The 50,659-nt window shown below is 51.4% G+C and carries 54 protein-coding genes, 5 tRNA genes and 1 pseudogene; 43 read left to right on the forward strand and 17 right to left on the reverse strand.

The features are described from left to right. Positions 1-271 precede the first annotated feature (271 nt). A complete protein-coding gene (locus tag BLO51_RS29065) occupies positions 272-430 on the reverse strand; it encodes a hypothetical protein (RefSeq protein WP_167670105.1) in 159 nt (52 codons plus the stop codon). Positions 431-821: 391 nt separating this feature from the next. Between BLO51_RS29065 and leuC the strand changes: the two genes are divergently transcribed. From leuC to BLO51_RS04885, 23 genes and pseudogenes are all read left to right on the forward strand, one after another. Next, on the forward strand, positions 822-2,240 hold the full coding sequence (gene leuC, locus BLO51_RS04780) for a 3-isopropylmalate dehydratase large subunit (protein ID WP_090667598.1): 1,419 nt from the start codon (positions 822-824) through the stop codon (positions 2,238-2,240). 35 nt (positions 2,241-2,275) lie between these two features. Beyond that, on the forward strand, positions 2,276-2,881 hold the full coding sequence (gene leuD, locus BLO51_RS04785) for a 3-isopropylmalate dehydratase small subunit (protein ID WP_090667601.1): 606 nt from the start codon (positions 2,276-2,278) through the stop codon (positions 2,879-2,881). 175 nt (positions 2,882-3,056) lie between these two features. After that, positions 3,057-3,944: pseudogene (locus tag BLO51_RS04790) on the forward strand (3-hydroxyacyl-CoA dehydrogenase family protein); the annotation flags it as partial. Continuing rightward, positions 3,941-5,155, forward strand: coding sequence for an acetate/propionate family kinase (locus BLO51_RS04795; RefSeq protein ID WP_090667608.1), 1,215 nt, complete (start codon positions 3,941-3,943; stop codon positions 5,153-5,155). The pseudogene BLO51_RS04790 and the gene BLO51_RS04795, both read left to right, overlap by 4 nt. Positions 5,156-5,195: 40 nt before the next feature. Beyond that, a complete protein-coding gene (gene asnS, locus BLO51_RS04800; protein WP_090667611.1) occupies positions 5,196-6,494 on the forward strand; it encodes an asparagine--tRNA ligase in 1,299 nt (432 codons plus the stop codon). A 54-nt stretch (positions 6,495-6,548) separates the two neighbouring features. Further along, complete coding sequence (locus BLO51_RS04805) at positions 6,549-7,229, forward strand: DnaD domain-containing protein (RefSeq protein WP_090667614.1); 681 nt, start codon at positions 6,549-6,551, stop codon at positions 7,227-7,229. Between the two features lie 261 nt (positions 7,230-7,490). Beyond that, a complete protein-coding gene (locus tag BLO51_RS04810; RefSeq protein ID WP_090667617.1) occupies positions 7,491-8,345 on the forward strand; it encodes an ABC transporter ATP-binding protein in 855 nt (284 codons plus the stop codon). Further along, entirely contained in the window at positions 8,305-9,408 is a 1,104-nt protein-coding gene (locus BLO51_RS04815) for an efflux RND transporter periplasmic adaptor subunit (RefSeq protein ID WP_342672329.1), read from the forward strand. Before BLO51_RS04810 ends, BLO51_RS04815 begins: the two co-directional genes overlap by 41 nt. Continuing rightward, positions 9,408-12,305, forward strand: a complete 2,898-nt coding sequence (locus BLO51_RS04820; protein WP_090667621.1) for an ABC transporter permease — start codon at positions 9,408-9,410, stop codon at positions 12,303-12,305. The genes BLO51_RS04815 and BLO51_RS04820 overlap by 1 nt, the downstream gene beginning before the upstream one ends. Positions 12,306-12,309: 4 nt before the next feature. Beyond that, entirely contained in the window at positions 12,310-13,188 is an 879-nt protein-coding gene (locus BLO51_RS04825; protein ID WP_090667624.1) for an ABC transporter ATP-binding protein, read from the forward strand. Positions 13,189-13,354: 166 nt separating this feature from the next. Beyond that, positions 13,355-14,824 (forward strand): ABC transporter substrate-binding protein, encoded by a 1,470-nt coding sequence (locus BLO51_RS04830; RefSeq protein WP_090667627.1) that lies wholly within the window; start codon positions 13,355-13,357, stop codon positions 14,822-14,824. 2 nt (positions 14,825-14,826) lie between these two features. Further along, positions 14,827-16,290 (forward strand): ABC transporter substrate-binding protein, encoded by a 1,464-nt coding sequence (locus BLO51_RS04835; RefSeq protein WP_090667629.1) that lies wholly within the window; start codon positions 14,827-14,829, stop codon positions 16,288-16,290. A gap of 68 nt (positions 16,291-16,358) precedes the next feature. Next, a complete protein-coding gene (locus tag BLO51_RS04840) occupies positions 16,359-18,569 on the forward strand; it encodes a hypothetical protein (protein WP_090667632.1) in 2,211 nt (736 codons plus the stop codon). Positions 18,570-18,822: 253 nt separating this feature from the next. After that, positions 18,823-19,278, forward strand: a complete 456-nt coding sequence (locus tag BLO51_RS04845; RefSeq protein ID WP_245719534.1) for a GbsR/MarR family transcriptional regulator — start codon at positions 18,823-18,825, stop codon at positions 19,276-19,278. Positions 19,279-19,442: 164 nt separating this feature from the next. After that, positions 19,443-22,541: an efflux RND transporter permease subunit gene (locus BLO51_RS04850; RefSeq protein ID WP_090667638.1), complete on the forward strand. Its 3,099-nt coding sequence runs from the start codon at positions 19,443-19,445 to the stop codon at positions 22,539-22,541. A 54-nt stretch (positions 22,542-22,595) separates the two neighbouring features. Continuing rightward, positions 22,596-23,852 (forward strand): efflux RND transporter periplasmic adaptor subunit, encoded by a 1,257-nt coding sequence (locus tag BLO51_RS04855; RefSeq protein ID WP_090667640.1) that lies wholly within the window; start codon positions 22,596-22,598, stop codon positions 23,850-23,852. Between the two features lie 31 nt (positions 23,853-23,883). Continuing rightward, entirely contained in the window at positions 23,884-25,662 is a 1,779-nt protein-coding gene (locus tag BLO51_RS04860) for a hypothetical protein (protein WP_090667643.1), read from the forward strand. 131 nt (positions 25,663-25,793) lie between these two features. Continuing rightward, positions 25,794-26,345 carry a phosphatidylglycerophosphatase A family protein gene (locus BLO51_RS04865; protein ID WP_090667648.1) on the forward strand — a complete coding sequence of 184 codons (552 nt, stop codon included), beginning with the start codon at positions 25,794-25,796 and terminating at the stop codon, positions 26,343-26,345. A gap of 112 nt (positions 26,346-26,457) precedes the next feature. After that, complete coding sequence (locus BLO51_RS29070; protein ID WP_167670106.1) at positions 26,458-26,622, forward strand: hypothetical protein; 165 nt, start codon at positions 26,458-26,460, stop codon at positions 26,620-26,622. 78 nt (positions 26,623-26,700) lie between these two features. Further along, a tRNA-Met gene (locus tag BLO51_RS04870) sits at positions 26,701-26,777 on the forward strand. A 9-nt stretch (positions 26,778-26,786) separates the two neighbouring features. Next, a tRNA-Ile gene (locus tag BLO51_RS04875) sits at positions 26,787-26,863 on the forward strand. A gap of 11 nt (positions 26,864-26,874) precedes the next feature. After that, positions 26,875-26,960: transfer RNA gene (locus BLO51_RS04880), tRNA-Leu, on the forward strand. Between the two features lie 134 nt (positions 26,961-27,094). Then, a complete protein-coding gene (locus BLO51_RS04885) occupies positions 27,095-27,313 on the forward strand; it encodes a spore germination protein (RefSeq protein WP_090667651.1) in 219 nt (72 codons plus the stop codon). Between the two features lie 116 nt (positions 27,314-27,429). Here the strand turns inward: BLO51_RS04885 and BLO51_RS04890 are convergent, their stop codons facing one another. Then, positions 27,430-27,903 (reverse strand): Hsp20/alpha crystallin family protein, encoded by a 474-nt coding sequence (locus tag BLO51_RS04890; protein ID WP_090667654.1) that lies wholly within the window; start codon positions 27,901-27,903, stop codon positions 27,430-27,432. Positions 27,904-28,038: 135 nt separating this feature from the next. On the opposite strand from BLO51_RS04890, the gene BLO51_RS04895 reads away from it, so the two are divergent. The 11 genes from BLO51_RS04895 to BLO51_RS04945 all read left to right on the forward strand — a co-directional run bounded on the left by BLO51_RS04895 (position 28,039) and on the right by BLO51_RS04945 (position 32,781). Continuing rightward, complete coding sequence (locus tag BLO51_RS04895; protein WP_010492031.1) at positions 28,039-28,275, forward strand: spore germination protein; 237 nt, start codon at positions 28,039-28,041, stop codon at positions 28,273-28,275. A 6-nt stretch (positions 28,276-28,281) separates the two neighbouring features. Next, positions 28,282-28,533 carry a spore germination protein GerPB gene (locus BLO51_RS04900; protein ID WP_090667658.1) on the forward strand — a complete coding sequence of 84 codons (252 nt, stop codon included), beginning with the start codon at positions 28,282-28,284 and terminating at the stop codon, positions 28,531-28,533. Between the two features lie 15 nt (positions 28,534-28,548). Beyond that, positions 28,549-29,175, forward strand: coding sequence for a spore germination protein GerPC (gerPC, locus tag BLO51_RS04905; protein ID WP_090667662.1), 627 nt, complete (start codon positions 28,549-28,551; stop codon positions 29,173-29,175). Further along, complete coding sequence (locus BLO51_RS04910; RefSeq protein WP_090667667.1) at positions 29,153-29,335, forward strand: spore gernimation protein GerPD; 183 nt, start codon at positions 29,153-29,155, stop codon at positions 29,333-29,335. Before gerPC ends, BLO51_RS04910 begins: the two co-directional genes overlap by 23 nt. Continuing rightward, positions 29,335-29,721, forward strand: a complete 387-nt coding sequence (locus tag BLO51_RS04915) for a spore germination protein GerPE (protein ID WP_090667671.1) — start codon at positions 29,335-29,337, stop codon at positions 29,719-29,721. The genes BLO51_RS04910 and BLO51_RS04915 overlap by 1 nt, the downstream gene beginning before the upstream one ends. A gap of 105 nt (positions 29,722-29,826) precedes the next feature. Then, a complete protein-coding gene (locus tag BLO51_RS04920; RefSeq protein WP_090667676.1) occupies positions 29,827-30,216 on the forward strand; it encodes a VOC family protein in 390 nt (129 codons plus the stop codon). A gap of 220 nt (positions 30,217-30,436) precedes the next feature. Further along, complete coding sequence (locus tag BLO51_RS04930) at positions 30,437-30,637, forward strand: hypothetical protein (protein WP_090667681.1); 201 nt, start codon at positions 30,437-30,439, stop codon at positions 30,635-30,637. Positions 30,638-30,849: 212 nt separating this feature from the next. Continuing rightward, the gene (locus BLO51_RS04935; RefSeq protein WP_090667683.1) at positions 30,850-31,089 is read left to right on the forward strand and encodes a hypothetical protein; all 240 of its coding nucleotides are present in this window, start codon (positions 30,850-30,852) and stop codon (positions 31,087-31,089) included. Between the two features lie 14 nt (positions 31,090-31,103). Next, positions 31,104-31,274 (forward strand): hypothetical protein, encoded by a 171-nt coding sequence (locus tag BLO51_RS29075; protein WP_164824252.1) that lies wholly within the window; start codon positions 31,104-31,106, stop codon positions 31,272-31,274. A 538-nt stretch (positions 31,275-31,812) separates the two neighbouring features. Beyond that, the gene (locus BLO51_RS04940) at positions 31,813-32,136 is read left to right on the forward strand and encodes a MazG nucleotide pyrophosphohydrolase domain-containing protein (protein WP_090667686.1); all 324 of its coding nucleotides are present in this window, start codon (positions 31,813-31,815) and stop codon (positions 32,134-32,136) included. 81 nt (positions 32,137-32,217) lie between these two features. Next, positions 32,218-32,781, forward strand: coding sequence for a 3'-5' exonuclease (locus BLO51_RS04945; RefSeq protein WP_090667690.1), 564 nt, complete (start codon positions 32,218-32,220; stop codon positions 32,779-32,781). Positions 32,782-32,955: 174 nt separating this feature from the next. Here the strand turns inward: BLO51_RS04945 and BLO51_RS04950 are convergent. Then, a tRNA-Val gene (locus BLO51_RS04950) sits at positions 32,956-33,028 on the reverse strand. 202 nt (positions 33,029-33,230) lie between these two features. Next, positions 33,231-33,303, reverse strand: a tRNA-Val gene (locus tag BLO51_RS04955). Positions 33,304-33,494: 191 nt separating this feature from the next. Here BLO51_RS04955 and BLO51_RS04960 point away from each other — a divergent pair. Beyond that, on the forward strand, positions 33,495-34,445 hold the full coding sequence (locus tag BLO51_RS04960; RefSeq protein ID WP_174551195.1) for a hypothetical protein: 951 nt from the start codon (positions 33,495-33,497) through the stop codon (positions 34,443-34,445). Here BLO51_RS04960 and BLO51_RS04965 read toward each other — a convergent pair. Next, entirely contained in the window at positions 34,422-34,874 is a 453-nt protein-coding gene (locus BLO51_RS04965) for a PilZ domain-containing protein (protein WP_090667694.1), read from the reverse strand. The genes BLO51_RS04960 and BLO51_RS04965 overlap by 24 nt on opposite strands. 503 nt (positions 34,875-35,377) lie before the next feature. Here BLO51_RS04965 and BLO51_RS04970 point away from each other — a divergent pair. Continuing rightward, positions 35,378-35,671 (forward strand): DUF1811 family protein, encoded by a 294-nt coding sequence (locus BLO51_RS04970; RefSeq protein ID WP_090667697.1) that lies wholly within the window; start codon positions 35,378-35,380, stop codon positions 35,669-35,671. Here the strand turns inward: BLO51_RS04970 and BLO51_RS04975 are convergent. After that, positions 35,668-36,390, reverse strand: a complete 723-nt coding sequence (locus BLO51_RS04975; RefSeq protein ID WP_090667701.1) for a Crp/Fnr family transcriptional regulator — start codon at positions 36,388-36,390, stop codon at positions 35,668-35,670. The two genes, BLO51_RS04970 and BLO51_RS04975, sit on opposite strands and share 4 nt — an antisense overlap. Before the next feature lie 208 nt (positions 36,391-36,598). Between BLO51_RS04975 and mobA the strand changes: the two genes are divergently transcribed. Both mobA and BLO51_RS04985 read left to right on the forward strand, forming a co-directional pair. Further along, the gene (mobA, locus tag BLO51_RS04980) at positions 36,599-37,228 is read left to right on the forward strand and encodes a molybdenum cofactor guanylyltransferase (RefSeq protein ID WP_217266691.1); all 630 of its coding nucleotides are present in this window, start codon (positions 36,599-36,601) and stop codon (positions 37,226-37,228) included. Between the two features lie 117 nt (positions 37,229-37,345). Then, complete coding sequence (locus BLO51_RS04985) at positions 37,346-37,876, forward strand: divergent PAP2 family protein (protein ID WP_090667707.1); 531 nt, start codon at positions 37,346-37,348, stop codon at positions 37,874-37,876. On the opposite strand, the gene BLO51_RS04990 is transcribed toward BLO51_RS04985, so the two are convergent. The 3 genes from BLO51_RS04990 to BLO51_RS05000 form a co-directional block, all read right to left on the reverse strand. Beyond that, positions 37,830-39,470: an ATP-binding protein gene (locus tag BLO51_RS04990; RefSeq protein WP_090667710.1), complete on the reverse strand. Its 1,641-nt coding sequence runs from the start codon at positions 39,468-39,470 to the stop codon at positions 37,830-37,832. The genes BLO51_RS04985 and BLO51_RS04990 overlap by 47 nt on opposite strands. Before the next feature lie 170 nt (positions 39,471-39,640). Continuing rightward, a complete protein-coding gene (locus BLO51_RS04995; RefSeq protein ID WP_090667713.1) occupies positions 39,641-39,874 on the reverse strand; it encodes a DUF3892 domain-containing protein in 234 nt (77 codons plus the stop codon). A 44-nt stretch (positions 39,875-39,918) separates the two neighbouring features. Beyond that, positions 39,919-40,662, reverse strand: a complete 744-nt coding sequence (locus BLO51_RS05000) for an MBL fold metallo-hydrolase (RefSeq protein ID WP_090667717.1) — start codon at positions 40,660-40,662, stop codon at positions 39,919-39,921. A 185-nt stretch (positions 40,663-40,847) separates the two neighbouring features. Between BLO51_RS05000 and BLO51_RS05005 the strand changes: the two genes are divergently transcribed. The 3 genes from BLO51_RS05005 to BLO51_RS05015 all read left to right on the forward strand — a co-directional run bounded on the left by BLO51_RS05005 (position 40,848) and on the right by BLO51_RS05015 (position 42,436). Next, the gene (locus BLO51_RS05005) at positions 40,848-41,195 is read left to right on the forward strand and encodes a YhjD family protein (RefSeq protein WP_090667720.1); all 348 of its coding nucleotides are present in this window, start codon (positions 40,848-40,850) and stop codon (positions 41,193-41,195) included. Between the two features lie 232 nt (positions 41,196-41,427). Then, positions 41,428-42,042 (forward strand): stalk domain-containing protein, encoded by a 615-nt coding sequence (locus tag BLO51_RS05010; RefSeq protein WP_090667723.1) that lies wholly within the window; start codon positions 41,428-41,430, stop codon positions 42,040-42,042. 100 nt (positions 42,043-42,142) lie between these two features. Next, complete coding sequence (locus BLO51_RS05015) at positions 42,143-42,436, forward strand: DUF1292 domain-containing protein (RefSeq protein WP_090667726.1); 294 nt, start codon at positions 42,143-42,145, stop codon at positions 42,434-42,436. Between the two features lie 125 nt (positions 42,437-42,561). On the opposite strand, the gene BLO51_RS05020 is transcribed toward BLO51_RS05015, so the two are convergent. Next, positions 42,562-42,981 (reverse strand): DUF1885 family protein, encoded by a 420-nt coding sequence (locus tag BLO51_RS05020; RefSeq protein ID WP_090667729.1) that lies wholly within the window; start codon positions 42,979-42,981, stop codon positions 42,562-42,564. A 137-nt stretch (positions 42,982-43,118) separates the two neighbouring features. Between BLO51_RS05020 and BLO51_RS05025 the strand changes: the two genes are divergently transcribed. Continuing rightward, complete coding sequence (locus BLO51_RS05025) at positions 43,119-43,961, forward strand: Cof-type HAD-IIB family hydrolase (protein ID WP_090667732.1); 843 nt, start codon at positions 43,119-43,121, stop codon at positions 43,959-43,961. Positions 43,962-44,002: 41 nt separating this feature from the next. On the opposite strand, the gene BLO51_RS05030 is transcribed toward BLO51_RS05025, so the two are convergent. Beyond that, the gene (locus tag BLO51_RS05030) at positions 44,003-45,472 is read right to left on the reverse strand and encodes an aminotransferase class I/II-fold pyridoxal phosphate-dependent enzyme (protein ID WP_174551196.1); all 1,470 of its coding nucleotides are present in this window, start codon (positions 45,470-45,472) and stop codon (positions 44,003-44,005) included. A gap of 365 nt (positions 45,473-45,837) precedes the next feature. Between BLO51_RS05030 and BLO51_RS05035 the strand changes: the two genes are divergently transcribed. Beyond that, a complete protein-coding gene (locus BLO51_RS05035) occupies positions 45,838-47,016 on the forward strand; it encodes an MFS transporter (protein ID WP_090667738.1) in 1,179 nt (392 codons plus the stop codon). A 65-nt stretch (positions 47,017-47,081) separates the two neighbouring features. Here the strand turns inward: BLO51_RS05035 and BLO51_RS05040 are convergent, their stop codons facing one another. From BLO51_RS05040 to BLO51_RS05065, 6 genes are all read right to left on the reverse strand, one after another. After that, positions 47,082-47,672: a GNAT family N-acetyltransferase gene (locus BLO51_RS05040; RefSeq protein ID WP_090667741.1), complete on the reverse strand. Its 591-nt coding sequence runs from the start codon at positions 47,670-47,672 to the stop codon at positions 47,082-47,084. Positions 47,673-47,720: 48 nt separating this feature from the next. Continuing rightward, the gene (locus tag BLO51_RS05045; RefSeq protein ID WP_090667744.1) at positions 47,721-48,383 is read right to left on the reverse strand and encodes a TetR/AcrR family transcriptional regulator; all 663 of its coding nucleotides are present in this window, start codon (positions 48,381-48,383) and stop codon (positions 47,721-47,723) included. 177 nt (positions 48,384-48,560) lie between these two features. Beyond that, positions 48,561-48,986: a universal stress protein gene (locus BLO51_RS05050; RefSeq protein ID WP_090667747.1), complete on the reverse strand. Its 426-nt coding sequence runs from the start codon at positions 48,984-48,986 to the stop codon at positions 48,561-48,563. A 96-nt stretch (positions 48,987-49,082) separates the two neighbouring features. Continuing rightward, entirely contained in the window at positions 49,083-49,409 is a 327-nt protein-coding gene (locus tag BLO51_RS05055) for an SPW repeat domain-containing protein (RefSeq protein ID WP_090667750.1), read from the reverse strand. Between the two features lie 206 nt (positions 49,410-49,615). Beyond that, the gene (locus BLO51_RS05060; protein ID WP_090667753.1) at positions 49,616-50,242 is read right to left on the reverse strand and encodes a DUF1054 domain-containing protein; all 627 of its coding nucleotides are present in this window, start codon (positions 50,240-50,242) and stop codon (positions 49,616-49,618) included. 169 nt (positions 50,243-50,411) lie between these two features. Further along, positions 50,412-50,659: zinc ribbon domain-containing protein (locus BLO51_RS05065; protein ID WP_143006823.1), on the reverse strand; the 248-nt coding region annotated here is incomplete at its 5' end.

The raw sequence follows: 50,659 nt of genomic DNA on the forward strand, positions 1-50,659 counted from the left end.
CGCAGGGATCGCTTGCTCAAGAAGAGAAGGATGCTTCTCTGTTCGCAAGAATCCCCCACCTCAGCGCCATTAGCGCAGGTGGTGGGAGTGTTCAAAAAGAATACCTATGAATGAATCGTAACGTATTTGCTATAAGAATAAAAGAGCTGGCGTGCGGTACTCCCCGTTTGCAAGTAAAAAAGGAAGAAAGAGCGGGAGGCTCCTTCTTCCAGGGCAGAACGGAATATTAGCTGACACGCGCAAGCAGCCGCATTTTTTCGGCTGGGAAGCATCAAGTCCCGCAAGAGCCGGGATACCCGTCGTTCCGTTTCATTTCTTCCAAATGCTCGCGCATCTCTTCGTCTCCGGGCATTTCGGCGACCAGCTTTACTTTGCCGGGTGCGGGCTCCTCTACAGGAGCCGCATTTGCCGGGCGAGGCGTATCGGTCATTGTACAGTCCTCCTAGGGGTATGATCAGGAATATCAACGGACGTCTCATCTTTGGAGCAGCAGGTGGTACCCGAATTCAACGACAGCCGTGACGACGGCGATAAAGGCAAGCCCTGGCCAGGACAATCCCCAATGATAGGCGGTCCGATGGTCCCCAAAAATAAAGCAGCTTGCTTATGCATCCCTGCTCCCTTACTTTTACTTTCGTTGAAAGGTTGTCCAGTCCGCCCTTCATTTATGCAGCGGGAGGGGGAAGAGCTCCGGCCGTTTTTTGATTTAGCTCATAGCGAAAACCTATGAAGGCTATAGATATTATATCTTGGATCAATGAAGATAGACGTGATACGATAGGTGACATTAGGAGCATCATTCAGATACCGAGGTGGAACCGATGGCAAAAACAATGTTCGAAAAAATTTGGGACAATCACGTCATTCATTCGGAGCTGGGCAAGCCGAGCATCATTTATATCGACCTTCAACTGGTCCATGAAGTGACTTCGCCGCAAGCGTTTGAAGGTCTTCGCATCAGCGGCCGTAAGGTTCGCCGTCCGGACTTGACGTTCGCGACGATGGATCACAACGTGCCGACGAAGGATCGCTTCAATATCACCGATCCGATTTCCAAGCAGCAGATCGATACGCTCTCCAAAAACTGTGCGGATTTTGGCGTCACCCTGTTTGACCTGGACAGCATCGATCAAGGGGTCGTCCACGTGATGGGACCGGAGCTCGGTTTGACGCATCCCGGCAAAACAATCGTCTGCGGCGATAGCCACACGTCGACGCACGGGGCGTTCGGAGCTTTAGCATTCGGGATCGGAACAAGCGAAGTGGAGCACGTGCTTGCGACGCAGTGCTTGCAGCAAGCGAAGCCAAAAACGCTGGAAGTGCGCATCAACGGCAAGCTGAAGCCGGGGGTTACGGCAAAGGACTTGATTCTTGGCGTCATTGCGAAATACGGTACGGATTTTGCAACCGGCTACGTGATTGAGTACACGGGCGATGCGATTCGCAGCTTGTCCATGGAAGAGCGCATGACTGTGTGCAACATGTCGATCGAAGCGGGTGCAAGAGCAGGCTTGATCGCTCCGGACCAAACGACGTTCGATTACCTCCGCGGACGCGAATATGTGCCGCAAGGCGAGGCGTTCGAGCAAGCGGTAGCGGCGTGGAAGCAGCTGACGACGGACGAAGGCGCGGTGTACGATCGCGTAGTCGATTTCGACGCGGACAGCCTGATTCCGCAAGTCACCTGGGGCACCAGCCCGGGCATGGGTACCGACGTGACGTCCCGCGTGCCGAATCCGGCGGATTTCAGCACGGAGAACGAGCGCAAAGCGGCGGAAAAAGCGATCGAGTACATGGGCTTGACGCCAGGAACGCTGATGACGGACGTTACGATCGATTACGTATTTATCGGTTCCTGTACGAACGGCCGGATCGAGGACCTGCGCGCGGCGGCTGCCGTGGCTCAAGGCTACAAGGTGTCACCGAACGTGACGGCGATCGTCGTGCCGGGCTCGGGCCGGGTAAAAATTCAGGCGGAAAAAGAAGGGCTCGATAAAATTTTCATCGAAGCGGGCTTTGAATGGCGCGATGCCGGATGCAGCATGTGTCTGGCGATGAACCCGGACGTGTTGAAGCCAGGCCAACGCTGCGCTTCGACGTCGAACCGGAACTTCGAAGGCCGACAAGGCCGTGACGGACGCACGCACCTCGTGTCTCCGGCAATGGCAGTCGCAGCAGCGATCGAAGGCCGTTTCACCGACGTGCGCGATTGGAAATTCAAAGTGAAGCAGGAAGCTTAAGAAGATTATTTTATCGAAGCGAGGAGTTAAACGAAATGGAAGCTTTTAAACTGCATACCGGCCTGGTCGGTCCGGTGGACCGCGTGAACGTGGACACGGACGCCATTATTCCTAAACAATTTTTGAAGCGCATCGAGCGTTCGGGTTTTGGCCAATTTCTGTTCTACGAGTGGCGTTTTGACCTGAATGGCCATACGATTCTGGAGTTCAGCCTGAACCAGCCGCGCTATCAAGGTGCCTCCGTTCTGATTTCCCGCGCCAACTTCGGCTGCGGCTCCTCCCGGGAGCATGCGCCTTGGGCCATTCAGGACTACGGGTTCAAAGTCGTGATCGCGCCGTCGTTCGCCGATATTTTCTACAACAACTGCTTCAAGAACGGCATTCTGCCGATCAAGCTGAGCGAAGAGCAGGTCGAGGAGCTGTTCCAGCGCACCGCGGCGAAAGAAGGCTACAAGCTAACCGCCGATCTGGAGAACAAACGGATCACCGACGATCAAGGCCTCAGCATCGACTTTGATTTGGATGAGCACCGCCGCCAATTCCTGCTGCTCGGTCTCGACGATATCGGTCTGACGCTGCAGCATGAAGACAAAATCTCGGCATACGAAGCGGCGCATCAAGCGCGTCTCGCGTACAAATAAGCGACGAATAGCCCGGCCTGACTCTTGAAAGAAAGAGAAGGTCGGGCTTATTTTTAATGTCCGGCCGCATTTTATCATACAATGTTCAAAAACTTTCGACGATTTTCGTGAAAAGTGTGATCAATGTTTTTTCAAACGTCGAAAGCGTTGTGTATAATATCACTGGAAGCATGATGGGAGGGAGACAGAAATGAGTTTTTCTAGAATCGGCGTCGTGGGCGCCGGAACAATGGGTCAAGGCATTGCCGAAATGTTGGCTGCCAAAGGATTGGAAGTCATGCTGCTCGAAAGGACGCCTGAAAAGCTGGAGCAGGCCTGGGAGCAAATCGAGATCAGCTTGGACAAGCAGTTGGAGAAATGGGCGATCACTCCCGTTGAGAAAAAATTGATTCTTTCGCGCATCGTGAAGGAAACGCATATTCACAATTTGGCCGAATGCGATATGGTCATCGAAACGGTTTCGGAAGATCTTGAGATTAAAAAAGAAGTATTCCGCACACTTGACGAAGTATGCCGGCCGTCGATCATTCTTGCCAGCAACACGTCTACGCTCAGCTTGACGGAACTGGCGGCAGAGACACAGCACCCGGAGCGCGTCATCGGTCTTCATTTTTTATATCCGGTATCGAAAATTCATTTGGTGGAAATCATTCGGGCGCTGAAAACGGGTGAGGATGTCTTCGAAGCGACCCGGAGCTTCGTTGAAGAAACAATCCAAAAACGCGGCATTCAGGTGTACGAATCGCCGGGCTTTGTCACGACGCGCCTGATCTGCGTGCTGATCAATGAAGCGATGCACGCGTTGTCGGAGAGAGTAGCCAGCGCGGACGATATTGATAATGCGATGCGAATCGGCTATGATTTTCATTATGGGCCGCTGGAGATGGCAGACCGCTTCGGCTTGGATTCGATATTGGCCGCGATGGAACGTATGTTCCGTGAATTCGGCGATGTGAAGTACCGGCCGTCGGTGCTGCTGAAGCAGATGGTAAGGGCCGGTCATCTCGGCACGAAGACGGGACATGGCTTTTTCCGCTACGATAAGGACGGTGACCGGATATGATCGTACTCGTTATTAATGCAGGCAGCTCCTCTCTTAAGTTTCAGCTTTACGAGATGGAGAACGAATCCGTGCTGGCCAAAGGGAAGGTGGAGCGGATTGGGATGGAGTCCGCGATCTTGACGTTTGAGCCGGAGGGCAAGCAGGACGTGCGCGAGGTCAGTGAAATTTTGGAGCACACGACGGCGATCCGCAAAGTGCTGGACATCCTGGTGCATCCGGTCCACGGGGTGCTCGAATCGGCGCAGCAAATCGACGCAGTGGGCCATCGGGTCGTGCACGGAGGCGAGTCGTTTTCCAATTCCGCGCTGGTGAGCGATGAGGTAAAGCAGGAGATCAAGCGGCTGTTCGATCTGGCTCCGCTGCATAACCCTGCTCATATGCTCGGGATTCAGGCGGTCGAAACGAATATGCCGGACGTGCCGCAGGCCGTTGTGTTCGACACGGCTTTTCACCAAACGATGCCGCCTGTGACGTATTTGTACCCGATCCCGATGGTGCTCTATAAGAAGCATAAAATTCGCCGCTACGGCTTCCACGGCACCTCGCATGCTTATGTGAGCGAACGCACCGCGGCGTTCCTCGGTCGGCCGCTCCGCGAGCTGAAGCTGATCACCTGCCACATCGGGAACGGAGCGAGCTGCACCGCGGTGATGGACGGGCGGTCCTACGATACGAGCATGGGGATGACGCCGCTGGAAGGGCTCATGATGGGAACGCGGAGCGGGGATATCGATCCGGCCATTGTCCCGTTTACGATGGGCAAGGAGGATCTGACGCTCAGCGAAGTGAACTCGATGCTGAACAAGCACAGCGGGCTGCTTGCCATCTCAGGTATCGGCAGCGATATGCGGGAGATTGACGAAGCAAGGCAAACGGGAGACCGCAATGCGGCGCTCGCGTTCGACATGTACGAGTACCGGCTGCGCAAATATATCGGCGCTTACGCAGCTGCCATGAACGGCTTGGACGCCATCGTCTTCACGGCGGGGGTCGGGGAAAACTCCGCTTCGCTGCGGGCCGCGGTGTGCCGCAATCTCAGCTTTCTCGGCCTGGAGCTGGACGAAGCGGCGAACGAACGGCGCGAATCCGGAGAACGCGCCATCACGACGCCGGGCTCCCGGGTACAGGTGCTTGTCATCCCGACCAATGAGGAGCTTGTTATCGCCCGGGATACGTACAGGTTGATTTTGGACCGAAATGATGTAAACTAGTGAACGATGGTCAATTTTATAAGTAGGCGGAGGAATGTTCATGAACCGTAACCTGTGTATGATCGGGGATGTGAATAAACATATAGACGAATCGGTGATGATCGGCTGCTGGCTGCACAACATCCGTTCCAGCGGCAAGATCCGTTTCCTGCAGCTGCGGGACGGCTCTGGCTTTATACAGGGCGTCGTCGTCAAGAGCGAGGTGGCGGAGCAGGTGTGGGAAGATGCGGGCAAGCTGACGCAAGAAAGCTCACTCTACGTCACCGGCACGGTACGCGAGGATACGCGCAGCAAAGGCGGCTTCGAGCTGATGGTGACCGGTGTCGAAATTATCCAAGTCACAACCGATTATCCGATCACGCCCAAGGAGCACGGCGTCGATTTTCTGATGGATCACCGCCATTTGTGGATTCGTTCGCCACGGCAACGGGCGATTCTGGTCATCCGGGCGCAAATTATCCGGGCGATTCAGCAATTTTTCGACGAGCGCAACTTCCATTTGGTCGATCCGCCGATTTTGACTCCTTCGTCTTGCGAAGGAACGACGAATTTGTTTCATACAAAATATTTCGACGAGGATGCTTACTTGACGCAGAGCGGCCAGTTGTATATGGAAGCAGCGGCGATGGCGCTTGGCCGGGTATACTCGTTCGGTCCGACCTTCCGGGCGGAGAAATCGAAGACGCGCCGGCATTTGATCGAATTCTGGATGATCGAACCGGAGATGGCGTTCGTGACGCACGAAGAGAATCTTCAAGTGCAGGAGCAGTTCGTCTCTCACATCGTACAGTCGGTGCTGCAAAACTGCCGCAAGGAGCTTGAGACGCTGGAGCGCGACACGACGAAGTTGGAGCAGGTCGTAGGGCCGTTCCCGCGCATTACGTACGACGAAGCGGTAAGGTTTCTTCAAGAGAACGGGCACGAATTCGAATGGGGAGAAGACTTCGGCGCGCCTCACGAGACTGCCATCGCCGAGAAATATGAAAAGCCGGTGTTCATTACGCATTATCCGACGGAGATCAAGGCCTTCTATATGAAGCCTGACCCGGCCCGTCCGGAAGTCGTGCTTTGCGCGGATATGATCGCTCCGGAAGGCTACGGGGAAATTATCGGAGGCAGCCAACGGATCGACGATCCGGAGCTGATGGAAGAGCGCTTCCGGCAGCACGAGCTGTCCAAGGAAGCGTACCAGTGGTACCTCGACCTGCGAAAATACGGCTCCGTGCCGCATTCGGGCTTCGGTTTGGGGCTCGAGCGCACGGTCGCTTGGATTTGCGGGCTCGATCACGTTCGCGAGACGATTCCGTTCCCACGACTCCTGTACCGCTTGTACCCGTAAGGTTTGCATGCGGGAGCGATTCTCGCGAAGCTGTAAGCGGAAAGTAGGGTAGGCATGAGACGTAGCGATTACGATTCGAAAGAGCTGCCGTCCGTGCTGCTCGCGGGCTGGCAGGACGGGAACGTCGACGTTCCCTACTGGCTGTTCAAATATTACAAGCAGCTTGGGCTGTTGGAGCCGGATGTGATGCTTATTCTTCATGTCATGGCGTTTAAGCAAAAGGAAAACAAAGATTTTCCGACATTGGAAGAGCTTCAAGCCCGCATGTCGCTGCCGCAGGAGAAAGTGATTGCCGTGCTGCAAAAGCTGATCCGGGAACAACTGCTGCAGATCGACGAGATCGAAGACTCCGTTACGGGAGTCCACAGCGAAGCATATAACTTGCGGCCGCTGCTGGACCGGCTCGCGGAGTGCCGTATCGAGGAGTATCAGGCGGAGCTGGCGGCCAAGAAACAGGCCGAGCGGACGGGCAAAGCGGAGCGAAAAGATATATTCTCGATTTTCGAAAACGAATTTGGACGACCGCTCACTCCGATGGAGCTGGAGTCGATATCCGGGTGGATCGACAAAGATCGCTATCCGGAGGAGCTTATCCTCGCCGGTCTTAAGGAAGCGGTGTTCGCCGGTAAGCTGCATTTCCGGTACATCGACCGGATCTTGCTGGAATGGCAGCGCAACCGGATTACGACCGTTGAGCAGGCGAAGGAGCACTCACAGAAGTTCCGGTCCCGGTAAGCGGGAAAAAGAAACAGCCCTGCACGCAAAAAAATGCGTGCGGGGCTGTTTTGCGTTACTGAACAAGCTTACTGCGACCTGTGCACTTTTGGGCCTTGAAATAAAGTACCAGAGTTGCTTCGTCAGTCGAAAAACGTAAAAAAACATTTTAAAACTAAAAAACTGTAGTTTTTTTGTAACTTTTTTGTGATTCGTGCCGTCTATTATATTAGGTGTGACATGATTTTACAGAATTATAGAACGGTTAGAAGGAGGGGCCACATGTTCCGATGGCTGCGCAAACCTAAAAATGAAGCGCAGAATGAAGCGGCAGCCGCCGTGCCAGCCGCTCCGCAGGAGATCGACGTCGCGGCGACGGAAGCTTCGGCCGACGGGGAAGCTGCTGCGGCAAGCGATGGCGCGAGTGTACTGGTCGATACCAGACCACCCATTGACACGAGTATCCCGCTCCTTACCGTAACGGGAGTGGAGCGTTCATTTCCTGTCGGAGGACAACAGCTTCATGTGCTCAAGGGAATCAATATGGAGCTGTATCCGATGCAGCTCGTTATGCTGAAAGGCCGGTCCGGCTCGGGGAAAACGACCCTGCTTAACATGATCGGCGGTCTGGACCAGCCGAACCGGGGACAAATCATGTTCAAGGAATACCCGTTCCATGAATGCAGTGACGACCAGCGGACGTACATAAGAAGAAAAGAGATCGGCTTTATTTTTCAATCGTTTGCTTTAATGCCTCTTTTGTCCGCGTGGGAAAACGTAGAATTGTCACTGCGAATGGCGAAAGTTCCCCGATCGGAGTGGAAGCCCCGCGTCACCCATTGTCTGGAGCTGGTGGGCCTCGGCAAGCGGATGCATCATCGTCCGTTCGAGCTGTCTGGCGGGGAGCAGCAGCGTGTCGCGATTGCGAAAGCCATCGCGCACAAGCCCAGTCTGCTGCTTGCCGACGAGCCGACGGCAGAGCTCGATTCGCAAATGGGCGCACAAGTCATGGCGGTATTCCGGGACATTATCCGTACCGAACGCATGACGATTTGCATGACAACGCATGATCCGACAATAATGGAGGTTGCCGACCGTGTATTCGAAATGGTGGATGGAAAATTTATCAGTCATTAAAAAAACGGGCAGGCCATTGCTGCTCGTTTGCATCGCCGCATCCCTCGCGTTGTCGTCCGGATGCTCGTTGCTGCCAAAGGAGGATGAGGAGGAAGCGCTGCCGGCCATAACCCCGCCCCAGTTGTCCAAAAAACCGGAGTATGCGGTTAAAACCGAGACGCTGGAATTCGACGTTCCTCTCTCCGGGAAGCTGATGTCGACCGTAGAAGAAGACTTATACTTTACGGATGATGCCAGCCGGCGCATTAAATCCTTCCTGGTCAAAACCGGAGACAAGGTTGAGAGTGGGCAATTGATCGCCGATCTCGACGTCACGGAGCAGGAGAACAAATTGCGGCAGAAACGGCTGCAGACACGCCAGGATGAGTTAGGTATGATCGAAAAGCTGCGCAAAGCCGACGAGGCAAGCCCCGAGCAGCTGGAACGGGATAAAATTGAATTTGAATTAAAAAAGGAAGAAGTAACCACGCTTGAAAAAACGATTGCCGGCGCCAAGCTGACGGCCCCTTATGCAGGTACGATTATTTCGGTTTACATGAAAAAAGGGGATACGGCCAGGGCTTACGATGCGGTCGCCACAATCGCGGATCTGTCTCAGCTTACGGTGGCTGCAACCATTAGCGCGGACAGCTTGACGAAAGTAGCCATTGGCATGGAGGTCGTTGCGGACATCAACGGCGTGGGCAAGGTCAAAGGAAAAGTGTCGAAGCTTCCGAATCCGAAGGCCGAGAACAATAACAACGGGAACGGAGGGGGCCAGGGTGGAGGCCAGCAAAAAAAGGCGGATTCGATCGACAACTATTTGCTGATCCAGCTTGACCAATTTCCCGAGGGGCTTTCCCACGGAACGCCGCTCAGCGTGAAAATTATTACTCAGCGCAAGGAGAACGCGGTTACGATTCCGCCTGCCGCTCTTCGTTCGTATGCGGGCCGCAATTACGTGCAGGTTGTAGACGATAAAGGCAACAAGCGCGAAGTGGACGTCGAAATCGGATTGCAGACGTCGACGGCTGTAGAGATTGTGAAAGGTCTCACGGCAGGGCAGAAAGTAGTGGGACGCTAATGGCGATGCTTCGGTTTTTATTCCGTAAAATGTGGAACACGCACTGGCTGACGCTCAGCACGCTCGTCGGCCTCATTATGGCCGTCGCTTTTACGACCAGCATCCCGATGTATTCCGACGGCTCGCTCAAGCGCGTCGTGTCGAAATCGCTGGAGGAAAAGAACAACGGGCTTTCCGCCGGCGCCGTCATGATCCGGTATCAAGCGTCCGGCAACGAAAAAGCCGATCTGAATGCGCTCAGTGACGTTGACCAATACATAAAGGAAGATTTGCCCAAGGACATTGCGTTCCCGTATCAGGCATACGTACGGACGTATTCCATTCGCGGCTCGCAAATTACGCCCGAGGATACAAGCAAGGTCGATCCGAGCAAGCGCCGGCAGATGACGCTGATGGCCCAGAACGGCTTGAAGGATCAAGTCGAGCTGGCGCAGGGGCAGTGGTTCTCCGAGCAGCCGCAGGGCGGAATCATCGAAGCCGTTATTCACGAGGAAGCGATGTTCCGCAACGACCTGCATATCGGCGATGTCTTCACTTATCCGATCAGCGGCGGAAACGGCATTGCCCCGCTCAAAGTGAAGGTGACGGGAACGTTCAAGCCGAAGAACGATACCGATCAGTATTGGTATCAAGGCATGGAAGGCCTGCTTACGTCCTTTTTTATGAGCGAAGCCGGCTTTAACGATTATGTGTTGAAAAGCAAAAAAATCCCGCTTAGCTTGGCCAATTGGTACTATGCCTTTGATTTGCGGGAAATCAAGACAAGCCAGTTGTCCTCGCTCCAGACGAAGTTGGAACGTTTGGATATCGTCTTGTTCCAAAAGCTCAAGAACACAAGGGTGGATATTTCGTTTATCCCGCTGCTGCAGGAATTTAAGGTGCAGAGCTTGCAGCTGCAAATGCTTCTCTTTACATTAGCGGCGCCGATGATCGCCATGGTATTCTATTATATCGTCATGAACGCGAGACAATCGCTCGACCGCCAGCGCACCGTCATTGCGGTGATCCGCAGCCGGGGCGGCAGTACGAATCAAATCATCTGGATTTATTTGCTCGAAGGGCTGCTGCTTGGCGCGGTTGCGATGATCATCGGCCCATTGCTCGGCTGGTTTATGGCGAAGAGCATAGGTTCGTCCAGCGGGTTCCTGACGTTCGTCGACCGCAAGGCGGTACCTGTCGGGGTATCGACCGAAGCGCTGCTGTACGGCGTGGGCGCAGTCGTAATTGCGCTGATGGCCAGTATCATTCCGGCCATTGTCTACGCCAAGGCCTCCATCGTCAGCTATAAGCAGAAGCTGGCCAGATCGGATCGAAAACCGTTTTGGCAGCGCTGGTTTTTGGATGTGGTGCTGATCGGTCTGGTGGGCTATGGATATTACCTGTTTCACGACCGGCAGGATTTATTCAGCCGAACCGGGCTTACGACCGATCAGTTGAGCGTGAACCCGCTGCTGTTTTTTATTCCGGCATTGTCGATCATTGCGCTTGGACTGTTTTTCCTGCGCATTTTCCCGTGGCTGCTTCGCTTTGGCAATTGGCTGGGCAAAAGGCTGCTTCCGGTTCCCGTCTATCTGACGCTGACCCAGCTCTCGCGTTCGTCTACGGCGTACTATCCACTGATGCTGCTGCTCATTTTGACGCTCGGGCTCGGGATCTACAACGCTTCTGCGGCTCGGACGATCGATTTGAACTCGACCGAGCGGGTGCTTTATGCCTACGGTACCGATGTTATTATGAGAGCGGAATGGACCTCCGTAGCCGAAGATCTGCCGTCAACGTCCAACCAGAACAAGGGCGGGCAAGGCCAAGGACAGGGGAAAGGCGGAGCCGGAGGCAAGAATCCCGGTCAGGGAGGAGGCGGTCAGCCGGGAGGTCCGGGGGAAGGCCCGCCGCCGAAGCTGCGTTACATCGAGCCTCCGTTCCAGGTGTTTCGGGAGCTGGAAGGCGTCGAGCACGTAGCACGCGTGCTGCAGTCGAAGGGGAACGTGGTCGTTTCCGGCAAGTCACTCGGACAGGGCATGCTGATGGGCGTCGATAACGTCGATTTCGCCAAGGTAGCCTGGTTCCGCAAAGACTTGTACAAAACGCATCCCTACAACTACTTGAATTTGTTGGGGCAATACGAGCAGGCGGTCATCATCCCGACCTCTTTTGCCGATAAACATCATATCAAGTCGGGGGATTTGATCAGCATTTCGGTTTCCAGCCAGCCGGTCGAGTTTATCGTGGTAGCTACCGTGCCTTATTGGCCGAGCCAGTATCCGGATCAGACGCCGTTTTTTATCGCTAACCTCGACTATGTGTACGATCAAGCGCCTGTTACACCTTATGATGTATGGATGAAAATGAAAGACGGAGCCAAGGTAACGCCGGTCAGTGAAGCGCTCAAAGCAAAAAATATCGGCATTGCCAGCGTCAAAGACGTCCGCAACGAACTGATCACGCAGAAAAAGCATCCGGCGCGCGGCGGCGTGTTCGGCATCTTGAGCCTCGGCTTTCTCGTATCCGTTCTTGTCTCGTTGATCGGCTACATCTTATACTGGTTTTTCAACTTGTCCAGCAGGGTCGTTCAGTTCGGCGTGCTGCGCGCCATGGGGCTGTCGCGACGACAGCTTACGGGCATGCTGCTGCTCGAGCAGCTGTTTACCGCCGGTCTGGCCATTGGACTCGGTCTCGGCATCGGCAAACTGACGAGCTATTTGTTCCTGCCGTTCCTGCAAACCGCGGACAACGTCAAGACGCAGGTGCCTCCGTTCCGCGTTATATTCGATGCGAGAGATACCGATCAGCTGTATGTCGTCATCGCCGTTATGATGCTGACCGGCGCCGGGTTGTTGTTCCTTCATATCAGAAGGCTGCGCGTACACCAGGCCGTGAAGCTGGGAGAGGAGAAATGATGCAGTGATTCATTGCGACGGACTCGTCAAAATATACAAAACCGACGATATCGAGGTCGTTGCGCTTACAGGGCTGAACATTTCCGTCGCCCAAGGGGAAATGATGGCGATCATCGGAAACAGCGGCAGCGGCAAGTCGACGTTATTGAACATTCTGGGGGGGCTGGACCGCCCCTCCGCCGGTCAGGTGCGCGTAGGCGAATGGAACCTGCTGAAAATAACGGACGATGAGCTGGTGCAGTACAAGCGCAAAACCGTCGGCTTCATCTGGCAGAACAATGCGCGTAACCTTATTCCTTATTTGACGGCGCTCGAGAATGTGGAAATGCCGATGATACTCGGCGGTAAGTACGACCGCGCCTATGCGAAGCAGCTGCTGGAGTGGGTCGGCCTCAAAGAGCGGTTCAACAACAAGCTGCAGCAGCTGTCGGGCGGCGAGCAGCAGCGGGTGGCGATTGCCATTGCACTCGCGAATCGACCGTCCTTGCTGCTGGCCGACGAACCGACCGGTTCCGTCGATACGCGGACGTCGGATATGATCATGGACATTTTCCGGCATCTGAATTCCGAGCTTGGCGTGACCATCGTTATCGTAACCCACGATATGGCGCTTGCTGGCAAAGTGGACCGCGTCGTCGCCATCCGCGACGGGATGACGAGCACCGAATTCGTCAAACGCAACCCGGACCTGGACGCCGAAGGCGAAGCGGCGGCATCGCACGGATCGATTCACGATGTTCATGAAGAATATGTCGTGCTCGACCGGGCGGGACGGCTTCAAATTCCAAGGGCGTATTTGCAGGCGCTCGGGATCGAAGGAAAGGCATCGATGGAATTCGACGGTGAGAAAATTATTATACGTACGCCGAAGTCGCTGGATTAGCACGAAGGATTGCGGGCAGCTGAGAGAACCATATTTCCCGATGAGGATCTGAAACATGAACAAGTGCGCCAGGAGAACGGTGCTGCTGTCGTTAAGCGCCAGCTTATTGGCGTCGACGTTAACTACCTAGATCATACATAAAAACCAATCTGGGGGGATCCTGAACATGCAGAAATATGTTAAGAAGACGGTAGCCGTTTCGCTCTGCGTCGGCTTGATGGCGCCAACACTGGTTGCCTGCACAAAATCCGGCAGCGGGGACAGCAAAAGTGAGAAAGTGCTTCGAATCGCAACCACCACGGGATATGGCAACGATGAGTATTTCCGCCAACGCTTCACCGAATTGTTCGAATTCGCGAATCCGAACATTAAGCTTGAACTTATCTCGACATCGGATGACCGTTACATGTATGGCGGCCGGCCAGATCCGAAAGAAAAGCCGAAAGATCCGATGGATAAGCTCAAAGAAGTGATGACGGGCGATAATCCGCCCGATGTCGTGATGGTTGGCTATGAGCAGCTGCCGGATTTGATCAGCAACAATATGCTGAAGCAGCTCGATCAGGACATCGCGAAAGATAAATTCGATACGTCCGATATCGTTCCTGCAGTCATCGAGGGCATTAAAAAAGCGGGCGACGGTAAAATTTATGCGCTGGCGCCGACCTTCAATTCCTCCGCACTTATTTACAATAAAAAAATATTCGACGAAGCCGGAGTTCAGTATCCGACCGACAAGTTGACCTGGGATCAAATGTTCGATCTGGCCCGCAGATTGGCGAAAGGGGAAGGGGAAAACCGTAAGTACGGCTTCTCGTTCTCGACGCACAACATGGGTAGTGACTTTTACTATGCGACACAAATGTATACGGCGCCGCTTGACCTCAAAACCTTTGACGATAAAGGCGAGAAGATGACCGTCGATTCCGATCAATGGGAAAAAGTGTGGAAAACGCTGCTGCAGCTGAAAACCGAGAAAATTTTGCCTGAGCCGATCGACTTCTCCAAACAGCGCAATCCTGGATCTAACGAAGACTACAACCCGTTCATGGACGACGATTTCTTATCCGGCCGTGTAGCGATGTCTATCATCAACTACTATCAACTTGACCAGTATAGGAACGTCATGAAAAATGCGGCGAATATCAAAGGCTTAACTCCGTTCGATTGGGATGTCGTTACGGTGCCTGTGCATCAGGAAGCGCCGGAATACGGCGGCAACATCGGTCTGGACGGTCTGATGGGCATTAACGCTAAGGCCCAAGACCCCGAGGACGCCTGGAAATTCATCAAATTTATCAACAGTGAGGAATGGGCCCGGCTGAAAGGCAGCAGCACCTACAATTTGGTATCGCGTCAAAAATACATCAAGCCGAAGGACGGTACGGAGCTGAATATCAAAGCGTTCACGACGCTGCTTCCTGCGCCAAGCCGGGGCTACAAGATTTATCGTGAAAAACCGGGCTTGTACGGAGTGGAGCGCCTAGGCTCCCAAAAATTCCAGCAAGTCGCCGAGAATAAACTGCAAGTGCGCGATGCGCTCAAGCAATGGCAAACGGAAGGCGATGCGATGCTGCAAAAAATTAAAGAGAATCCGAATGCTCAGTTTGATTCGATGATGCAGGGGGGATCCTGAACATGCAAAAATATGTTAAGAAGACGGTAGCCGTTTCGCTCTGCGTCGGCTTGATGGCGCCGACACTGGTTGCCTGCACGAAATCCGGCAGCGGGGACAGCAAAACCGAGAAAGTGCTTCGAATCGCAACCGCGGGACATGGCAACGATGAGTATTTCCGCCAACGCTTCACCGAATTGTTCGAATTCACGAATCCGAACATTAAGCTTGAATTCATCTCGACAACGGATGACCGTTACATGTATGGCGGCCGGCCGGATCCGAAAGAAAAGCCGAAAGATCCGATGGATAAGCTCAAAGAAGTGATGACGGGCGATAGTCCGCCCGATGTCGTGATGGTTGGCTACGAGCAGCTGCCGGAGCTGATCAGCAACAATATGCTGAAGCAGCTCGATCAGGACATCGCGAAAGATAAATTCGATACGTCCGATATCGTTCCTGCAGTCATCGAGGGCATTAAAAAGGCGGGTGACGGCAAAATTTATGCGCTGGCGCCGACCTTCAATTCCTCCGCACTTATTTACAATAAAAAAATATTCGATGAAGCCGGGGTTCAGTACCCGACCGACAAGATGACATGGGATCAAATGTTCGATCTGGCCCGCAGATTGGCGAAAGGGGAAGGGGAGAACCGTAAGTACGGCTTCTCGTTCTCGACGTACAACATGGGTAGTGACTTTTACTATGCGACACAAATGTATACGGCGCCGCTTGACCTCAAAACCTTTGACGATAAAGGCGAGAAGATGACCGTCGATTCCGATCAATGGGAAAAAGTGTGGAAAACGCTGCTGCAACTGAAAACTGAGAAAATTTTGCCTGAGCCGGTCGACTTCTCCAAACGGCGCAATTCTGGACCTAACGAAGACTACAGCCCGTTCATGGACGACGATTTCTTATCCGGCCGTGTAGGGATGTCTATCATCAACTACTATCAAATTGACCAGTATACGAACGTCATGAAAAATGCGGCGAATATCAAAGGCCTTACCCCGTTCGATTGGGATGTCGTTACGGTGCCTGTGCATCAGGAAGCGCCGGAATACGGCGGCAACATTAGTGTGGATGGTCTGATGGGCATTAACGCCAAGGCCCAGAACGCCGAGGACGCCTGGAAATTTATCAAATTTATCAACAGCGAGGAATGGGCCAAGCTAAAAGGGAGCAGCACCCATAATTTGGTGTCGCGTCAAAAATACATCAAGCCGAAGGACGGTGCGGAGCTCAATATCAAAGCGTTCACGACGCTGCTTCCTGCGCCAAGCCGGGACTACAAGATTTATCGTGAAAAACCGGGCTTGTACGAAGTGGAGCGCCTAGGCTCCCAAAAATTCCAGCAAGTCGCCGAGAATAAGCTGCAAGTGCGCGATGGGCTCAAGCAATGGCAGACGGAAGGCGATGCGATGCTGCAAAAAATTAAAGAGAATCCGAATGCTCAGTTTGATTCGATGATGCAGGGGGGATAAGATGTCCCTTCTCAGCAAGAATGCGGGCAGTACGCTCGGAGTGAAACTCAACAAGGAGGAACAACAAGATGAATTCCAAACGCAAACGATATAAAACTTGCATAGTTCTGCTGGCAGCCGTACTTGCCTTTGGGTCCGCGCTCCCCGCCTTTGCGGCGGAGAGCGGCGGCACGAACCCGCCTTCGGGAACAACGGCGACCATCTCAACTGGGACCGCTCCGGAGATCGGAAAGGTAGCTCTTAACGCGAACAGCTATTTCGAGCTTAAAAATGTGGTCATGATGCCGGAGCAAGGCAACAAAACCGTGACGTTCACCGTAGGGGTTCACAACGGAGGGACGACCGACCTGCAGTTCATCGACTACTGGCCGCAGCTGAGGACGAAGACCGGCAACCAAATTTCCGTTCGCGTCCTGCCGCAGGACAAGGATAAAAACCGCATCCCAGCCAAATCGAGCCAAGACATCAGCTTTTACGTAACGGTGAACGAATCGACGGATTTGAAGGATCTTATTTTTGAAGTTATCAAATGGGACTTTAGCATGCCGGAGGCGGGTTTTAAGCGAAAAATCGGAGAGGTGAGCGTTCCCGACAACTATTCGGTCGTTACGCCGGCCGGTAAAGCACATACGATTCAAATGGCAAGCAATCCGGTCAAAGCCAGCATCAAAAAAGTGTTGATTAGCAAGAACGAGAAAAACTATACTCCGACCATCGTGCTTAATCTGGAAAACGTAGGCTCGAAGAGCGTAGCGGTGCCCGGATATCAATATTTGCTTCGCACAAGCGAAGGGTATATGTATCCGCTTGACGCCAAGGGGGTAAAAGATTTGACCCTCAATCCGCAAACGAACAAGGACATCGATCTTACGGGCTCCGTTCCCCTTTCCGTCTCAAGGGAAGGCTGGCAGCTTGTGATCGTTCAAGACGCGCAGGATTTGAAGCGGAATCTGCCGATTGCCTTCTTCGCTTTACCAGCCGTATCGGATAAGGACGGGGTGGATACAGGCAAAGCTTTTAGCTTCACGATCAAATCGGGTACTTACTCGACTAAGCTGAATACGGTCCAACGTCTGCCTTGGCAGGACGAGGATATTTTGACCGCAGGATTTACGCTTTCCAACAAAGGCCCGGAGGCGCTACCGATTCCGGATCTGACAGGGTACTTCAAGCTGGATGACAACGTGAAGGTGGAAGCGAAGCTGGTCCGGACGGACAATGTTATCGGTCTGGCCCCGAATGCGGAAGCACAATTCCAACTTATCGGTAAAATTCCTTACGCGTCGCAATTCGGCAAGGTTAAGTTTGTGTTGCAGGAGAAAACGGGCAGCAGTGGCGGTGATGGAAAGACAGACCAGCAGACGGCGGCGAGCGATTTGCTTGAATTCGTACACCGCTCGGAGATGATGAATATTCCTTATAATAACTTCGGTGAAACCTATAAAGCGAACAATGTGGGTCGCAGCGTAAGCTACAAGGTGCGCTCTGTCACCACATATCCAGGAGAAACGGCCGATACGTTTACCGCCCTTCTCGAAGTAGGCAATTTGGAAACAAGAGTATCGGACATCTCGAAGCTGGTAGGTTATTTCAAGACAGCCCAGGGAAGATATTATCCTGCGACTATTTCGGAAATCAAGTCGAAAGTCAATCCCGACGGAAAGGCGCTATTCCTGCTTTCGACCCATATTTCCAGAGGTTTCCCGACTTCCGGTATGAACGTGATCATCGGAGAAGCCGTTACTGAAGGCAAATTGACCGAAGCAGATAAAAAACCGGATGCTTATGTCAACGCGGTAGCGTATTGGCTGCCGCAAGAAAATTTTACGCTCAAGAATGACTTCAAAAATTTAGATCTCGTACCTTACCAGCTATCGCTTAGCAATATTCGCACTTCAATCGATAACGAAGGCGCAAAACTCAAATTTAACTACGAGTTGATCAAAGATTTGATGATTACCACGAACATGGACGGACGTAAACTGATCGTTGAGCTTGATGACGATGACCAAAAAATTAGATTCAATGGAGAATTTAATTTCAAAGACTTCGACGGGGAAATGTCTGATAAACAGGGCGCGGCCAACGGTCAGCTTGATCCGAAGGAAAAATTCATCGTCGGCAAGCATAAGGATTTGGAAATAAAAGCAAGGGATGGGGACTTGAGATTTAAAATCAGCCATGTGAAAAAATTCAAACTCAATATCTACGATTCGTTCCAAGGGCAAAAGAAATTGATTGCCACCAGAGAAGTCAATTGGTTTGAACCCACGGAATAAGATTTTCACTTTTTTGAAACCGTTTCTGTATCAGTTTCGTAAAACTGTGCAGGAGCGGTTTTTTGTTGGGAACTCAGTTACTTCTATGAATAATTGGCTAAATGTTCATGGGGGGGATTGACAGGTTTTTCAAGACGATTTATGTTATTTACGTTAACAACATTCTTAACGATGTTAATACTAAATTAAGGAGAAGACAATGAGTAAACCGCATCTCTCGTTTGGTGAATGTAAATGGACAGTCACCCAACAAATGTCCCGGGCGTTTGAGCTGGAAGGATTCAGCCCGCTTGTCGGGAAAATATTCGGCCTGCTTTTATTCGCGCCCAAACCGGTCAGCCTGCAGGAAATGGCCGATCAGCTTGGCGTGACGAAAGCGGCCGTCAGCGTCCAGGTTCGTGCGTTGGAAAAATACTCCTTGTGCCAAAAAGTTCCGATGAGAAGCGATCGCAAGGACTACTATTACCTATCCGACGATTTTACACTGACCAGCATGCGGGCCACCAAGCAAAAAATCGAATCGATGACCAAGCAATGCGAAGAACTGTCGTTTGCCCTTAAAGGAATGTCTCAGATCGATGAGACCGAAAAAGAGTCCTTTGAGGTTTCCAAACGAAGATTTGAGGAAGTTTCCGCCATGTACCGAATGTTTTTATCGCGATTGGAGGGGATCGAAGAGGAGTGGAGCAGATCAAGAGAGCAGCTATGAACAATTAGACGAAAGACGAGGCCTAGATTTTTTATGTCATGACTTTTTTCACCTTACAGCCGTTAACGAACCAAGCTATACTGAAAAAAGATGTGTGGAAAATGAAGGGGTAACAGGAAATGCCTCGTCTAAGTAGTCAGCAATCGTAATGGAGGAGTAGAGAGATGAAATCATTAACAAATTTTTCGATGAAGAACATCGCGGCAGTAATTATTATGATGCTGATGTTGTTTATCGGCGGCACCTATGCGGCTTCCGTCGTGAAGATGGAGATGATGCCGGAAATCAAGGATCCGAGAATTTTTATTACGACCCAGTATATGGCTCCTCCCAAGGATGTGTTGGAACTGGTAACCAAGCCCATCGAGAAGGCGGTGGCCGGGCTGGACGGCATTAAAAATTTAACGTCAACCTCCAGCGATAACCTTTCCTCGATCACGGTTGAATTACAGCAAGGGAAAAAAATCGAGGATGCCAAAAGGGAAATCGAAAGCTTGCTTGCGGACGTTAAGCTGCCCCAAGGCGCGGAAAAACCGAAGGCTCAGACCACAGGAGCCGACGCGAAGATTATTTCCTATCTCTCGGTGTACGGCGAGAACGATATGAGCCAACAGGAACTGGATAAAATCTTTAAGGATATCATCAAGCCGGGCTTTTCCAATATTAAAGGCGTTAACCGCGTTGACAGCTTCGGCAATAAGGATGCGCTTTTGACACTAAAGTTGAACAGCAACGCCATCATCAACTATGGACTGACACTGGATCATGTGTCCCAAAGCATCCGGTCGGCCATTTTGTCGAGCCCCGCCGGAATGGTTGACTTCAATGGCAACAGTCAGATGGTACGCGTAAAGAGCGATCTGGACACGATTTACAACCTGGAAAGCATGAAGATTACGTCGCCTGGAGGAGAAACGCTTCTTCTGAAAGATATCGCCAAAGTTGAAGCTATTTCCGAGTCCAGATTTTTTTCGCGCCTCGACGGCAAGCCGGCCATCGGAATCTTCCTCTCTAAAGCCAAGGGCGCCAACGACGTGAAGTTAACTGCCGAAATGGACGCTTTAATCGCCAATTGGAAGCAGCAATATCCAAACGTTACGTTTAAATCGCTCTTTGTTACATCGACCTTAATCAAAGAATCCATTAGCGGGATGGTTAAAGAAGGAGTGCTTGGCGCTCTGCTTGCCTCCATTATGATCCTGCTCTTCCTTAGAAACGTTCGGATGACCATCATCGTTTTGGTCTCTATCCCGTTATCTTTGTTAATCACACTGCTCGTCATGGCCCCGTTGGACATTTCGCTCAACATCATGACGCTGGGCGGGATCACGATCGCCATCGGGCGTGTCGTGGACGATAGTATCGTAGTCATCGAGAATATTTACAGCGAGCTCGTGAAGGTTCACGAACGCGGCGAATCGGTCATCAAGAAGGCGACTGCTCAAGTGTCATCAGCCATTACTTCGTCCACGCTTACAACCGTTGGGGTATTCGCTCCGATCGCCTTTGTCAGCGGTGTTATTGGGGATATATTCCGTCCGTTTGCCATTACGCTGTCCGTTGCTTTGTTGGCTTCGCTGCTGGTAGCCGTGACCGTTATACCGATGCTTGCCAAGCTGCTCGTGCTGCGTTCCAAAAATATTAAGGTTCACGACGAAACGCAAGTCGGCAAAGTGTCAGGCGCTTATTTGAAAGTGCTGAAATGGTCGCTTAACAACCGAATGAAGACGATGCTGCTTTCCTTGCTGGTGTTTGTTGTGACTATCGCAGGGACGGTTCCTTTCCTGGCGATGGAGATGATGCCTGCCAGTAATTCGGATAAACAAGTTTCGTTTAATATCAAAATGCCTCGGGAAACTTCGTTTGCTTCCAATGATTTAAAAATGAAGGAAATCGAAGCGATGATGCGCGAAATGAAAAACGAGGCGGGAGAGCCCGCTTACGAATATACGACCTCTTTTATAGGCAGCGGTACCCCGGACAATCGTCTAGATTATTTAAGTTCGATGCTTGGCGCGGCTTCGCAGGGAACGAACGCCAAGAAATTGGTGAATGAAACGAAGGATAAAATACTGTACTTGCTTCCTAAAGGCTCTGAGGTAGAGGGCTCGGTGCTTGGCGCCGATGCCGGACCCGCTCCAGCCTTCGTCTATAGGCTTAAAGGCGACGATTTGAATTTACTTAGTCAGGGCGCCAAGTTGGTGAAGGAGAAGCTCAAAGAAATTCCGGAACTCCGCGATATTAAAGACAGCTTGAGTGAATCGAAGACCGAAGTGGAAGTCGCCGTAGATCAAAATAAGGCCAGACTATACAATTTGTCGTCCGGAGAAATCGTCGGAACCGTGAATTCTTGGCTGAGAGAGGAAAAGATCGGAGACCTGAAATTCGATAATACGACATTCTCCACCAAGATCATGCTAGACAAGAGCTTCAAAAACTCCATCGACAAGATCGGGAATTTCCTGATCAAGACTCCGTCAGGGACAACCGTCAAGCTAAATGAGGTAGCGAAGCTTCGGCAAATTGCAGCTCCGGCGGAGATTACGCGGAATCAGCAGGTTCAATACGTAGAGGTAACGGCGAAGATCGAATCCAGGGACGCGGGCGGCGTTAGTGAAAAAGCGACCGAGATGTTGAAATCCGTGGAGCTTCCGTCGGGAGTTCGTGTTGAAGTCAAAGGGGCAGCTGATGACATTCAGAAAAACTTCTCAGAAATGTTCGTAGCTATGATCGGCTCCGTCTTTGTTGTCTATCTGCTCTTGGTTCTGACTTTCGGAAACGCTAGTGCGCCGTTCGCGATTTTGTTCTCCCTTCCGCTTGCGGCGATCGGAGGCTTGCTTGGGTTGATCCTTACCGGGGAATCGCTCAACCTTACCTCATTGATCGGGTTCCTGATGCTGATTGGTGTCGTGGTTACTAATGCGATCGTTCTTATTGAACGCGTGCAGCAGTTGGAGGAAGAAGGAAAGTCCGTACGCGACTCCCTTGTGCTAGGGGGCTTATCCCGTCTTCGTCCGATTATTATGACCGCAGGGGCTACCATTGTTACCCTGATGCCGCTGGCTCTTGGGTTCTCCAAAGGAGCAATCATTTCTAAAGGCTTGGCCGTTGTCGTTATCGGCGGATTGACCACCTCGACTGTGCTTACGCTGATTGTTGTGCCGGTCGTGTACGAAATGATCTACAATACCAAGACCCGTCTTGGCCGCTTGTTCGGAAATAAGACTTCGGAATCTAAGTCAACGCCGGTGACGGATGCTTAAAAATGCATTTCATTTAGATAGAGAGTGCCATAAGGGAAAAAGGAGAATCAGCCCATGAATCCGATCATGTCAAAATCTTTCAAGCAAAGCACCAAAGTAATGGGGGCCGTCGTTATTTCTGCGGCGCTCCTCGCCGGTTGCGGTTCCCAGCCGCAAGCTGCTCCGGCGGCTGCCAATGCGTCAGAACCCCAACTCAAGACGGTTAAAGTCGCAAAGTTAGAGAAGAAAAGGATTGGGGATCCGTTAGAGCAGGTAGCCGATGTCATTTCTTCCATCCAGGTTGACGTCGTGACCAAGGCAGGCGGAGACGTCATGGAAGTATTGAAGAAACGCGGCGACATGGTGGAAAAAGGTGATGTGATTTTCCGCATGGACCCGACGGATGTGAAGCTTAAAAAAGAAAAAGCACAGATTGATGTTTCAAGCAGTCAGCAGCAGTTGGAAAAATCCAGACAAGAATTGGTCAACAGCAAGCAGGAGATGAAGAATGGAATCAAGAAGCTGGAAGATTCCATTAAAGAGACCGAAAAGAACTATAACAAAATGCGTAATGATTACGATCTGGGTCTGGTTACAAAATTTCAGCTTGAGCAAATGGAAACGCAGCTTAACAATCTCAAGCTCGAACTTGAAAACAATCGAAACAAGCTGAAGACGCTGGAAGCGACGAACTCCTTGGCCCCGTTGGAGCAATTGATGGAGTCTTCGAATCTTTCGATTCGTGAAGCCGACCGGACGCTAGGTCATATGGAAGTGAAAGCGACGGTTAGCGGCGTCTTAACCGACATGCCGATTGAAGTGGGCATGGCGTTGAACACCGGTTTTCCAGCAGGCAAGATACAGCAACTCGATCCGATTAAAATCCGGGCGGAGCTGACCGAGGAAACGGCCAAATTGGTGCGCGGCAAGCAGGAACTGACGTTTTACGTCCCGGGCGTGCTTGACAAGACTAAAGCTAAAGTCAAATATTTGGCTGACGTTGTGAGCGCCAATGCCAAGTCTTACACGTTGGAGCTTGAGTATCCGAACGCCGAGCGCAAGCTTAAGCCCGGCACGAAAGCCCAGATTCTTATGACGGAAGAAATCGACCAGATGGTTGTTACGGTTCCTAGCACAGCCGTTGTACGTGAAGGCGGGGATACGTTCGTTTTCGTGCTCGTAGGCGATGCGGCGGAAAAACGTAAAGTGGCTTTAGGTCGTCTGAACGAGACGATCCAAGAAGTGCGGTCTGGTGTCAATGAAGGAGAACAGCTCATCATTTCAGGTCAGAACCAATTGAAAGACAAAGAGAAAGTCCAGCTGGCCAAGTAACCCGCAGCGGACCTGACAGGAGGAAAATCAAGTGAACAACAAGCTGAAAAAAACCGTAGCATCCGTCGTTATTACCGCTTCAATCATGAGCACCGGCTATTCCGCTTTGGCAGCAAATCCGGCAGGAAGCGAGCCTGAAGCGCATGCTGTCGTTACTTATAGACTGACGGACCTTCTCGATGTGGAAGTCAAGGGCGTATTGAATGAACGAATTCAGGACGGTACCCGTCTCGGTGTCATCATTCGAATGAAGAACAACAGCAGCAGTTCCACGCGAGTGCCGGATTACGAGCTGCGGGTGAAAACGAGCGAAGGCATCGAATATACGCTGCAGCCAAGCGCTTCGAATGTCAAATCGATTCAGTCGAAAGCGAACACGGAACTCAGTTTTATGACTGTAATCGACCGTACCGATACCGTAAATCTGGCCCAAGTGAATTGGACCCATGTCGATAACTACGTCTATCCGAAGAAGGAGACCCTGTTGGTGGCGGCGCCGATTACCGGGCAGCCTTGGAAGGGTGGAGATACGCCGATTACTGATCCGAGTGCGATGAAGAAGTGGTCCGAATCCTTTACGATCCCATCTTTAATCTCGCCCATTCAATATACGCCGACGACGATCAATAAGGAATCGACAGACAAAGGTACCGTCTACGTCGTGCAACTGCTCGCTTATAATCCTTCGAGCCAGCGCGAAACGATTCCGACTTTTGTCATAGATGGCAAAGCGACGGGAAAAGTATTCTCTGGCAGCAAGGTAGAGCAAGGAAGCATTACGCTGGAAGCGAAAGAAGAAAAATATATTCACTTTGCCATTCCGACGAACCAAGATACGATCTTGTCCAGCTTAAATGTTCTGACGCCTGAGAAGTTTGCTGCTGGCGGTGCAGGGATCGGCGGAGGTGCAGGAGCAGGCGACAACCCCGGCGCTGCCGCGGGTGGTGCTGCTGGGGTGTATAACGTAGGCCGTCTTAACATTTTGCTGCCATCGCAGCAAACCGGAGACGCTGCCTTGTCCTACAAGCTTGGTACTCCAATGTCGCTTGATAAACGAAGCCGATTGATTCATCCAGACATGGATGTTTCTGTTATCGAATTCCATATGTTTGACAACAAGGATGAAGGCTCGAAAACCGTTTCGGCCAAATTCAAGCTCACCAATAAGACAGAACGGCCGCTTGCTGTTCCGGCGTTTGCGACCGATCTGGTTAGCTCGGACGGTTATGAGTACAATGGCATCCGTCAAAATATGACGACGCCGAACGTACTTCCGAATTCTTCGCTCACTGTGAACTACTTCTATACGATTCCAGTGTCCGAAACCGGGAAGGGCTTGTCTTTGAAGGTCCAAGATACGAAGACGGCCGCTCCGTACAAGTCGACGATTGGCGCTTACAGCATGGCGATTCAAACCGAGGAAAGCAAGGATACGTTTGCATTGTATCCGTTTGAACTTAAAGTGAACAACTGGCAAGTTGGTACAAGCTTCAATTCTAATCCTATGGCACAGAAGGCCTATCAGTACAAAGGTAAGTTCTGGCTGGAAATTAAACGTCATGACCAAGTTCAGGTAGATCCGAGCTTCTCGGGACTGCTGTTCGAGCTGTATAACTCCTCGAATCAATTGGTCGGAACAGGCAGTGGAGCATTCACAGGGCTAAACCGTTTGTCTACCGGTGAAAACAATATCACCTTTGACGGCGGCACGGATCAATTCGATTATCCGCTGACGGTTAAGATTTACGAACAGTTTACGACTGCGGGCGATCAGAAGTCCAAGCGTCTGCTTAAAGTGCTTAAGCAATAATTCATAGTCGTATCAAACAAGCGAAAGCCGGCCTTTGGGTCGGCTTTTCCCCAACTATCACCAGTTGTCCCATGGTACGCGAATATGGATCATGGTATAATGATAGCACTTCCATTAAAGGAGCGATTCTCATGAAACGTCAGGTTCACAGCAAAGAAATAAAAGCCGCGGTATATCAAAAGCTGGAGGAACGCGGCGTGACGATGGAAGATATAGCCTTGATCGTCAGAGAAATGCAGCTTCCTTATCATCCTGATTTAACGCTGGAGACTTGTCTTGAATCGGTCCATGCGGTTTTGCAGAAGCGGGAGCTTCAGCATGCGATTCTTGTCGGTATCGAGCTGGACGTATTGGCTGAAAAAGGTCTGTTATCCGAGCCGCTGCAATCGATTGTCGAAAGCGATGAAGGGCTGTTCGGCTGCGATGAAACGCTCGCTCTTGGGTCAGTGTTCGGTTACGGAAGCATCGCGGTTACGACATTTGGCCATTTGGATAAACAAAAGGTCGGAATTATTAAGCGCCTGGATACCAAGAACGGAAACGGAGTACACACCTTCCTGGATGATCTGGTTGCCAGTATCGCGGCATCGGCATCAAGTCGACTGGCCCATCGGCAGCGGGATGCGGATGAACGGGACGATGTCGCTGCTTATATTGCCGCGACGGAAGAAAACGCGGGCTGAACGAAATTTTGTTATATATTGGAGCGGCTTCCTTATGCAAATAAGGGAGCTTTTTTTGGGTTAAGATACTAACAAAACTTCATCTTCATTCGATAAGCGGAGTGAACATAAAATGAACTGGGTCTATTGGGTGAGATTGTATGACAGCAAGTTTCAAGCGGGATGTCTGGCCAAGCGGATGGAGGAGGACTGGTGGATTTATGGTTACGAATGCCCCAGCGAAGTCCAAGTGTTCCGTTCCAAAAAAGGCCGTTTTGGTGTTCGCTACACTGTTTAATTTTTTCACTTGACTTCAACGTTTAAGTTGGTGTATAGTTATCTTTGTCGCTGTCGTTATACAGTGTGAATTTTCTGACGCGGGGTGGAGCAGCTCGGTAGCTCGTCGGGCTCATAACCCGAAGGCCGCAGGTTCAAATCCTGCCCCCGCAACCAAAGCTTCAAGGGCCCTTAGCTCAGTTGGTTAGAGCGGTCGGCTCATAACCGATTGGTCGGGGGTTCGAGTCCCTCAGGGCCCACCAAACAGAACTGCGCCGGAGTGGCGGAATTGGCAGACGCTCAGGACTTAAAATCCTGTGGTAGGTGACTACCGTACCGGTTCGAGTCCGGTCTTCGGCAGTTCCAATAGTCGTATTCTACATAAAGAGTTTTGCTTTGATCCGTCAGAGCAAAACTCTTTTTCGTTTCTGGAGGAGATTTTTGCTCCGGAGCCTCATATACTTTAGAACACGATCAGGAAGGGGGGCTCTCTCATGCCTTCGATTATTTTGGCTCCAATTAAAATAACCGGCGCTGAAGGAGAAGTTATATTCGGCGATGTGCTTCAGGTGAATCCGAAAAGTACGTCAAAAACAAACTCAGGTGCCGGAGGCGGTAATACGGGAGATTTCAGCGCTACGTTCTCGCTTGTCAGCTTTACCAATAATTTTGACCCGGATTTTGCCGATTCCAATAACGCGGGGAATAATTAGGGTACATAGACAAAACAGGGGAAGCATACGCCCCTATAGATTACGACCCATGCTATACGTCTCAAATGGCCGTTTCGCGCCGGTTTTGGGACGTTTTTGTTTGCCGGGAAGGGAAGCTACATAAAACGGATATTGACGTCCGTATAGGGATGGTCAATGGACTGCTTGCGCATGTGTAGTTGGAGAATGTCGTTCTTATAAATCGCTTTGCAACTGCTTGGCACGATTTGGCTGGAGAGCCGGATCGTTTGCGTTTTGTCGTCCGCGAGTCCTTCCAATCGGATTTGGTAAGGATTGAGCATCAACCGGATTTTGCGCGCTTGTAGTTTGTCGGGGATATGAATTTTGACGATGATATTGTTATGGGTGTCGAAGATTTCCGAATGAAAATGATGCTTGAGCGCCTGGACTTCCACGTTAGGCAATGCCCGGTTCAGCACGTCCTTGATATACCCTTCAACCCAGGATACGGGGTCTCCGTTGTCGCCGCCAGGGGAAGGGGTAGAGAACGGCATTTTCCCGTTAAAGAACTGCTCAAATTGTTTCCAATTCATATCGAAAAACGAGTTGTTGTTTTTGGAATCGCCCATGTTTATCCACTCCTTACTGATTCCAGTATATGAGCGCGAAGCGCAAACCATGAGTCCCTACTGGCTGTCTAAAACATACTTCTTATCCATGGATCATATACTACAGTAAAACCATTTCAGTTAGGGTGCTGCCTCATGCCGGCTATCGTAGGCGCCATCAAAATTGTGAACGTCGGTACAGGCTCCATCGTGCACGTGGGAGATTCGATCCAACTGGCTCCGAGCGTAACGGCAAAAACGTTTGCCGGAGCGGGTTCTTTCAATACGGGGGATAATTTGCGGGTCTGCAATATGGTCAGCACCACCAACACCTACGATAACGACATCGCTGACTCCAATGTGGTTTCCGCCGATAAGGCAGGTGTCGTGTAAACCGTTATGCAGCTAATCATACATCAAAGCATCGTCATTCAAAATTTCAAGATCGGCGCCGTGTCGAACTCTTCCGTGCTTCAGATCGGGACTGCGGGCACGATACGCGCGCTGGCTAATCTATACAATACCGGAGGGTTTACCGGCCCTGCGCCTCAGTTTACCCTTCCTGCCACCATTCCGCAAACGACGACGCAGGGTGTAATAGAGCAACCCAGCCCGCTATCCTTGGTACCGCTGCCTACACCTTCCAGGTAAACGGAGGAATGACGGATGTATTCATCTTACCCGGAATCTTACTTTCAAAAGCTGAACGATTATTTGAAGTGGCAGACGAACCGCATCCGTTCCTTGGAAAATAAGGTCGAATTGCTTTCAAAAGAGCTTGAATCGTTAAAAAAGCAGCGGGGAGTGACAATCGAGCGAATTGAATACAAATTCGATCAATTGAAAGTAGAGAAGCTTGATGGGACGCTCAATGTCGGGCTTTCGCCCGCCGGACTCGGCGAACAATCGGTCCAGGATATGGAGGTCGGCGGTGAAACGATTCGAACCAATGCGGCTAGATCGGAGTCATTTGCACGTATCCAACAGCAGGTGACGGATTATTTGCAGCAATCGTGTCCCGCCGAATTGGTGCAACTGGAAGAGAAGTACCAAGTAAAGCTGGATGAGGATGCAACCGAATCTATCATTGGCGATCTCCAAGGGCAGATCGGACAGCGGATCGATTATTATTTAAAATATGGCATCGACCCGGACGTAGTGATTTTGACGACAGAGCAAGAACAGGGCATTACGGATAAAGTGATCCGGGATATTCGGCTTGGGCTCGAACAATATTTCTTAAAGCGAAAATCCGAAGGAGGCGATCCGAATGAATCTGCAGGTGGAGAATAGACAGATTTGTGTCGGCAATATCCAAGTTGTGGGTGTTGCCAGCTCATCGGTTTTCCTGATCGGCGACACTGAGGTCATTAGCTTATCCAGTGTGTTCGATACGCCGCCAGAATCGCTCATTATCGGGCCGCTCGTACCGCTTGCATCCGGACGTGCGTGATGGCTTGCAATCCGCGTACATCCGTTGTGAGAAGCCTGAAGGTGAACGATACCGGTTATGGCTCCGCTGTTTTTGTAGGGGACTTGGTTGATTTTTCTCCGGTCTCTTACATTTTTGCCGTTCAAAGGGAGGTTCCAATTTTTGATGGAGATGAAGGGGATTTGAGCGCTTATCCGATTTATTCGGCCCCGCTTCCTATAGGCCGGCAGGAGCCGGCAGTACAGATGGACGTGACCAACACATGTCCGTTCATCTGTGCCGGGGATGTCCGGGTCATCGCCATTTCTACGGCATCCATGGTGCAGTTCGGATCGGTCCGATCGATTCGTGCGGATACCAGGGTAAAAAACATCCGTCAATTGCTGCGCGGACTTCCTCCGAAATGAGGTGGAAAAAGCTTCGATCGAGCTGGTTGTGATGGGCTTCCGTCTTCGTTCTATGATATAATCTTCTTGTTATATTGGAAACGAACGGATAAGGGAGAGAAAACGATGGCACGCAAAAAAATAGAGCACGTGGGCATCATGGTCCAGAATATCGACACATCGGTGCAGTTTTACAAAGATGTCGTAGGCCTTGAGCTGAAGGATAAGCTCGTACATACGAACGGCGTCGTCACGCTGGCTTTTCTCGGTTTCAACGAGTCGGGTGAAACGGAGCTGGAACTGATCCAAGGCTACAACGACGGGCTTCCAGCGGAAGGCAAGGTGCATCATATCGCTTTTACGGTGGACGACATTGAAGAAGAATTCGCCCGCATCAAAGAACTCGACGTGCGTTTGATCGATCAAGAGATTACGACGCTGCCGAATGGCTCGCGTTATTTCTTTTTTTATGGCCCGGATGGGGAATGGGTCGAATTTTTCCAATCGACGAGATAAGGTGCGCACGAATTCCGGAAAAGGAAAGCCCGATATGAAAATAAATTGTTTAAAGTGTAAGCACTTTTATGTGACTTGGGATCCGGGTTTCCCCAGGGGATGCCGAGCTTATGGCTTCAAAACCACGGACATGCCTTCCGCTTTGGTGATGAGGTCCTCGGGCAAGCCTTGTTTGTCCTACGAAGAAAAAATTAAGTAAACGGCAGGGGAAACGAACGACATGCTGTTCAGTAACCGTCAAAAGAAGCTGATCCTCGATGTTTTGCTCAAGGAGCGTCGGCGCCTGTTTTCCAAGCATAAGGGCGAGCTGCTTGACAAAACGATCGAGGACTTGTCGCAGATGCTACGCAACGAAGAACTCAATGCAGAGCCTAAAGATAACGTCATCGATTGGGACAGGAAAGGCGGCAAGCGCCGCTAGGCCGGTCGATCCAAAGGCACCCCGTCATGGGGTGCCTTTTATATGCGAATCAACCCCAAGGCCAATGCTTGTTCCCCCTATAAACTGCTCGCCTAACCCGATTTCCTCATCCGGATCTCTTCCGAACATGTCCACCACTTGAATTACGAACGAATGTTTGGTATATAATATAGATAAAAGAACAAATGTTCCTGTTTCGAGGAGGGGAAAACGTGCTTCCATGGCAAAAGTACACAGGGTGTATGGTTGAGATCATTTACGGGGACCGTTCCGGACAATTCAGCAAGCGGAGGATCGTTATTCGGTCCGTACAGCCTGCTTTCATTCGGGCTTATTGTATGGAGCGCGGAGCGGTCCGATGCTTTGCCATCGATCGCATATTGGCCGTACAGCCTGTCCCATCCGCGAAACGAACGCCGTCGACGTCAGCGAGACAACGGGAATTGGCTTAAGGAGAGCGATACATGTGAGAAGCAATCTATACGATGAGTTGAAAGAGCACCGCCACGGAGATCAGGAGCGGCTAAGAAAGCTGATGGAAGAGATTCGGATGCTGATGGAAGCGAAAAAAAAGCGCCCTCTGCTGGACAGACTTCGTACGAAGCGTCCGAATACGAAGCCGAAAGCTTGGGATTAACCGGCATAGCAAGTTCCCGTAGAACAGCGGGGGGGCGTAGAAAAAAAGCAAAGCCCGGAGGCCTGTGCAGGACATTAAGCGGATACCGGGCTAATGCTGACGTTTTCTTTCGAATCGGAGACAGCCTGACAAATTCCTGCGTTATATTTCATCGAATTGATGAAGTGGAAACCTGTCTTGAAGACGACGCATTTCTTGAGCGGGTTCGGCTTGTGAAGCTTTTGGCAAGCGAGGCAATAGTACATAAGTTTTCTCCTTTTCGAGTCACGATATGACAATTATAGACACATTATATGCGTAAAATTGTGAAATATCACCCAAAATGGTATAAAGTTTTACTAAAGATTTTCCAATTCCGATTACTCGCTATCTGGAAGGGACGAAAAGCTTTTAGCTGCCGAAAGGACATCGGGAGTACCGTCTTCTTAATTTTACACAGGCCTTCCATCGGGTTGTGAAGATGTGGTACCCTGTATTTGTCCGATAGAACTGAAAAATAGAGAGCTTTTGACACTATTCAGAAAAGGTGGAGAGATGAATGAAGCATTTTGAGGAATGGGTCATGCAATTTTACGGACAACGAAATTGGACGCAATACGGCGTCTTCGAACGTATGGGTTTTCTGATGGAAGAAACGGGAGAGTTGGCGCAAGCCGTGCGCACCTATGAAATCGGCCGGGATCGTCCGGACGAATCGGTAAAGCCCGAGCCGGTTTTGAAGGAGGAGCTGATGGGAGAGCTCGGGGACATTTTGGCAAATCTGGCCATTTTGGCCGATAAGTATGGTTTTACATTGGAAGATGCCGCCAAAGCTCACCAGGAGAAATTGTTGAAGCGATTCGAAGCTGGACCGGTGAGCTGAGCCGCTTCGATTTTTCGCTAAAAGAATAAAGATGCGCAGAAAGTGGACAAACTAGAATAAATTTTCAAGCAGGAGAGAAGAATGCTCGCAGTCATCTTTGATGTAGAAACCACATATGTAACCGTAAAAGGCGACATCCCGGAAATCGTGGAGATCGGCGCATGCAAAGTGAATCTGAACTCTTATGATTCGGAAGAAGCCGGCACGGATTGTTTTCAATGCTATACGTTTCCTGAAATTAAAGGACGTTTCGGCAAAAAGACGTTAAAATTTATCGGCTTGAAAGAAGAGGATCTGGGCAAAGCAGTCCCGTTTCGCGAGGGTTACGACCGTTTTATGGAATGGATCGGCTCCGAGTTGGTTTTCTTCTGCAGTTGGGGGATCGATGACCGCAAAATTTTGCTGGAGCATTGCAAGCGGTTCGATCTGTCTCAAAGCTGGCTGAACCATTACCATGACATTCAGAGGCCGATCTCGCAGCTGCTGGTCAAGCGCAATCAAATGAAGCTGAAGGATGCGATTGAACTGGCCAGTATCGAGAAAGAAGGCAGACTTCACTCCGCCTTGGTCGATGCGGTCAATACGACGAAATTGTTTGTCCGGTATTACGATCAGCTTAATTTAAGAGCGGTGATGCGGGGATGAAGTTGGCTCCCAGCCTTCAAGTTGATGCTATAACATGAATAAGCTTTATCCAACCCAACCATAGAACCCCCGAAATCAGGGGTTTTTTCTAATCTCAACATCATTTGAGGTCTAATATTCATAATTCATACATAGAAAAAAGCCCGTAGAATCAAAGATTCTCGGACTTCGCTATGACCTGTAGTGGGCTCGAACCACTGACCCCCACCCTGTCAAGATGGTGCTCTCCCAGCTGAGCTAACAAGTCACATCGTATTTGTTGCTGCAAAGAGTACTATACAGCAAATGAAGGAAGAAGTCAAGAGGAAAGAATGAAAAATACCCGCAAAGCATTGGATGCTTTACGAGGCATCGCTATACGGATTGGCCGGGATAGAGAAATATTATGTTACTGTTACAATGAGAAAATCCGCGTCCTATAAAGGAACGCGGATTTCTGTCTGTTATTATGACCTGTGCAGGGCTCGAACCTGCGACCCCCACCCTGTCAAGATGGTGCTCTCCCAGCTGAGCTAACAAGTCATGTTTCATATTTTGTGGGGACGTTTTCCATAATACCAAGATAGGCGTATAATGTCAAGCGTTAGCCTGCAATTTTTTTTGTTTTTGTAAATATGGGTTTATTCCACTGTGGATCTCTGCCTTTTATCCCTATACATTCGTTATGGTATAATAGAGTCAGTTAGACATGCATTTGAAAAGAGGGGACTTTGATGAGAGATTTCCGATGGGCGCATTTGCAGCCGCATATTGAAGGAGGGGTGAACGAGCAGCCGGAGCCGGAGCAAGAAGCGCTGGATTGGGGCGAGCAGGAATGGGGAACACACCGGTACCACGTCAACCGGCTTGTAGAGGACTCCGTATCGCTGCTGTCGATGCCGGAGAAAGCCGTCGTACTGGGAGCGGGGAATCACGGCGATGTCGGCCTGCCTCGGCTTTCCGTCCATTTTCAGCAGGTAACCGCGCTGGATACGGAAGACAATATGCTGCAGGAATGGCTCGATTCGGCCGGAGGAATGACTAACAACCGGGTCCGTTCTTTAACGCGAATCGACTATACCCGGCTGGACCAAATTTCCTTCTACGAAACGTTTGAGGAGCTGCTGGCGGAAGGTAAGCCTGCCGGGGAAATAACGGATTACTTGAGGGACTGCGCGTTTCGCGTGCGCGGGCTGGAGGCGATGCCTCATTTGAAAAAAACGTTTTCGCTCGTCGTTTCCTCGGGTGTACATACGCAATTGTTTTATCCGGATGCGCTCATGCAATTTTACGGTTATATGGAGAAATACAATGAAAATGAAACCCGGCAAATTGTCGAGGCGCTGGGATCCCTTCGGAACAGCCTGATATCGGATTATAACCGGATGCTCCTGTCGCTTGTAAAACCCGATGGCCGGGTGTCGGTATGGACGGATATGATTATGCTGGACGAGGACAAGCAGTGGATCGCCGAGGAGTTGGACCGGCGGCGAACCGATAAGGAGAGGACGAGCTTTTTGTTCGAAGCGTTCGGACAGTACGGGATCGAAGCGGCTGTGCTGGGCCTCAAGGATCTACATGACTGCCTTCGCCCCGAGCAATTGTTGTTCCGCAGTTGGGTCGGTTATACCGATTCCGGCAAAACATATTTGATCGCCGGGTTATCTGGCCGGCTCCGCCCGTAGTATTCCGAATTCGGCCAGCTCTTTTTCGGTACAGAAACTGCATTGCGAGATGACGGTGGTTTTGCGAAGCTTGATTGCTAATTGATTGAGCATGCTGGTCAATGCCGCCGTCTCCGTTTCGTTATGCGAAAACTGAATGCAATATTCCGGATGACCGGTTTCCGTCTGCCCGGAGCGCACAAGCATCCCCAGCGCCCGGTATTCTTTGGCCAGAGCGGCGAATTTCAGCTCGATCAATAAACGGCTTTCATCCGGAAGTGGGTCTGCGGTAAAAAAGCGGGCCCCACCGGCGCTAAGGTCCAGCAAGGCGGCTTTCCTCGTTTTGAATTCCGGCTCAAGATCGGCCATTCCGATAATTTTCAATTCCGCGCATAGCGGCTGTTGAAAGCGCAAACGAAAAAAGCTGCGCTTGTTTTTTTCCATACTCATCTCAAACAGTCCTTTGCAGCAGGGTGAAGAGGCAAATTAACGTTTACTATACTAGGGCGGGCTTGGGTTAAGTAACCGCTTTCCAGTAAAAAGCCGCTCAAGAATAGAGCGGCGGTGAATACTAATGTTGTGATACTTGCTGTGCAGAACGGCGCTGTTTCCGATAATCTCAATCCTGTCGATCTCGCTTCGTACCGGCGAGTCGTCAGGTGAGGGAGGGTTTCTCATTCGAAGTGGTCCGCTCTTCCAAATTCGGATAAATCTATTATACAATAATGTCGTAAAAAGAACATTAAAACTTTGTTACACTGGTTGACACTCTTTAGGGAGCCGGGCCGGATGACGCAGATTTTGAATTTGTTAGGATCGATTTCTGGGCGCTCGAGCTGGCTGTGCTGCTTTACGAATGGGTGGATTTGACGGAGAACGGAAGATCAGCGATTTGGTCTGGGCACGGACCTGACTTGACTCGTAGAACAATATATTGAAACGGAGAATCGCGGATGAAAAAATTATACAGCCAAATGACGTTAGCCGAATTGGAACAGGAAATGAAGAGCCTGCGAGAGGAGCTGGACCGGGCGGAATTTCCAAGCCAGCGCTCCGTGATCGAGCGCAAATATTATACGGCGCAGGCTTATACGCTCGATCCGTCCAATTTTCCGCCAGGGGTGTACAAGGTGGAGCATGTGCAGCTCCCGTTTATTTTAAGCTATGTGAACGGTATTATGGCTTGGGGGACATTAGGGGAAGAGCCGGATGCCAGCTTCCCGATTTCTATGCTGACCCGGCTCTAAATGCGACACATATCTACCGGACAATTCTCACATTGGCAGATGTCGCGGAGATAAGACAATTCTTTAACAACGATGTAATTGTTTTCCATAGCAATAATGTTGCCACGTTTCAGATCGCCGAGCATCCGGTTGACACTCTCCCGGGTTGCGCCGATCATGTCGGCAAGCTCGCTGTTCGTAAGCTTTTTGGTGATGACGATTTCCGATCCGTGATTTTTACCGTACGTATTGCACAGCCGGATCAACGTCGAGCAGAGAGCGCCGGGCTTGCCGAACATCATGAGATCGCGGAATTTCGTTTGGGTCATCCGATGCATAAGTCCCATCCACTTCATGAACTCGACGGCAAGATCCCCGTGCTGCCACAGCAGGACCTCCAAATCTTTTTGCTGGATGACCCCGATGATGGAGTTTTCCATGACCTCGGCATTAAAGCTGTGAACGGAGTTTTGAAAAGGATCGACCTGTCCGAACAAGTCTCCGGTATTATAGACATAAAGGATGAAGCTTTTCCCTTCATCGCTAGCTTTCGTAATTTTCACTTGACCGCGTTTTAAAAAGTACAGCTTATCGGCTGTATCGCCTTCCCAGAACAAATGATTCCCGGCTTCGGCTCTCATTTCATACATGATTTCCTTAAGCTTCGTTAAGCTTTCTTCCGTAAAGCAATCTGAGTTGGCCACTTGGCTGACCGGTTTTCGTTGTAGCGTATCCGTCATGGTACATACCTCCGGCGTCGGTCTGGTTAAGACCTCTGTAGGTTTTGTTGTATCTAACATACCCTATTCTATCGGATTTGTGATGTGATTTGCATCACACTTCTTGAAATCTTCATATTTTTTTGTGATCTTTGTAACATGCAGCGCTTCGCCCGATGTGTATAGTGAAGATAAGAATCACATTACATGGGGGAAGTGAAACGTTATGATGACCGGAGTATTATTGGCGGGCGGTCACCCGAGGCGGATTGAAGGCCGGCCCGCGGAACTGTTGGTTTTGGCTGGTGAAACGGTCGTAGCGAAGCAAATCCGCGAAATGCTCACGATCTGCGGAGAAGTCATTATTGTAACGAACGAGCCCAAAATTTTTCTTGAACATGTCCCCCGGTCCGTACGCATCATTACGGATTTTTACCCGGGCCGCGGACCTCTCGGCGGGCTTCATGCGGCGCTCACCCTTTCGAGATACCCGGAGCTTTGGGTAACCGGCGGGGCCATGCCGTTCATTTCGGCAAGAGCAGCCTCTTTCCTGGCGGAGCACCGGAGCGTCTTCGGCTATGATGCCGTGCTGCCAGAAGTATCGGGACGGCCCGAGCCTTTGCATGGCATATACCGCCAAAGCTGTCTCACGGCATTGATGCCGCTGCTGGAATCGGGAAGCGACGTACAGCCGGGCTGGATGACGTTCCTGCGCAAGCTTCGTTGGGGCTGCGTCGAAGCGGATATGCTTCGCAAGCAAAATTTTGGGGATGCGTTTACATTTCGAATTAAAACAGAAAGGCAGTATTCGGAAGCGGTTTCGCGGGCGCAAGCGCAGCTCCGAAGCGTATATCGATAAAAAAGGCGGAGCTTCTCCGTCTTTTTATTTTGCCGGTTTGTGCTGGAAGCTATGGAAATGAAAAGCCAAGTATAGGAACGGCGGCGGATTACGATGCTAAGCCTGAGGTGATGGCTGATGAATCGGGCGTTATGGACGTCCCTTGCCGCGATAGGTACGGCACAAGCGCTAAAACTACCCGACCGGTTCCGTCAGAACGGGCGCTTCGAGTGGGAGGACCTGGTTCGGACCGGCGGCATGCCGAGCTCGCATTCGGCCGGAGTCGTATCGCTCGCGACTTATGTCGGGCTTAAGAACGGCGCTTCCTCCATCTCGTTCTCGCTTGCTGCCTTGCTGAGTCTGATCGTGATGTATGACGCCATGGGAATTCGCCGTCATGCCGGCATGATTGCTTCGGAGGTAAACCAATTGGAGGATGTGCTCGTTAAATTAACGGAGCAGCATCCTCCACATGTGCATCGCAAAGACAAGGAGCTGGAAGAGCGGTTGGGCCATCTGCCGGAAGAGGTATTGGGCGGGGCAGTCATTGGGGCCGCAATCGGTTGGCTCAGCTATGTGACGGAATTTCCAAGGCATCGCGGGAGGAAAGCTTGGGTCTCGTTTATACGGAAATCGTTGTACACGCTGAGTCCCCGCACGGTTCAATAAGCTCGTTCGTCCCGGACGTCGGTAAAGTAATCGTAAATTTGGTGCCTTCGTCCGGCACGCTCTCTACCTCAATGGTCCCTTCATGATCCTGAACGATTTTATGACAGATGGATAAGCCCAGACCTGTTCCGGAATCTTTGGTCGTATAGAACGGGATAAAAATTTTATCCAGCTCCGACTCGGGAATACCTTTGCCGGTATCGGAAATTTCAATCACGGCATGGGGGCCCGCGGCAAACAGCCGGATTCTTACGATGCCTTGTTCGGGCATCGCTTCAAAGGCGTTTTTTACCAGATTCAACAGCAACTGAAGCATTTTATCTTGATCCATCAGCATATGAATATCCCGTTCGTCGTGTTCGAACCTGACTTGATGTCCGAGTCGCGTCGTCTCTGAATCCAGTAGCGAGAGAACCCGGTAAATACACCCTCGAATGGACTGAATTTTATACTGGGTGACATGAGGCTTGGAAAATTGCAAAAATTCGGCGGTCAGCATACTCATCCGGTTAATTTCGTCCATAATCAGCTCATACCATGGCTCAACGTTGTAATCCCCGGCTTTGGATAACTGCAGAAACCCCTTGATCGTCGTCAGCGGATTGCGGATTTCATGCGCCATGCCCGAAGCCAGTTCGCCGACGACGCGAAGCTTCTCCGACCGCAGCATATGCTCCTCGCGTTTCAGCCAGCTTTCCCGCTTCATCATATACAGCCCGTGCTCGGCGACAACGATCAGATCGTCCTTGGTCACCCCATCCCGCGAATAACAGGCCATACCGAAATTGATTTCGATGCCGGTCAGCTTAGGAAATTCGGAGGCGAGCAGCTGTGTAACGCCATTGACCGTTTGCTGCATGTCGTCTGATCGAAGCACGATCGCAAATTCGTCTCCGCCATAGCGGGATATCAACAAAGCGTCGGGGAACATGATGCGCAGCAGCTCAGCCGCTTGCCGCAAAATTTTGTTCACTCCCTGAACACCGTTTGTCGTGTTCAAGGATTTGAGATCCTTGCAGTCGATGAGCACGAGGATGACGGGCTCTTTTTGCTTAACGAGCTGCTCCATTTGTTTATGAAATTCCTGAAAATTATATAGGCCTGTTAGCGAATCGTGAGTACTCAGATGCTTCTTCTCCTTGGTAAGCAGCTGTTTCTGCCGCTCAATATCATAAATGTATTTGCGGAACATAAAAGCAAGCAGCAGGCAAGTTCCCGCCGTAAACAAACCATCGATCAGCGCGCTCCAGCTGAAGGAACGGCCGGCCGTCGAAATGAGAGCGGAAACCAGCGTCAGGGCCGCATTGGTGCTAACCGCATAGCGAAAAGGAACCGTTCCGTAAAATAGCTTGCACATGTGCAACAAGTAAAGCGGAAAGCACCAGTCGCTCAAGCTTGCGGCATGGAACGCGACGAGAAGACTGAGTTGGACGGCAAGCTGCGCCGGTATGAACGCAAGAACGGAACGGATATGTGTGAGTGCGTAGCCAAGGGATGCGAGAACAAGCAGCAGCGGACTTGAGGCCTGATCGTGATAGAGGGAGGAAGCGCAAACCAAACCGGTATAAATGAGGAAGATCCAGCTACCTTTCATATTGGAACTCCAACTCCCGACGGATCCGTGGATTTTATTAGTACTAAAGAAATTCTGTATCGGGAGATGGAATTCCTGCTTGAAATCCCAAATTCAGTAAAACTTTTTTGGGGGTTCAAAGAAAGAAAACCAAGCAGAATCGCCTGTCGGGATGCGCTTGGTTCTCAGGTTTAAAATCCGGGCAGGTTATCGAGATTGTTGCTTGGATCTCCATCGGCGTTGGAACGCAAATGTTCATCCCCGTCTCTTCCGCGGAATACGTTCACGTTCTCCAGCTGTCCGTTTTTGGCGAGCTGCTGCGCTTCCAAGTAATCGACCATTTGGCCGGAAGACAGCTTCAATTCTACGATGTCGCCGTCTCCGTTTTTGCGTACGGCTACGACTTGCTGTTTGTTTTGTTCCATATGGTATCGCCTCCACGGACTATCATGCGCCGGATGAAGGCATATTATACTTCGAACATGTACGTCTTGAACTGTTCGATAAACGTCATATCCCCAGTTTTGCCGATGAACTGAGGCATATCGTCGCCATAATGCATCAGCAGGGTCTTTTGCTGAATCGGCTTCGGCAGCGTTAGCAGCTCGTCCAAAGTGGCGTGAACGAGGCCGGGGGAATCCAGCTGACAATCGTGCAAAAAAACGGTGCAGCCCTTATGATGAAGCTCATGCAGCAACGGACCGTTGAACCGGGTATCGGCGCTGAAGAAGATTTTGCCGTTAAGAAGGACCGAATAGCATCGCTTGCCCGGGATGTGATCGGCCGGGAGGAGTTCGACCGTCAGACCGGGATGAAGGGCTGTCGGCGTATGTTCGCGAAGTGCAACGACCTTGAAGTAATCGTTAAGGGACGTAACGTTTTCCGCCAGATTCTCCAGTCCGCCGCGCAGCGATTGCTCCCAGAGGATCGTTTCCAGATGGGAGGATACGAGCAGCGGTATTTTTCTTTTAAACGTGTACATATAGCGAAAGGCGAGCTCTTCGAGTCCCCCAACATGGTCCGCGTGAATGTGGGAGATGAGTACCGCATCGATCTGATCCAGAGAGACGCCGAGCTCGTGCAGAGCTCTTGGTGCGGTATAACCGCAGTCGATTAACAGCGTGAAGCCGCCGGCATAAACCAAGGCATTATTATTATAGTACGTTCTCGCAAAAGCGCTTCCCGTACCTATCATTTGAATTTGCAGACTCACTTGGTTCCTCCGCTCGTTAAGGCTTCCAGCCGGATATGCTTTTAAATTTACCATGGTTATCTTATACGATTCAAGATGGGTTGTCACATTTTGGGTAAATTTAATACATCTTGGTCCTCTTGTAATAGGAACAAATGTTCTATATAATAAAATCAAATCTTTATTAATCCGGCAGGTGAAGGAACATGCGGAATACGACAGTGGAACCGTGGGTGCATCAGTATGTCGTCACGCTTTATTTGCTTAAGGTGCTTGAACGCGACCGGAAGCATGCCGAAGCGATGAAGCTATCCAGAATATGGGGAGGGCTTTTCGAACGGCTACTGTTATTGGCCGAGCGAGAGCATAACCATGTGAAGCAGCGGCTGCGGCGGGACGGCTGCCGTATCGTTCTGGAGGAAATGACCCCGGAGCGTCACTACCATGTCATGTATGTATTCCAAGGCTACGAGTTTCACTGCTCCATGATGCCTGTCGTGCTAAAGGGCAAATGCGAAGAAAAGCTGCAGGAGCTCCTTAAGGGCGTGAGCTGAAATTTCCCGGGCAAGCGCACGAATCGTCGCGGCTCGCCTTGCGGGAGCATCGTTCGACAATGACGCCTTTGTTGGCATATTTTGTATAGGAAATGGAGAAAATCTTCTTCACACACAACATCTAGAGGGGCGCTTAAAAAAAACTGAAAGTTTTCTGGACGAAGCGCGCAACTCTTACCGCGCTATGGAGTATAAGATAGCAGAACGAAGAACATGATGGAGGTTGCTGGAAATGAAGGTGCCGCGATTGCTGCCGCTGGTGCTGTCGCTTTCCTTATTCGGAACAGCGGGAGCGTTCGCCAGCTCTATGTGGGGCGATTTCGAAGGTTTTCCGAAAGTAAAGCTGATGATCAATAATGCGGAAAAGCCGTTCAAAGACGGTGAAACTCCCGCTTTTGTCGCGAAGGGAAGCGCTGTATTCCCCGTTCGCATGTTGTCTGAATCTTTGCAGGCGCTCGTGAAATGGGACGACGCCGCGAAGACTGTCTCCATTCACAAACCGAACGTACATATGTTTGTTGCGAAGAAGGTCAATGACGACTATTCGATCAAGCAGCCGTTCGGTGCGGTGAAGAAGGGCGACCGTCTCGATTTTGCCGTGTTTGCGCAAGTAGACAGCTTGACGACGACGATCTCTTCTTTTAAAATCTCGATCCACGCTCCGAACGGGGAGCAAGTGGCGGTTCATGAGAAAGCCGTCAACGGCCAGAAGGAAAGTTTCTGGTACCCGTGGCCGTTTAACGTCACATTCGCCGAATCCGGGAACTACGTCGTGAAGTTCTCAATCAAACCGGACGAGCGCAGCGATTATACGGTCGTTTCGGAAAAGGTGATCGCAGCCGAATAAGGCCGGCGGACGGTTGGCATACCTCGGTTCATTGACTTCGTCTTAGCGTGCGTGGTACGATACGGGAGAACATTAATTTAAGATGAAATGAGGTTTTCCCATGAGCGACCACATTCATGACGCTTCCTGCGATCACGATCATGAGGACGATATCTTTATCGTGACCGACCAAGACGGAGTCGAGCATGAGATGGTGATGGTATACACTTTCGAAGCTAATGAGCGGGCCTATGCTGTACTTCTTGATCGTAACGACATGGAGGCAGACGGCGTTATTTTCCGTATAGACGAAGAGGACGGCGAAGCTTTTCTTGCGAGCATTGAAGACGAAGAAGAGTGGGACCGCGTTGTTCAAATCTACAATGAAATTGTGGAAGAACAAGAGCAGCAATAACAAATGCCGTAAAAAACCTTTCTTGCTTGCAAGAAAGGTTTTTCGCGCTTTAAGCGACTATGATGGGTCGGGGATCGAAAAAAAACCGTTGACCGCTCAAGGCGGAAAACGGTCTTTTGGGACGTTTATTTACGCGGGTTGAAGTACATGGTTCGTCCGTTGAATAAATGCAGTTCCGCTTTCCACAGTTTGGCGAGATACTTGCAAAACTCGTTGCCTTTGGCTTTGTCGCCGTGCGTGGCATCCTCGGGAAGGACAAGCTGGACGTAATGCCTTTGCGTCTCGCCCGACGTCTCCGATCCGACTCCTGCCACGATATATTTGTAGCGTGGGCTTGTTGCTTTTAAATAAAACCACTTGTCTTCCCCTTCGGGTTTCGTTTGAATCTCATACGGAAAACCGGCTTCGTCATATTCCCAATTGAGCTGTTTGCCGGTCAGCGCAAGCTGCTCGCGGTAATGCTCCAGCTGGGTTTTCAATTCATCTAACGTCAGGGAGGAAACGGCGGACCCTTCGACGAACTTGATATAAGCGCTTTGCGCCATGATGAATGCACCTGCCTATACATATGGACTGGAACGATTTTCTTGTTTGAAGTACCATGAACATCATAGCATTAAGAAAAATCAAATACAATACTTGTTCTGGCAACAATAGACGGACAGGGAAGAGGGAGAGAGCGATGAAAGACAGAAGGTTTGAAGGATATTTACTGGTCACGGATATGGATGGAACGCTGCTTGACAGCGCGAAACAAATTAGCGGAGAAAATCGAGCCGCCATCGAACGGTTTACGAGTCTGGGGGGGCGGTTCACGTTAGCGACGGGGCGTATTGCCGGGTCGGTCCGGCCCTTCGTGGAGCAGTTGCCCATAAATGCGCCGGCTATCTTGTACAACGGAGCGGTCATTCACGATTTCAGCCGCGGAGAGGCCATCTGGGAACGGCCGCTGCCTGCTTCGGCTAAGGAAGCGGTGGAATGCGCTCTTGAGCGGTTTCCCGGCATCGGCGCGGAATTGTATGTGCGCGGAGGAGCGGCGCCCTATGTGCTGCAGGAAAATGCAGCGACGGAGCGTCACCGGGCCGTGGAGAAATTTCCGCTGCTGCGGCTGAACTCGTACGACGACGTATCCGAGCCGTGGATCAAGGTACTGTTCTCCTGGGAGCCGTCGATGCTTGACGAAGCTGTACCCAAGATCGAACGGCTGACGGCGGGGACGGAGGTCGTCTGGGTTCGTTCGGACGATAAATATTTTGAGATGCTGCCTCCGGAAGCGACGAAGGGGCATGCACTGGAACGGTTGGCAGCGGAGCTTGGCATCCCGATGGAGCGCTGCATCGCGCTTGGGGATCATCTGAACGACTTGGAGATGATACGCCGGGCGGGCATCGGTATCGCCGTCGCTAATGCGCATCCGGAGCTTCTGGACGCGGCCAAGCGTCACGGCAAGCATCATAACGAGCATGCGATAGCCGACGCGATCGAATGGCTGGAGGAACAAGTCCTGCAGGGGACGTTAGCATAAAATAAAAAAGCTTCTCCAGGGGAGAAGCTTGAATTGGCTTTCTAGAAAATCGCAGGAGCTTCGACGATGACCTTGACGTATTCGATGCTGCGATCTTCCGGTCCCTTGACCGGCAGCCCGACGTCGATATGCTCGGTAATGTAGTCGACGAGATCCTGCGAGATGACTTCGCCCGGGAGCAGAATCGGAATGCCCGGCGGGTAGACGTAGATAAATTCGGCGATAATGCGGTCAGCCGATTCCTTGAACGGGATCAGCTCCGTGTCTCCGTAGAACGCGTCGCGCGGAGCCAAGGCGAGCTGCGGAATTTTCGGGATTTTGATGACCAGTTCGTTCGCCTGGCGAATGTTGTAATTCTCCTCGGACAGCTGGCGCAGCGCGTCAAGCAGGATGTCGATGTTTTCGCGCGTATCACCCGGCGTAACGAGGCACAGCACGTTGTACATATCGCTGAGCTCGACTTCGATATTATAATGCTCGCGCAGCCAATTTTCCGCATCGTAGCCTGTAAGGCCGAGATGGCGTACGTGGATATTGATCTTTGTCGGGTCATAGTCGTAGGTCGCTTCCGTACCCAGAATTTCTTCTCCGAAGCATTCCAGTCCCGGGAATCGGTTGATTTCCTCGCGGGCGTAGTTTGCCAGCTCCAGCGCCCGCTCCGCCATCATGTGGCCATTCAGCGCCAGGTTCCGCCGCGCGCAGTCGAGCGACCCGAGCAAAATATAGGACGTCGAAGTCGTGGTCAGCATACTGATGATCGTCTTCGCGCGGCGCACGTTCACGCGTCCTTCGCGAATGTTCAGCACGGAGCTTTGCGTCATCGAGCCGCCCAGCTTGTGTACGCTCGTAGCGGCCATGTCGGCGCCGGCCTCCATAGCGGATATCGGCAGCTTGTCGTGGAAATGAATCAGCACGCCATGAGCTTCGTCCACCAGTACCGGAATATTGTAGCTGTGCACGATTTCTACGATTTCCTTCAGGTTCGCGCACACGCCGTAATACGTCGGGTTGATGACCAGCAGCGCTTTGGCATCCGGATGGCGATCCAACGCGCGTTTGACGGAGGTGGTCGTCACTCCATGATCGATCCCGAGATTTTCGTCGCGAACCGGCTTCAGGAAGATCGGCTTCGCGCCGGCGAAAATGATCGCGGCCATAATCGATTTGTGAATGTTGCGCGGAACGATGATTTTGTCGCCTTGGGAGCAGACGGTGAGGATCATCGTCATGATAGCGCCGCTTGTGCCCTGCACGGAAAAAAACGTATGATCGGCCCCGAACGCGGCTGCGGCCAGCTTCTGGGACTCTTCGATGACGCCTGTCGGCTGATGCAGGTCATCGAGCGGAGCTATATTAATCAGGTCGATGGACAGCGCGTTATCGCCGATAAACTCCCGGAACTCGGGGTCCATACCGACACCTTTCTTATGTCCTGGAATGTGAAACTGCACCGGATTGCGTCCGGCATGCTCCTTAAGTGCGGTAAACAGAGGAGTTTTCGTTTGATCCACGGTCATCCCTACCCTTCGTGTGTACAAGTTTAGTTGGCTATGCCAGCGTCAGCCGGGAAAAAAGCAAACAAAATGAGTATAGCAAAATGCGACACGGATGCAAGCGGTTTTTGGTAAATAGTTTGTTAGCTTGGCCAAATAATTAACCGCGTAGGCGAACGGAGGCGGAAAAAGCCTTGCCAGCCGCGCTGTTCCAAGGCTCCCGCGCGAAGGTTTGTTGATTTTGTTAATCTTAAAAAGCTTTCGTTTCCATCGTTGAAAAAGTTATGGTACGATAAGAATAATTTCTACCAATGGCTTCGGCCGAACCCGCGGCTCAGGCCGTCTTAGGATCAACCAACAAATCGGGAGGAAAAGTTACGCATATGAAAAAACAGCTAGCTATTATTATGGTACTGCTGATGACGATATTTATCGGCTTCGGCATTATCATCCCGGTGCTTCCCGACGCCGTCACCGGATCGGGGGCCGACAGCTACCATCTAGGCATGCTGCTGTCGGTCTATTCTTTGGCGTCGTTTCTGATGTCTCCTTTATGGGGCGGATTATCGGACCGGATCGGGCGCCGCCCGATCATCATGATCGGGACGCTCGGCTTCAGCGTCAGCTTCTTCTTGTTCGGCATGGCGGGGGACAACCTCGTGCTGATGTACGTGTCGCGGATCTTGGGAGGTTTGTTCTCGGGGGCCGCTACCGCGTGCGCCGTCGCTTATGTCGCCGACATTACGACGGAGGAGAACCGTACCAAGGGCATGGGGCTTGTCGGCATGTCGATTGGCATGGGCTTCATCTTCGGCCCGGCGTTCGGAGGCTTGCTGAGCCATTTCGGGCTGCAGGTGCCATTCTTCGCGTCTTCCGTGCTGGCGCTGGCCACCTTCGCATTCGCCTTCTTCATGCTGCCGGAGTCGCTGACGGTGGAGATGCGAAGCAAGCCGAAGGAAGCGAAAGCTTCCCGTTGGAGCGCATTCGTCGGTTCGCTCAAATATTTGTATGTGCTTTCGTTCTTCGTCTCGTTCACGCTGGCGGGGCTGGAGGCGACGCTGCTGCTGTTCGAACGGGATCAGATTGGCGCAACGCCGACGCAGCTCGGCATCATGTTCGCGGTAAGCGGCGTAGTCGGCGCCTTGATTCAAGGCGGCGTGGTCCGGCGACTGATCAAAAAAGGGCAGGAAGCCCGCGTGATCGGCATCGGCCTGCTGCTGTCGGCGCTCGGCTTCGTGCTGATCCTGTTCTCCAGCAGCCTGCTTACCGCTTCGATCTACTTGAGCGTCTTCGCTGCAGGGAACGCGCTTATTCGTCCTTGCGTCACCTCGCTGATCACACAGAAGACCAAGGTCGGACAAGGGGTAGCTTCCGGTTTAAGCTCCTCGATGGACAGCATGGGCCGTATTACCGGGCCACTGCTTGGGGCCGGCATTTACGATTACAACCACAGCGTGCCGTTCGTGACCGGAGCGGTCCTTTCAATCGCCGCCTTATACGTGCTGTACCGTTTTATCGTCGCGGATCGCGCAGATACCGGAGCAGCGGGACAGGCCGTGTAACGAAATGAATGAGGAACGCAAAGAAGCCGCCGCATGCGATTGTTCGCTGCGGCGGCATTTCTTATTCACTCCGGATGGCGCAGTACCGAATCTGTCCGATCGCCGGGGGCCGGGGGCCATTCCTCCCTCGTCATGGCATAGATGGCATGATCTTCCCATACACCGTAGATCTGCAAATAGTTGCGGGCCAGGCCTTCCAGCCGCATGGCGTTTTTTTCGACGACCCGAATCGATCCTCTATTGCGAGGCATGATGGCGGCTTGAACCCGGTGAAGTCCGCAGTTCTCGAAAGCGAACTGAAGCACAAGTCCGACCGCCTCGGACATGTAGCCTTGCCCGTTGAAGCGTTCGGAAATGTAATACCCGAGATTGGCGTTCTGCCATGGCCCTCGAACGACGGATGATAGCGTGACCCGGCCGATAAGCTCATCCGTGCCGTTCAAGAAAATACCGAAGGCGTAGGCGCTGTCCTTCTCCCGTTCGGCGATCGTCTTCACCAGGGATTCTCGTACGGCATCGAGGGTAAAAGCGTTGCTGTCCTGCAGAGGCTCGAAAGGACGGAAGAACGTTTCGTTTTCCGCCCGCAGCAGATGAAGCGCTGGGACATCAGGTAAATCAAGAGGTCGGATATAGTTCCGGTCTCCACGTACAATCATGAAGCTGTCTCCTTTGGAACCCGAGTATGAAGCGTATGTCTCCACAGCTTACCGAGTGGCGAGTCCGTGCATAATAAAGCGGATGCACGTCTCCGCTTCTTCTTCCTCGTCCCATTCTTGTTCCGGTACGAGCAGGAAACGGGTCATTAGGAAGCCGAGAATGACCGAGGCGGTCAGCCGGACCACGGTGGCGGCAGGAAGGGGGATGATCTGCCCTTCTTGTTGAAAAAAAACAATCACTTTCTTGATGCGCGTTAATACTTCGTTCATGATGTCCGTCTTGAATTGCTCCTGGAGGTCGGGGTGAAACGGGATTTCCTGCATCAAAATTTTGATCATGGGCAAATGCTGGCGGGCGAACTCCAGCCGGTTGCGGATCAGCGACCGCAGAAAGTCCTCATACCGGGTATACTTCGCCTCCAGCACCGGCGTGAAATTACGGAGGACGAACGGGGCGACGAGCTTAGCCATGATCGGACGGACGATGGACAGCAGCAAGTCTTTTTTGGTTTTGTAATGACGGAAGATTGTGCCTTCCGCAACGCCTGCTTTTTGCGCGATTTCACTGGTGGAAGCTGCGGCGTAGCCTTTCTCGGCAAAAATCTCGATGGCCGCATGCAGGATTCTCGTTTGTTTTTCCGTCATTTTCGGTTCTTCGTCGCTTAGCTTAAGCAGCTGTTCGATCCAATCTTCGTTCGATTCGGGTAACATGACTCACACCTCTTTGATGCATAGTTCGGGAGCCTCATATATTATACACCAAAATTGTCCAATAGTGTGAACGAGTGTTCGACAGCGATTTCCCTACTCCGCTTCCGTCAAGATGCCATATTTGGAAAAGCAAAAAACCGCCCCTGTCGGGACGGTATGGTACATAAGCACTATGGTTTATTTCACAATCAGTACGGGAACCTTAGCCTGCTGCACGACGTTATGGCTGACGCTTCCGAGAAAGAACTCGCGGATTTTCCCAAGTCCCCGGCTTCCCATGACAATCAGGTCGCACCCGATTTCTTCCGCATGCGCGAGGATGGTATAAGCCGGCTGCCCCCGGGTCAGCGTAAATTTCACGTTTAGTGTCGACGGGATCAGCGACTTGGCTTCTTGGATCGTCGCTTCGGCAGCTTCGATGTAATTGATGTTAACCGCATACTCGCTTCCGACGAAAGTAGGAACGGCGTACACATGAATAATTTCGAGCCGCGGAGGATGTAGGCTGTGAGATTGTTCCTGGACCAATTCGACCGCACGTTTCAAGGCTTTCTTCGATAAATCCGAACCGTCATAGGCAACAAGGATTTTAGAAAATAACATCATCCTCACCTCATTTGCGGTGTAGTGGGTTACGCTTTCATTATACCACAAACGACCGCTTACATGACGGAAAATTCAGAAAATTTTCAACAGTGTTTAAGACTCCGCATTCATATTATAAAAGTTCAAGAGGACTGTTACTATACCGAGCGCCAGAATGAAAAGGGTCATCCCCAGGCCGAATGAGAATATGAAGGGCAACATCATAAACCAAACGCCCGCTAAAAACGCTATCCAATGCTGCCACGAATCCCAGCCCGTTTTGTCCAATGCCAGCAGCGAAAAGGCGAATTCAATGAAGCCAGCGGCCATCATGCTCCACTGAGCTCCGGAATGGCCGGAAAAACCGAAAATCCACGGAGCGCCTACGAACCAAAGACCAATTAGCGCAGCCAGCAGGTTGCGAATCGCATTTTTCGTCATGCCTACCCCTCCCTGAAATGAATGGCCGTTCTTTGTTAACTATATGCAACCGATTTCAAAAGGTGTTGGAATTTCGCTATTTATTGTAAAAAATGTGAGGAGTGTGGAGGGGGAGACGGGGTATCGTAGTGAAACATTCGGCAACGTGAAACATAGAAAAAGGCCCCCCGTCATCGGCTAGAGCCGGAGGGAGGCCTTGTCTATGCTTACAGCTTGGCCATCTTGTATAAAGGCAGGGAGGAGATCATTGTTTCTTTCGCTAGTCGGAGGAAGGCTTGTCCGTCCGCCAGCACCGGGTCGCCGGCAGGAATGTTGCGGCCGACAAGCAGCTCGGCCTTCTTCACGTCGCGAAAACGACGGAGCGCTTGCTCGAACTGGCTGTCATCCAAGTCCCGCACCGGTAGTGCGTCTTTTTGCATATGATCGAACGAAAGCACGAAATCTTCAGGCAGAACGGAGCGGACCTCCGGCAGGCGGTCCAAATACGTTTGGGCAATCGCCTGCTTATTCGGCAGCTCGTAGATCAGGGCGAGCCAAATGAACACCCGGTCGTCGAACAAGCCGATCTGAAAATGGGGGAGCTGCTTGTAGCCGCGCTTGCTGCTTGAGAACGACATCCACGTGTCGACGGGCGGGTTCACCTTGCGGCGCGCATGTTTGGCGATGTGTAAAAACAGCTCTTCTCCCGCCTGCACGGCAATCTCATCCAGCAGCTCGCCGCTGATGGCCCCGAACTTGGGCTGAATGCGCGAGCGGATCGCTTCCATCCGTCCCTCCAGACCTTCTATCGTAAAGGTTTCGAAATCCGTTTCGGTAAAGCCGGTAAACTGCATGATTGAAGACTCCTTTTTTTAAGATTTAAAGAAAGTTTCTTATATCAATGACAACAATATAGCTTGAACACTCCCACCACCTGCGCTAATGGCGTTGAGGTGGGGGATTCTTGCGAACAGAGAAGCATCCTTCTCTTCTTGAGCAAGCGATCCCTGCGGTTCCCGCAGTTCAGTTGGTCTTCGCCAACAAACGCAGTCCTTCTTGCAAGATGTTCATGCTGGCATTGTGGTCACGGTCACGGTGCGTCCCGCATCCTGAACAGGTCCACGCTCGCAAGTTTAGATTTTTCACTTCGGGGTTACGCGATTGGCATACATGACAAAGTTGACTGCTTGGATAGTTTTTGGCGACCATGCTGATCGTGCGACCATACCACGTTGCTTTATATTCCAGCATCGTGCGAAGGGTTGACCAGC

The sequence above is a fragment of the Paenibacillus tianmuensis genome (genome assembly GCF_900100345.1).
GTDB lineage: Bacteria > Bacillota > Bacilli > Paenibacillales > NBRC-103111 > Paenibacillus_G > Paenibacillus_G tianmuensis.

What these genes read in the sequence shown, in the direction of transcription:
- BLO51_RS29065 (WP_167670105.1), bottom strand. Translation starts at nt 430, where the DNA reads ATGACCGATACGCCTCGCCCGGCAAATGCGGCTCCTGTAGAGGAGCCC.
- leuC (WP_090667598.1), top strand. Translation starts at nt 822, where the DNA reads ATGGCAAAAACAATGTTCGAAAAAATTTGGGACAATCACGTCATTCAT.
- leuD (WP_090667601.1), top strand. Translation starts at nt 2,276, where the DNA reads ATGGAAGCTTTTAAACTGCATACCGGCCTGGTCGGTCCGGTGGACCGC.
- BLO51_RS04795 (WP_090667608.1), top strand. Translation starts at nt 3,941, where the DNA reads ATGATCGTACTCGTTATTAATGCAGGCAGCTCCTCTCTTAAGTTTCAG.
- asnS (WP_090667611.1), top strand. Translation starts at nt 5,196, where the DNA reads ATGAACCGTAACCTGTGTATGATCGGGGATGTGAATAAACATATAGAC.
- BLO51_RS04805 (WP_090667614.1), top strand. Translation starts at nt 6,549, where the DNA reads ATGAGACGTAGCGATTACGATTCGAAAGAGCTGCCGTCCGTGCTGCTC.
- BLO51_RS04810 (WP_090667617.1), top strand. Translation starts at nt 7,491, where the DNA reads ATGTTCCGATGGCTGCGCAAACCTAAAAATGAAGCGCAGAATGAAGCG.
- BLO51_RS04820 (WP_090667621.1), top strand. Translation starts at nt 9,408, where the DNA reads ATGGCGATGCTTCGGTTTTTATTCCGTAAAATGTGGAACACGCACTGG.
- BLO51_RS04830 (WP_090667627.1), top strand. Translation starts at nt 13,355, where the DNA reads ATGCAGAAATATGTTAAGAAGACGGTAGCCGTTTCGCTCTGCGTCGGC.
- BLO51_RS04835 (WP_090667629.1), top strand. Translation starts at nt 14,827, where the DNA reads ATGCAAAAATATGTTAAGAAGACGGTAGCCGTTTCGCTCTGCGTCGGC.
- BLO51_RS04840 (WP_090667632.1), top strand. Translation starts at nt 16,359, where the DNA reads ATGAATTCCAAACGCAAACGATATAAAACTTGCATAGTTCTGCTGGCA.
- BLO51_RS04845 (WP_245719534.1), top strand. Translation starts at nt 18,823, where the DNA reads ATGTCCCGGGCGTTTGAGCTGGAAGGATTCAGCCCGCTTGTCGGGAAA.
- BLO51_RS04850 (WP_090667638.1), top strand. Translation starts at nt 19,443, where the DNA reads ATGAAATCATTAACAAATTTTTCGATGAAGAACATCGCGGCAGTAATT.
- BLO51_RS04855 (WP_090667640.1), top strand. Translation starts at nt 22,596, where the DNA reads ATGAATCCGATCATGTCAAAATCTTTCAAGCAAAGCACCAAAGTAATG.
- BLO51_RS04865 (WP_090667648.1), top strand. Translation starts at nt 25,794, where the DNA reads ATGAAACGTCAGGTTCACAGCAAAGAAATAAAAGCCGCGGTATATCAA.
- BLO51_RS29070 (WP_167670106.1), top strand. Translation starts at nt 26,458, where the DNA reads ATGAACTGGGTCTATTGGGTGAGATTGTATGACAGCAAGTTTCAAGCG.
- BLO51_RS04885 (WP_090667651.1), top strand. Translation starts at nt 27,095, where the DNA reads ATGCCTTCGATTATTTTGGCTCCAATTAAAATAACCGGCGCTGAAGGA.
- BLO51_RS04890 (WP_090667654.1), bottom strand. Translation starts at nt 27,903, where the DNA reads ATGGGCGATTCCAAAAACAACAACTCGTTTTTCGATATGAATTGGAAA.
- BLO51_RS04895 (WP_010492031.1), top strand. Translation starts at nt 28,039, where the DNA reads ATGCCGGCTATCGTAGGCGCCATCAAAATTGTGAACGTCGGTACAGGC.
- BLO51_RS04900 (WP_090667658.1), top strand. Translation starts at nt 28,282, where the DNA reads ATGCAGCTAATCATACATCAAAGCATCGTCATTCAAAATTTCAAGATC.
- gerPC (WP_090667662.1), top strand. Translation starts at nt 28,549, where the DNA reads ATGTATTCATCTTACCCGGAATCTTACTTTCAAAAGCTGAACGATTAT.
- BLO51_RS04910 (WP_090667667.1), top strand. Translation starts at nt 29,153, where the DNA reads ATGAATCTGCAGGTGGAGAATAGACAGATTTGTGTCGGCAATATCCAA.
- BLO51_RS04915 (WP_090667671.1), top strand. Translation starts at nt 29,335, where the DNA reads ATGGCTTGCAATCCGCGTACATCCGTTGTGAGAAGCCTGAAGGTGAAC.
- BLO51_RS04920 (WP_090667676.1), top strand. Translation starts at nt 29,827, where the DNA reads ATGGCACGCAAAAAAATAGAGCACGTGGGCATCATGGTCCAGAATATC.
- BLO51_RS04930 (WP_090667681.1), top strand. Translation starts at nt 30,437, where the DNA reads ATGCTGTTCAGTAACCGTCAAAAGAAGCTGATCCTCGATGTTTTGCTC.
- BLO51_RS04940 (WP_090667686.1), top strand. Translation starts at nt 31,813, where the DNA reads ATGAAGCATTTTGAGGAATGGGTCATGCAATTTTACGGACAACGAAAT.
- BLO51_RS04945 (WP_090667690.1), top strand. Translation starts at nt 32,218, where the DNA reads ATGCTCGCAGTCATCTTTGATGTAGAAACCACATATGTAACCGTAAAA.
- BLO51_RS04960 (WP_174551195.1), top strand. Translation starts at nt 33,495, where the DNA reads ATGAGAGATTTCCGATGGGCGCATTTGCAGCCGCATATTGAAGGAGGG.
- BLO51_RS04965 (WP_090667694.1), bottom strand. Translation starts at nt 34,874, where the DNA reads ATGAGTATGGAAAAAAACAAGCGCAGCTTTTTTCGTTTGCGCTTTCAA.
- BLO51_RS04970 (WP_090667697.1), top strand. Translation starts at nt 35,378, where the DNA reads ATGAAAAAATTATACAGCCAAATGACGTTAGCCGAATTGGAACAGGAA.
- BLO51_RS04975 (WP_090667701.1), bottom strand. Translation starts at nt 36,390, where the DNA reads ATGACGGATACGCTACAACGAAAACCGGTCAGCCAAGTGGCCAACTCA.
- mobA (WP_217266691.1), top strand. Translation starts at nt 36,599, where the DNA reads ATGACCGGAGTATTATTGGCGGGCGGTCACCCGAGGCGGATTGAAGGC.
- BLO51_RS04985 (WP_090667707.1), top strand. Translation starts at nt 37,346, where the DNA reads ATGAATCGGGCGTTATGGACGTCCCTTGCCGCGATAGGTACGGCACAA.
- BLO51_RS04990 (WP_090667710.1), bottom strand. Translation starts at nt 39,470, where the DNA reads ATGAAAGGTAGCTGGATCTTCCTCATTTATACCGGTTTGGTTTGCGCT.
- BLO51_RS04995 (WP_090667713.1), bottom strand. Translation starts at nt 39,874, where the DNA reads ATGGAACAAAACAAACAGCAAGTCGTAGCCGTACGCAAAAACGGAGAC.
- BLO51_RS05005 (WP_090667720.1), top strand. Translation starts at nt 40,848, where the DNA reads ATGCGGAATACGACAGTGGAACCGTGGGTGCATCAGTATGTCGTCACG.
- BLO51_RS05010 (WP_090667723.1), top strand. Translation starts at nt 41,428, where the DNA reads ATGAAGGTGCCGCGATTGCTGCCGCTGGTGCTGTCGCTTTCCTTATTC.
- BLO51_RS05015 (WP_090667726.1), top strand. Translation starts at nt 42,143, where the DNA reads ATGAGCGACCACATTCATGACGCTTCCTGCGATCACGATCATGAGGAC.
- BLO51_RS05020 (WP_090667729.1), bottom strand. Translation starts at nt 42,981, where the DNA reads ATGGCGCAAAGCGCTTATATCAAGTTCGTCGAAGGGTCCGCCGTTTCC.
- BLO51_RS05025 (WP_090667732.1), top strand. Translation starts at nt 43,119, where the DNA reads ATGAAAGACAGAAGGTTTGAAGGATATTTACTGGTCACGGATATGGAT.
- BLO51_RS05035 (WP_090667738.1), top strand. Translation starts at nt 45,838, where the DNA reads ATGAAAAAACAGCTAGCTATTATTATGGTACTGCTGATGACGATATTT.
- BLO51_RS05040 (WP_090667741.1), bottom strand. Translation starts at nt 47,672, where the DNA reads ATGATTGTACGTGGAGACCGGAACTATATCCGACCTCTTGATTTACCT.
- BLO51_RS05045 (WP_090667744.1), bottom strand. Translation starts at nt 48,383, where the DNA reads ATGTTACCCGAATCGAACGAAGATTGGATCGAACAGCTGCTTAAGCTA.
- BLO51_RS05050 (WP_090667747.1), bottom strand. Translation starts at nt 48,986, where the DNA reads ATGTTATTTTCTAAAATCCTTGTTGCCTATGACGGTTCGGATTTATCG.
- BLO51_RS05055 (WP_090667750.1), bottom strand. Translation starts at nt 49,409, where the DNA reads ATGACGAAAAATGCGATTCGCAACCTGCTGGCTGCGCTAATTGGTCTT.
- BLO51_RS05060 (WP_090667753.1), bottom strand. Translation starts at nt 50,242, where the DNA reads ATGCAGTTTACCGGCTTTACCGAAACGGATTTCGAAACCTTTACGATA.